The following is a 57671-nucleotide window of genomic DNA, read 5'->3' as shown; positions in this document are numbered from 1 at the left end:
ATCGTGGATCATACCAGGGACCTGTCCTTTGTATTCTGCTTTGACAGGAATACAGTATCTGCCATTTCGCATGGTAATAACGGAATCCTGCAGATAAGTACGTGCACCGCCATTTACCAGACCGGCAAGCTGCGTGTGGATGCGGTCGTTGGTAATTTTCATGTTACGGCGGATCTGACGGAGAGCAGGACTTGCATCATCACTGATCTCATCGTCAGAGAGAATACATCTGCGGATTTCAACAGACAGTGGAGTCAGCGGAGAAAGTCCGTCAAACATACTGTCCAGAGAATCCTCCGGCAGGTCGTTGCGTTCCTTGCGGGAATAGGCTTTGACTCTGGAAGTATTTTCCAGAAGTCCACAGACAGCAAGAATTTCCTGAATGCCAAGTGAACTGCCGATTTCCAGACGTTTCAGAGAACCTCGTATATCTTTGACATTGCCAAAAGAGATAGTCCCCTTCTGGAATAATCTTGTCAGGGCATCTTTGGTCTGTACCTGCATCAGACGGATGGTCTCCAGATCTGTGGAAGGTTCCAGATTTTTACAGAGTTCCTTACCCATGTAAGAAGATGCTTTGTCTGTAAGTTTTTCTATGATTTTTGGATATTCCAATGCATTTAATGCTTTTTGATTCATAATAACTCCTCATTGCTCAAATTGGCTTAGTTTACCAGTCTTTATTCTACATGATTTTGGCGGGAATGAAAAGAAAAATGTGAAATTTTGTTCATAAAAACTTCATAAAATTTTGCTAAAATAATACATGATTTATCAGGTTGGGATTTACAGGAGAATTCTTATGACGAAACGAAATGACGGGAAGACATCTTCGGAGAATTACCCTTTTATAAAAGAAACAATAAAAGAGCGTCCGACAGACAGGAAGCTTCTTATTCGCAAATTTCTTACAGCAGCAGCTTGTGGAGTGATTTTTGGTGGCTGTGCTGCTGGTACTATAACGGTGTTTTTGCCAGGAACGATACGGTCATTGTGGGACTCTTCAGAGCAACATACAGATGTTACGCTGGCACCGTCTGTTACGGCAATGGCAGATGAGGATCATACGAAGGAAAAATCTGTCACGGAAACAGTTCCTGAAGTAAACGGCACTACTACAGAGAACAGTCTGGATGAGTCAACAGAAACGTGGTCAGATCAGGTACGTGAGGCAGCAAAAGTACCACGTAAGGCACTTGTAAGGATTGCGGCACTGGGAACGGATTCCGGACTTCTGGATGATTCATTTTTGAAATACGGAGAAGAAGAGGGCTTTGTTTTTCTAAAGAATGCAGATGCTTTTTACATAATGACGTATTCAGACAAAATGAATGAGGCCGGAACCTTTCAGGTGACATTTTCTAATGGCGATATGGCAGATGCACAGCTTTGCAAAAAGGATATCCGCACCGGTTTTTATGTGTTTCGTGTTCCATTTACAGAAGTAAAGAGTTCGACTCAAAATGACATTCCTGAGGCAGCGCTTGTGGCAGAAGATGATACAGAACAGATGGACCCGGTCATTGCAGTAGGCAGCCCGACAGGTGACTATGATTCGCTGGTTAGTGGTACGATTACTTCTACGACAGGAAGTATGAAGATTGCAGATGAAGAATATGGTATGCTTACGACAGACATGGTTGGAAGTGATGAAGGTGGTGGTCTTCTTCTGAATATGGAAGGAGAGGTTATAGGAATCATTTGCAATCAGGAGAGCGACAACAGCAGTGTGATACGTGCAGTTGAAGTGGCACAGTTGCGACCACTTCTGGAAGGTATGGCAAATGGAGCAGATATCTGTTATATTGGAATACAGGGAGCGACGATCTCAAAATATCAGTCAGAAAATCTGAATATACCGAGAGGCGTTTATGTGGATTCTGTAGAGGAAGAATCTCCGGCGATGACAGCCGGAGTGCAGAGCGCAGATATCGTTCATGCATTGAATGGAGAAGAAATCACTTCGATGAATGAGTATTCAGCAGTTCTTCAGAATCAGATCGTAGGATCGAGAGTAAAACTTGAAGTATATCGCAAGAATCCCTATGGTACATATGTAAATGTGGAGTTAAATATAGTAATAAAAGAAAAATAGGAAGGCAAGAAAAATGCGTTTTATCAATGAATTACATGAGGGAGACCGTCTTAATGGGATCTACCTCTGCAAACAGAAGCAGTCAGCAATGACAAAGAATGGCAAACCTTATGAGAATTTGATTCTGCAGGACAAAACTGGTGTTTTGGATGGCAAGATCTGGGATCCCAATTCTCTTGGAATCGATGACTTTGATGCTCTTGATTACATTGATGTTGTCGGAGATGTGACGACTTTTGCAGGTGCCATGCAGTTAAATATCAAGAGAGTCCGCAAAGCACACGAGGGAGAATACGATCCGGCAGATTATCTTCCGGTCAGTGAAAATAGTACAGATGATATGTACGGACAGATCCTTGGTATGATTAAGAGCGTGAAGAACGAATACCTGTCCGCACTTCTGAATAAACTTTTTGTAGAAGACAGGGAATTTCTGAAATCTTTCCAGGAGCATTCCGCAGCGAAGACCGTACACCATGGCTTTATCGGTGGTCTGATGGAACACACCTTAAGTGTCACAAAGCTCTGTGACTATATGGCGAATGCTTATCCGCTTCTTAAGAGAGATCTTCTGATCACAGCATCACTTCTTCATGATGTTGGCAAGACGAAGGAACTTTCTTCCTTCCCGATGAATGATTATACAGACGAAGGACAGCTTCTGGGACATATCATCATCGGTGCCCAGATGGTGCATGATCTGGCAAAAGAAATCCCGGATTTCCCGGAAACACTGGAAAACCAGCTGGTACACTGCATCCTGGCACATCACGGCGAGCTGGAATACGGCTCCCCAAAGAAACCGGCACTTGCAGAGGCAGTAGCACTGAATCTTGCAGACAACACAGATGCCCGCATGGAGACTCTGACAGAGATCTTTGCAGCGGACAAAGGCAAGAAAGAATGGCTTGGATACAACAGGCTTTTTGAATCAAATCTGAGAAGAACAGGAGACGTATGATCCTCATGGAATATCGTAAAAATGACATTGTTACGTTAGAAATCGTGGACTGCGGAACAGACGGTGAAGGCATTGGCAAAGCTGATGGCTTCACTGTTTTTGTAAAGGACGCAGTGATTGGAGATACTGTTACAGCCAAGATCATGAAGGCAAAAAAGAACTACGGATACGGACGTCTGATGGAGATCCTGAAACCATCTCCATACCGTGTAGAGCCGGTATGTCCGTCTGCCCGTCAGTGTGGTGGATGCCAGCTTCAGGCGGTATCTTATGAAGAACAGAAAGTTTTTAAAGAAAAGAAACTCCGTGGTCATCTGGAACGGATTGGTGGATTCCGTGACCTTCCGATGGAACCGCTGATCGGCATGGACGAGCCTTATCATTATCGAAACAAGGCACAGTTCCCGGTTGGACGAAACAAAGAAGGCAGGATCATCACAGGATTTTATGCAGGACGTACCCATGCGATCATCGAGAACCGTGACTGTGCGCTGGGAATTTCGCAGAACAAGGAGATCCTGGATATTGTGATCGCACATATGGAGAAGTATGGCATCGGTCCTTATGATGAGATGACAGGCAAGGGACTGGTGCGTCATATTTTTGTGCGCTATGGATTCTTTACAGGGGAGCTGATGGTCTGTCTGATCATCAACGGGCAGGATCTTCCACATCAGAAAGAACTGATCGAGAAACTGCGACAGATCCCGGGAATGACCAGCATTTCCCTGAACATCAACAAGAAACGAAACAACGTGATCCTTGGCGACAAGGTCAAAACCATCTGGGGACAGGAATATATCACAGATAAGATTGGAGATATTTCCTACGAGATCTCGCCGCTTTCCTTCTTCCAGGTAAATCCGAAACAGACCTGGAAACTGTATTCCAAGGCACTGGAATATGCAGACCTCCATGGAGAAGAGACAGTCTGGGATCTGTACTGCGGAATCGGAACAATCTCCCTTTTCCTCGCCCAGAAAGCCAGATTCGTCCGAGGCGTAGAAATCGTCCCGGCAGCGATCGAAGATGCAAAACGAAACGCACAGATCAATAATATTGAGAACGTGGAATTCTTCGTCGGAAAAGCAGAAGAAGTCCTGCCGAGAGAATACGAGAAAAACGGTGTCTACGCAGATGTGATCGTAGTCGACCCCCCACGTAAAGGCTGTGACGAGATGCTGCTTAAGACCATCCTCAAGATGCAGCCGAAACGTGTCGTCTACGTAAGCTGCGACAGCGCGACACTTGCGCGGGATCTGAGATTTTTGTGTGATAATGGATATGAGTTGAAGAAAGTATGTGGGGTTGACCAGTTTCCGCAGACGGTGCATGTCGAGACTGTGTGCCTCTTGGGCAGACAGTAATTCTATCAAATAGGGAAACTGGTTAAACTCCGTAAGGAGGAAACCTGTTTGAGAAATAACATGATCATTTATACGACAGAAGATGGTCTGACAAAAGTTGAAACAACTTTTGATGGTGATACAGTATGGTTATCTATTGATCAGATGGCAGAATTGTTCCAACGAGATAAATCAACTATTTCCCGGCATATAAAAAATATCTTTACAGAAGGTGAATTACAGCGTGATTCAGTTGTTGCAAATTTTGCAACAACTGCGGCTGACGGGAAAACATATCAGGTAGATTATTATAATCTTGATGTTATTATTTCTGTTGGTTATCGCGTAAAATCCAAACGTGGAACGCAGTTCAGAATCTGGGCAATGAATATTCTCAAGGAATATATGAAAAAAGGCTTTGCTATGGATGACGAGCGTTTAAAAAAACTTGGTGGCGGTGGATATTTCAGGGAATTATTGGAGAGAATCCGTGACATCCGCGCATCTGAGAAAGTATTCTATCGTCAGGTCCTGGAAATTTATGCAACCAGTATTGATTATGACCCGAAAGCGGAAATATCTATTGCATTTTTTAAAAAAGTGCAAAACAAAATCCATTATGCAATTCATGGACAGACTGCGGCAGAAGTAATTTATACCAGAGCTGATGCAGAAAAAGAATTTATGGGACTTACTACCTTTAAAGGTAATCAGCCAACATTAAAGGAAGCAGTAGTCGCAAAGAATTATTTATCTGAAAAAGAATTGCGAGCAATGGGACAACTAGTGTCAGGATACCTTGATTTCGCAGAGCGCCAGGCAGAACGTGAACAGGTTATGACAATGAAGGATTGGGCAGAACATCTGGATCGTATTCTGACTATGAGTGGTGAACAACTTTTACAGGGAAATGGAAGTGTCTCACATAAACAGGCTGTTGACAAAGCTACGGATGAATATAAAAAATATAAAGTTCGAACCCTTAGTGCAGTGGAAGAAGATTATCTGAATTCAATAAAATTATTGGAGCAGAAAGCCGATAAAAAATATTAATAGTACCGTCGGGAAAAGAAAAACAGTCATGAATATATTTTTTGCCAAGTTGGAGGAAAAACATTCCAAAGGAGACAGAATAATTTTATAAAAAATTATGAGCAAAGTGGGGTGAAAGTGAAAATATAATTACAGACATACTTGTAAAAAGCCAATTGCAGAAGGCACTAAATCAAGACTGATTGAAAATTATCATTTTTAGTTTTGCAGGAAAAACTGAATTATCCTGCAAGATTATAGATGCAGATGATGTATGGATAAAAATTTGTTATACAGAGAAAAAAGATAAACAGGTAGTTAAGCTGATGCGGATTGAAAATATTGATTCAATAGAAGAACAGTAAGTTTTATTATGGAAATTGAGGGCAGTATAGTTGACAGTTCAATACAATGAGGAGTAAAGAGCATGGATTATAATTTACAAAAAAATCAAAATGCAGAACAGACCTATCATTCCATTCGTAATTCTATTGTGTCTGCACAGCATCGTTTAAGCACAGCGGTAAGTTCTGCTATGGTAACAACTTATTGGGAAATTGGAGAACAGATTTTTAAAGCATGTGGAGAAAATGATCGTGCAGAATACGGAAAGAAATTATTAGAATATCTTTCTGAGCAGCTGACAGCAGAGTTTGGAAAAGGTTTTGATAAATCAAATCTTCGTAAGATGCGGCAGTTTTATTGCACATTTCCAATTCGAGACACACTGTGTCCTGAATTGAGCTGGTCGCATTATCGTGTCTTGATGCGTATAAATGATGAACAGGCAAGAATATTTTATATGTGCCGTTTCAAAAATGGTTGAAAGAAAACGCGGGAAAGACTTATGCCGATGCGATAAAGGCATACTACCAGATTTTAGAAGAAAAGAAAAAAGGAAAAACCAATATAGACAGGCAATTTGAATATAACACGTATATCCGGGCTTTTTTTGAAGATAATCAGGGGAAAAGTCTGGAAGAAGCAATTATATGCTGGAAATATAAAAAGAGCTTACAGGGGCATAATCGGTACGAGAAGTCAGATCTTATTGCCTTGGATAGAAAATAAAAACAGGAAATCAGGAAGAATGAAAATTATTATTTATGGTTCACAATATGGAACCGCCAGAAAATATGCAGAAGAACTCGCAAAAAGAACTAACATTGAAATCAAGAGTTATAAAGATGTTACAGATATAGACCATTATAATACAGTTGTATATATTGGTAGTCTGTATGCAGGAGGTGTTTTAGGAATGAAGAAAACCCTTGCAAAGATTTCACAATGTCAGAATAAGAAAATAATAATTGCCACAGTTGGATTAGCAGACCCGGCAGATACGGAGAATGTAGATAACATTAAAAACAGTATGAAGCGGCAGTTATCAAAGGAATTGTATGAAAATGCACGTATTTTTCATCTTAGAGGTGGAATAGATTATTCTTGTCTCAATTTTAAACACAAAACAATGATGGGATTACTCTACAAAAAAGCAGTAGGATTACCGGAAGAGAAAAAAACTGCAGAAATAAAAGCAATGATTGAAACACACAATCAGAAAGTTAACTTTGTTGATTTTGAAAGTCTTAATCAGTTGACAGACTGGATTTAATATAAGAAAATAGTTGATTTTTTTCAGTTTGTAGAATTAAGAAAATCAGAATTTGTAAGGTTGGACACAAAAAATTAGGAAGGTGAATTGATATGGCATTTTGTCTTGACAGCGTAGTTCCGTGGGGCAGAAACTTAAATGAATATCGACTTATGTTCTGTTTATCAGATGATGATATGAAGAAAAGAATTACGGGATTTGGCGATGGTCCAGCAAGTTTTAACTATCAAGCGACTAAACAGGGTTATTCAGTAACATCATTCGACCCTATCTATGCTTTTTAAAAGGGTGATATCCAAAAACGAATTGGTGAAGTTCGCATTTCTGTTATGGAACAGATGAAACAGAATATGGATAACTATGTTTAGACACACATAAAAAATCTTGACGAGTTAGAAAATATTAGAATGTCGGCCATGCGACTGTTTTTATCGGACTATGAATGTGGGAAAAAGGAGAACCGATATATTTGTCACGAGTTGCCCAATAAACTACCCTACTCTGATAAATGTTTTGACATAGGATTAAGTTCTCATTTTTTGCTTATGTACACTATGCTGGGTTATGATTTCCACATAAAAGCCATAAACGAAATGCTGCGTGTTTGCAAAGAAATAAGAATATTCCCCATGTGTTTATGCAGATTTAAAAGAACTTCATATGCAAATGGAGATCTTAAAAGCAGCATAAATGCAGGCAGATATCAGTGGACTACCTGCAATGTGGGAACATGCCGTATCCGGCAGGGAAAATGCGCATAACTGCGTTCCTAAGTTACAGGCGTATCCGCCGATATTTAGTCTGACGTCTAAAGCGTTCAGAAGCACGCGACTTCAGTCGTGTGAGGATAGAGTTTTTAATTCACAGTCAGGAAAATGTAGGTACGAAATTTACTGTGACGATTTCATTAGAGATTGACAAAGATAAGCAAGAAAAGCAGCAGCAACAGAAAAAAGAAGCCGCTGAATACCTTATGCTCAATGGAAAAAAAGTACTGCTCGTTGATGACAATGAATTAAATCGTGAAATTGCAGAGTTTATGTTGATCGACATGGGAATCTCAGTGGTTCAGGCAAGGAATGGGAAAGAAGCAGTTGAGTTATTTGAAGAGACGGATTCATATACATTTGATTTTATTTTGATGGATATTATGATGCCGGTCATGAATGGACTGGATGCTGCAAGGGAAATCCGCAACATGAAAAGAGAAGATGCTAAAACGATACCGATCATTGCATTATCTGCGAATGCATACATCGAAGACATTCAAAGCAGTATCAATGCCGGAATGAATGAACATCTGACAAAACCGGTAGAGATTGAGATGCTAAGAAACACACTGGAGAAATTTTGCTAACAGGCTGATGATACTATGTAGTGGAGCATCCGCTAAGCAGAAGAAGAACCAGTGTGGATCAAATTGCCTCATCTGAATGAGATTTTCTATAGACGCGAGGAAGCAGAAAATGTATAATAATAGAAAAATACTATTATTAGCAAATCAGCCGAAAGCCTGAGACGCAAAGCTATAGGGTCTGTAAAATGGCAGCCAGTTGCTACGTTTAAGATGCATTGTCTGAGTGGACAATGCTCTTTTCGTCTCTGGAAGGATTTGTTAAGAATTTACAGAACCCGGCAGGCAGAAGAAATGGAGGTTGACGATGGCAATGAACGATAAATACAATACTTTAGACAGGCAGACTGCACCTTTGGAAACGGAAAAAGCCAGACAGCACAGAGAAATAGGGGCAACAGTGGAAGCTGTTGATGATGTATTAAATAAACTTGCAGTGTTTGACAAGATCTCCAGTGAAACAGAACTGGATCAGGTCATGCCGGAATTACTGGCATCGTTAGGTCGTTATTCCATGTCTGACCGTGCATATATCTTTACCTGGGCATCTCAGGAACACCAGATTCTGCGGATGACACATGAGTGGTGTGCAGAAGGTGCTTTTCCAACAATAGATCAGATGCAGGAACTGAACATAAAGGATATGCCGAACTGGATTCCAAGGCTGAAGAGAGGCGAGGCTATCGTATGTGCGGACTGGGAGGCAGAAAGATCAAATATTCCACAGGAATACGCCACATTCGACGGACAGGGCATCCATTCTCTGATCGTTATTCCTGTTTTTGCGAATAATAAACTAAATGGATATATTGGCTTTGACAACCCGGAACAAAGCAGGGCTGCACTTTCTGTAAGGCTTCTTTCTTCTATCGGAGGTCATATCAGCAGCCTGAAAGATAATTTTTTTATGGTGGAAGAATTGAATAAGAAGCAGGAAGCTCTGCAGAAAAATCTTCTTCAGCTGAAAGATGCACTGGCAGATGCAACGCTTAACAGTGAGATCATCAGTTCGATCAGCAAACTGTACAGCCTTATTTACCGCATGGATCTGGTTTCGGGAACTTATGAAGAAATTTCCGCCGGAAGTGAAATGCATACACTTACCGGAAAACATGGCAATATTTCAGAAGGGTTTGGTGAAGCGCGTGAGAATGTTGTTTCACGGAAACATCAGCAAAGGATGAAAGAGTTTCTTGATGTGGAAACGCTGGCTGACCGTTTGCAGGATACAGAAAGTATTTCAGCAGAATATCTGGATGTAAATGGTTCCTGGAATCTTGCCCGTTTTATTGTAAAAAAACGTGACCAGTCAGGAAAAGTTTTGAATGTACTGTATGTGGTCCGTCAGATCGACAAAGAAAAGCAGGCAGAGATCCAATATAAGCAGGAGCAGAGGAGGCACAATCAGATCCTGTCTGGTTTAAGCGTGGATTATACGATTGCTCTGGTGCTGGATCTGGATACTGACGATTATGAGATCATATTCAGCCAGCAGACAAATCATGCAAAAGTAGAAAAGAATATTACGAAATTTGCAGATTATGTTGCCAGATATGCGGAAACTTATGCACTGCCGGAATTTCAGGAGCCTATGAAGCATGAACTTGGAAGCAGTACGATAAAAGAACGTTTTCGCTCAAAGGATGATTACCATTTTTCTTTTGAAACTGTTCCGAATGCAGCCGGGTTATCCTGTTTTCAGGCACATATTGTAAAGCAGTATGATGGAGAACACCACTATGCATTCCTTGGTTTTCGAAGTGTAGACGAAATTGTTCAGAAAGAGCGTTTTTATATAGATGCCCTTCAGACAGCAAACCAGGCACTTAAGGAGCAGATGGATCTGATCACAGCATCACTGCCGGGAGGCGTAAAGATCAGCAATGATGACAGTACATATTCCTTCAAGTATGTGTCGGAACAGTTTGCAAACATGCTGGGATATGCGACACCGGAGGAACTGATAGAAGCTTCTGACGGCTCTATCCTGGGACTGGCGCATCCGGATGATTTTGATGTGGGGCTGGCAGATGCACTGGAACAGTACAGCAGATCGGATCATTATGCGACCACGTATCGAATGAAATGCAAGGACGGATCGTGGAAGTATATCGAAGATCGTGGTAACAAGATCCGTCAGGCAGATGGAACGATCGAGCACTGGAATCTTATCCTGGATAATGATGAGCTGATGAAAAAAACGATCGCCCTTGAAATCGAAAAAAAGGCTAATCAGAATAAGTCTGATTTTCTCTCCAGAATGTCTCACGATATGAGGACTCCTCTGAATGGAATCATTGGTCTTCTTGACATTTGTAAGAAGCATCCCGACGATAAAAAACTGGTAGATTCCAGCCGTCTGAAAGCGAGAATCGCAGCGGATCATCTGCTGTCACTGATCAATGACACTCTGGAACTGAACAAACTGGAAAGTATGGATATTCCGCTGTATCAGGAGAACTTTTGCGTGCCGGTTCTGCTCCATGAGGTGGAAACAATTGCCCGGATGCATGCAGATGAGCGGGGCATAACGATCCATTATGAGAGTGATGTTGAAAAACTCAGATATACACATTTAACAGGAAGTCCACTGTATGTCAAACAGATATTGCTGAATTTATTAACAAATGCAACGAAATATAACAAAGAAAATGGACAGATATACTGTTATCTGGAAGAAAAGGTTATTTCTGAAAGCGAAGTATCCCTGGAAGTTACGATCCGGGATACAGGTATCGGAATGAGCCAGGAATTTCTGAAAGACATATTCAAACCATTCGTCCAGGCAGATCACGGACCAAGAAGTACCTATATGGGAACAGGTCTTGGAATGGCAATTGTCAAGAATCTGGTGGATCGTATGAATGGCACGGTTCAGATAGAAAGTCAGGAAAATATTGGAACGACTGTAAAGGTACAGCTTCCGTTCAAAATCGCAGAGAGTATTGTAACAGAAGAAAAAATGCAGAAGCAGTTACCTGTGGAGCAGAGAAAGGACATTCGGGTATTACTGGCAGAAGATAATGAGCTGAACAGGGAAATTGCAGCGTTTATTCTTAAAGATGAGAAAATAAAAGTTACAGAGGCTGTTGACGGACAACAGGCAGTCTCTCTTTTCCTGGAAAAACCAGAACATTATTTTGATGTGATCCTGATGGACATCATGATGCCATCAATGGACGGATATGAGGCAACGCGCACTATCAGAAACAGTGGAAAAGCAGATGCCAAAACAATACCGATCATTGCCATGACCGCCAACGCCTTTGACGATGACAGAAAGAAAGCAAAAGCCGCCGGAATGGATGAACATATGGCAAAGCCACTGGATACCAGAAAACTGATTGAAACCATAGAAAGATTTTGTGCCAAAAAACAATAACTATAGCATAGTATCAGCTGCGCTGACGGAAAGAGACAAGTAGCTCTTTTTTAAGAGGGAGGAAAAATGCAAAGTGTACAGCTTGCAGCAAGCGAAATATGGGTCACTCTGATATTTTGCGTCATAATGTATTTATTCAGGAGTGAACTGAAAGAGAAAAAGGTTACAAAGATCCTCATGATCGTATGTATCACCAGACTTGTGAGTGATGCGATCTCATGGGCGTTTGATGGCGTCCCGGGGCTTTTTTGGGGAATTATAACGAGAGGCAGTAATTATATTACATTTGTTTCGAATGATCTTGTGTCTCTGGTTTTTTCCGTATTTATATGGGAACTGGTCAGAAGCGAAGATGAGAAACCGGGGATCGTGCTGAAAGCGTATTGGATCCTTGAAGCGATAGCAATGGGTGCGCTGACTTTGAATTTATATTTTGGATGGTTTTATTCCATCGACAGTGGCAATGGGTACAGCAGAGGACAGTATTACAGGATGACTCATATTGCGCCGATCGCAGCTTTATTTGTCGTGCTCTGGATGCTGATCAGATATCATAGTAAATTCAACAGAAATCTCAAGGTTCTGGGATGGACTTACTTTGTTCTGATGGCGGGAGCGACTGCATATGAATACATGAACTTTGGGCTGTCACTCCAGACGTATGCTCAGACTTTCTCTGCATTGATGGCGTTTTTTGTAGGAGAGATAGAGATCAGACAGCATCTGATCTTTACACAGGAAAAACTGGAACAGAAAAATGAAGAACTGAAAGAAGAAGAAAAGAAGGTAAAAGCTGCACTGGAAGCAGAAATGAAAAAGGATGAGGAACTGAGAGAGCAGCAGGATCAGCTTTCTCTTGCACTCGCAGCAGCACAGCAGGCGAACAAGGCCAAGACGATGTTCCTGAACAGTATGTCACATGATATCCGTACTCCTATGAATGCGATCATCGGTTTTACTGCACTTGCACAGACACATATTGATAATGCACAGCGGGTGCAGGATTATCTTGCAAAGATCAATACATCTAGCACGCATCTTTTGAGTCTGATCAATGATATCCTGGATATGAGCCGTATCGAAAGCGGCAGTGTAAAGCTGGATGAGAAACCTGTGCATATGCCGGATCTTCTTCATGATCTGCGGACGATGATCCAGGGACTGATCAATGCCAAGCAGTTAAACCTTTACATTGACACGCAGGATGTGCAGCATGAAGATGTCATCACAGACAAACTGCGCCTGAACCAGATTCTGATCAATATCGTAGGCAATGCCATCAAGTTCACGCCTGTTGGCGGCGATATTATCATCCACCTTGTAGAAAAGCCCTGCCAGACAAACGGATATACGACTTATGAATTTTCCATCAAAGATACAGGTATTGGAATGTCGCCGGAGTTTATGGAACATGTATTTGACACATTTTCCAGAGAACAGTCTGCCACGGTAAGCGGGATTCAGGGAACCGGTCTTGGTATGGCTATCACGAAGAATATCGTTGAAATGATGGGCGGCACGATCGAAGTGGAGAGTGAGGAAGGAAAGGGCTCTAAGTTTACTGTTACACTTACTGTCCGTCTTGCAGATCAGCCGATTCAATATCAGCCGATCCCGGAACTGCAGGGTGCGCGAGCACTGGTGGTTGATGATGATATTGATACCTGCCGCAGCGTCTGCAAGATGCTTCGGAATATTGACATGCAGCCTGACTGGACCGTAACTGGAAGGGAAGCGGTTCTTCGTGCCCAGGATGCAGCCGAGCTGAATGAGGAATATAAGGTTTATATCATAGATTATCTCATGCCTGACATGAACGGGATTGAGACGATCCGCAGAATCCGCAGGGTGATCAGAGATGATGTGCCGATCATTGTGCTGACAGCATACGACTGGACTGATTTTGAGAAAGAAGCAAGAGAAGCCGGTGCAACTGCTTTTGTTGCAAAGCCCATTTTTATGTCTGAGTTAAAATCTGTGCTGACCAAACCAATCCAGACAAATGAGCAGGAAACGGTAAGTACAGAAAATTCATATGACTACACTGGAAAAAGAGTCCTTCTTGTAGAGGACAATGAACTGAATCGCGAAATCGCATCAACGATCCTGGGAGAAGCGGGGATGCTGATCGACTGTGCCGAGGATGGTATCGAAGCGGTGAATATCATCAATGAAGCTCCGGAGGACAAATACGATCTGGTGCTGATGGACATCCAGATGCCGCGAATGGATGGCTATACGGCAACAAGAGAAATCCGTACACTGTCCAACAACAGGAAAGCGAATATCCCGATCGTTGCGATGACCGCGAATGCCTTTGAGGAAGACAGACGAAAAGCTTTTGAATGTGGCATGAACGGCCATATCGTGAAGCCTTTTGATATGAATGCGGTAACGAAGACTCTTGGTCAGATTTTTGGAGATTGCAAATAAAAACTGCCAGCAGATAATCTCTGCTGGTGGGGAAAAATTTTATATTTTAAGAGTATAAATTTTGGTTTGGATCATAATCATTGTAAAATGTTTTGTTATATGTTTGAAAGCTGAGGTGCTGTAACATGGAAAATGAAATTAACACATATCAGTCAGTAATTACCGATATAAAAGATATCATTTCTTCTGGAAGAAAACTTGCTTATGATGCAGCGAACAGGGCAATGGTGCTCACATACTGGCATATCGGTAAACGCATTGTGGAACAGGAACAAAATGGAAAAGAAAGAGCAGAGTATGGAAAAGCATTGATCGAAGTGCTGGCAGAAGAGCTTACAAAGGAATATGGGAAAAGTTTTTCGAAAAGAAATCTTCAATATTTCAGGAAATTTTATCTTGCATTTCCAGATGAGCAGATTGTGAACGCGTGCGTTCACAATCTGAATTGGACACATTTCAGGAGTTTGCTACGTGTTACAGATGAAACCGCAAGAATGTGGTATATGAAAGAAGCCGCACAGGAAGGCTGGAGTTCAAGAACATTAGATAGAAATATCAGCACCCAATATTATTACAGATTAATGCAGTCACCCCAAAAAGAAGCGGTAATAAATGAAATGCTGCAGAAAAACAAGGAAAATCAAAAGAACAGATTTGAACTGTTAAAAAGTCCTATTGTTGCTGAATTTCTGGGATTCAGAAATGAAGATACGTATCTTGAGAATGATTTGGAATCTGCAATTTTGACTCATATCAGAGATTTTTTGATGGAAATGGGAAAAGGCTTTGCTTTTGTGGCAAGGCAGCAGCATATAGTAACAGAAACAGAAGATTATTTTATTGATCTTGTTTTTTACAATATTGAATTGAAATGTTACGTGTTGATTGACTTGAAGATGGGCAAGATCACACATCAGGATGTAGGACAGATTGATATGTATGTTCGTATGTATGATGAGTTGAAATGCAAAGAAGGCGATAATCCTACACTTGGAATCCTGCTTTGTGCTGAAACAGATGAGGATATTGCCAGATATTCTGTGCTACATGATAATGACAGGCTTTTTATGTCAAAATATCTCACATATCTGCCGTCAAAAGAACAGCTAAAAGCAGAAATAGAGAGGCAGAAAGAGATATTTTATATGCAGCACCCTATTTTGGAAGCGCAAGAAAATACGAAAATGGATGATAATACATTAGAGTAGAAAGTGTTTACTGGGAATACTTTGATGTAGAAAACTAGGGAAGGAGCAGATTAAAGTATGGCACATACTTCTGAATACGAAGTTGAAGATATTTTCATAGACCGTTTAGAAGGTATCGGATACAAATTCATAAAATTAGATAACTATGATGATGTGCTTGCCAATTCCCGTGAACAGCTTGCAAAGTTCAATGCAAAGAAGCTGGCAGAAAAAGGACATGATGCATCATTTTCAGATGCTGAGTTCAACCGTATTATGATTCATGTAGATAATCATTCTGTGTATGAATCAGCAAAGATTCTTCGTGATAAATATGTGTTACAGCTGGATAATGGAGAATCAGTGTATATTGATTTCTTTTCAGGTGATACAGATAGAAATATCTATCAGGTAACACATCAGGTCACAATGGACAAGGCACATAAAGACGATGGAAGTGATTTTCCTGAGTGGGAAGAAAAGAATGTTGAAGACGTATGTTCTGTGTCAACAGGAAAGGGTAATACACAAGATAAAGTCGATACAGGAGCATATAGATTTTATGTACGGTCTCCGATTATTGAGCATAGTGATAGTTATTTATTTGATGAAGAAGCTGTAATTACTGTTGGAGATGGCGTTGGAACCGGTAAAGTTTTTCATTATGTGAAAGGAAAATATAATTTACATCAAAGATGCTATAGAATGTATGATTTTCGTGGCGTAATAGGTAAGTATTTTTATTATTTCTTTTCCACAAATTTTTATCGTAGAGTCAAATCAATGTTTGCAAAAACATCTGTTGATTCTGTAAGAATGGAAATGATTACTAAAATGAAAATTTCAGTTCCTTGCCTTGCAGAACAGCAGAAAATCGCGGATTGTCTTTCATCATTGGATGAAGTAATCGAGAAGCAGAAAGCAACATTAGCTGCATGGGAAGAACTGAAAAAAGGTTTGTTGCAGCAGATGTTTGTATAAGAACAACTGAATAAATCAATAGTGAACAGGTGATGTATAATATAAGAATGTAGAGATACTTGTGAAATCGAGTGTCTCTATTTTTTTACTTTCTATCTGTCCTGATTTTTGATATTATAAAACATATCAAATGTTTTACGGAAGGAAATGAGTCAATATATGGGAAAGAAAATCTTACTGCCGCTTTTTGAAGCGGATAAACTTGTGAAGGGATATGAAACGAGAGCAGCACAGGAAACGTCTTTGCTACATAACTGGCATTGCTGTGATAGGCATGCTGTTGATGACGGCTTTGAATGCGATTGGACATTCTTATGAGATGGTGCTCAGCACTTTTATTGCAGCTGTGCTGCTTTCCATCTGTTTGCTGATCGGATGGAAAAAGAAGAGTACGGAATTTCTGGAAATGGTATTTTTGATTTTGTTTCTGATTCTGTTTCCGATATATATCATTAAAGGGGAAAACAATGGATTTGCCATGCTGTGGCTTACGATTATTCCAATAGTTTTTATGTTGATGATTGATTTGAAAAAAGGACTTTTCTTCAGCATTTATATTATACTTTTTACATTTATCGTGTTCCACAGTTCGCTTTACAGGCTGTTGCAATATGATTATGGTGAGGATATGCGCTTGCGTTTTCCGTTTATGTTGCTGATTTGTTCTGGAATTTCATTTTACGTGGCAAGGATAACCATTCTTGCGAAGAGTAATATGTACCAGGCATTGGCAGCAGCAGAACATGCAAACCGTGCAAAGACCACGTTCCTTAATAATATGTCGCATGACATCCGTACTCCTATGAATGCAATTATCGGTTTTACAGCACTGTGTGCTAAGTCTGTAGATGATCCGGGGAAAACCTCAGAGTATCTGAACAAAATAGCAACTTCCAGCAATCATTTGCTGTCGCTGATCAATGACATTCTGGATATGAGCCGAATTGAATCCGGCAAGGTGAGAATTGAAGAATATGAAGTATATCTTCCGGATGTGCTTCATGATCTCAGAACTATCATCCAGAGCGATGTAGCCAATAAAAATCTGGAGCTGTTCATTGACACTCTGGATGTGAAAGATGAAAATGTATTTTGTGATAAGTTGAGACTCAATCAGATTCTTCTCAATCTGATGAGCAATGCCATTAAGTATACGAATGCGGGAGGAACGGTCAGCCTGAGGGTAGAACAGAAACCTTGCAGAAGAGAAGATTACGCCGAATTTGTATTCCGGGTAAGAGACACTGGAATTGGTATGAGCAAGGAATTTTTGAAAGTGGTTTTTCAGCCATTTGAAAGAATGCAGACTGCAACTATCAGTGGCATTCAGGGAACCGGTCTGGGTATGTCCATCACCAAAAATCTGGTGGAATTGATGGGCGGCACCATCACAGTAACCAGCGAAGAAGGAAAAGGCAGCGAATTTACAGTTACCTTGCAGTTCAAAAAGAGCAAAACAAAGGTTGTTTATGAAAAGATTCCGGAATTGCAGGGCGTTCGTGTTCTGGTTGCAGATGATGATTCTGATACCTGTTTCTCTGTGAGCAGGATGTTGACAGAGATTGGCATGCGCCCTGACTGGACAACCAGTGGAAAAGAAGCCTGCTTATGATTGGGAACCAATTGAAGCAGAAGCCAGAGAAGCAGGGGCAACTTCTTTCTGCTCCAAGCCATTATTTATGTCTGAGCTTCGTGAGGCGCTTACTACTACACGTAAGAAAATAGTAGAAGAAAAACAGGAGCCGGTCAGCGCTGATTTTACCGGTAAAAAAGTCCTTCTGGTTGAAGACAATGCGCTGAACCGTGAGATTGCAGTAGAAATCCTTCAGGAAGTCGGGCTGACTGTAGACACCGCCAACGATGGCGATGTTGCGGTCGAAAAACTGAGAGGTGCAGCAGAAAATCAGTACGATCTGGTCCTTATGGACGTGCAGATGCCAAAACTCGATGGATATACAGCAACAAGGGAAATCCGCACGCTGGATAATCCATTCGTGGCAAATATCCCTATCATTGCAATGACAGCGAATGCTTTTGAGGAAGATAAGCGAAAATCCTTCGAGGCAGGGATGGATGGTCATCTGTCAAAGCCCATCGAAATTCCAAAGCTTATAGAAACACTGGCATCAATACTAAAATAATAAAATGATTTTTTTACAGAGAGGGAGTCTCGCAAAATAACTGGTCAGCTGGTTATGGAGCGGGACTCCCTTTGAATATGAAGCAGAATAAAAAAATAGCTTGCGTTTTTGATAAATATAGGTTAATATATCACTGTGCACCATGCTAGCATGGTAAAGTGAAGAAGAAAAGGATAAGAACATGAAGAAAAACATAGCAAAAGATAATGGAAAGCTTTTATCAGGAATCTGTTTTGCATTGATCATTGGGTTCTGGTGTGTAGCAACTTATGGCGGTCTGGTCAGTGATCTGTTTCTGCCAAGCCCGACAGAAGTAGCGCGAAAGATTGTGGATATGGCGAAAGACGGTTCTCTGTGGGCAAACTGCTGGGAATCTACAGCCAGAGTTCTTGTAGGATGGATCTGGTCAGTGATCGTGGCACTTCCGGTAGGAATGCTGATGGCCAATTCGAGAAAGTTCTGTGCATTTATCCAGCCAATCATCGAATTTGCCAGATATTTGCCGGTTGTAGCACTGGTTCCGCTGACACTGCTTTATCTGGGAATTGATGAGACACAGAAATATACGATTATTTTTCTGGGAACCTTTTTTCAGTTGGTGCTGATGGTATGTGATACGGTATCCGGTGTGGATCAGAATATGATAAATGCGGCAAAAACTCTGGGATCCAGTAAATGGCAGATATACAAAGAAGTTATTTTCCCGGCAGCACTTCCGGGTCTGATGGATGATTTCAGGCTGACGATCGGATGGGCATGGACCTATCTTGTGGTTGCTGAAATGGTAGCCGCAAGCAATGGACTTGGATACATGATTCTGAAATCCCAGAGATATCTGGCAACAGATACTATTTTTGCAGGCCTGATCCTGATCGGTCTGATTGGACTGATCACAGACTGGATCTTTCGGATCCTGACCAGGATCGTAGCTCCGTGGCAGGAAAGATTAGGAGACAAAAAGTAAAAGGAGACAGTCATGGACGGAAAAATCAAATTACAGGTGCGCGATCTTTCTAAGATATATGAGGACAATGGAAGAGAAGTTGTAGCGCTTAAAGATGTAAATCTGGAAGTAAAAGAATCCGAATTTGTGATGATCGTAGGACCATCCGGCTGTGGAAAAACATCACTGATCAATATTATCGGCGGACTGGATACAGCGTCTTCCGGCGAAGTGCTTCTGGATGGAAAAGCGGTCAATAGACCCGGGGCAGACAGGGGAATGGTATTCCAGGGATATAGCCTTTTTCCCTGGCTGAGTGTACAGAAGAATGTAGAATTTGGACTGAAAATGAAAAAAGTTCCTGCCGCTGAACGTGCAGAACACGCAAGGAAATATATCAGATTGGTGGGCTTGGAAGGATTTGAGGATGCACTGCCAAGACAGCTTTCCGGTGGAATGAAACAGCGAGTAGCAATTGCCAGAACACTGGCAAATGAGCCGGAGGTCCTTCTGATGGATGAGCCTTTTGGGGCACTGGATGCCCAGACCAGAGTAGTTATGCAGGAACTGCTTGCAGATATCAGCCGCAGAACCGGGACAACGATTCTGTTTATCACGCATGATATTGATGAGGCAGTGCTTCTGGGAGAACGGATCTATGTTATGAGCCGAAGACCTGGAACGGTGCGGGACGCGATCACAGTAGATATTCCGGGTGAGAGAGATCATAATTCTCTGGTCTTACCGGAGTTCCTGGAAACCAAGAAAAAAATCATGGATATGCTCTGGCAGGAAAGCCAGGATGCAGCTCTGGATAAATAAGATACACAACAAACAAAAAGATCTGCGAGGAGGAAAAGATTATGAAAAAATGGAAAGTAATGATGGCTCTGCCACTGGCATTGATGGCAGCGAGCCCACTCACAGTTATGGCTGACGACACAAAAGATGTAACAATGGCTTTTTGTACCTGGACAGGATATTCTCCTATGTTTATCGCACAGCAGGAGGGGTATTTCAAGGATGCCGGATTAAATGTGGACATTCAGGTGATTGAAGATGAATCTACGTATGCGGCGCTGATCACAAAGGGAAGTGTACAGTTTCTGGCAACTGCACAGGATCCAAATATCAAGATGTATGCAAATGGAGCTGCAAGTGATTTTGTTCTTACAATGGATGCTTCAGAAGGGGCAGACGGCCTGGTAGCAACCGAAGATATCAAGTCACTGGATGATCTTGCAGGGAAAAAGGTTGCTCTTGATAAATCTGCTTCTTCTTATTACTTTTTCCTGACTGCCCTGGAAAATGAAAGCAGTCTGACAGAAGATGACATCAATGTGATCGACATGGGAGATACGACAGAAGCAGGTCTGGCCTTTATGAGTGGTTCCGTAGATGCGGCGATCATGTGGGAGCCGGAACTTTCTGAGGCACTGGAGAGTGTAGATGGAGCCCATGCACTTGTTACCAGTGCAGACTATCCGGATACGATCCTGGATTCCCTGGTTGTCAATTCAGATTATGCAAAAGAGAATCCGGATGTGGTAGAAGCCGTGGAGGATGCATGGTATAAGGCCGTAGATTTCCTTAATGAAAACCCGGATCAGGCTTACGAAGAGATGGCAAGCGGATTTGAGGAAGTAACTGCGGAAGATGTTGCCAGCGATGTAGAAGGACTGAAATTCTTTGGAAAAGATGACAATGAAAAACTGAATGATGAAAGCAACGAAGATTCTATTTATGCCATCAGCCAGAAAATGGCAGATTTCTGGATGGAAAAGGGTGAATGCGAAACCGATGATCTGACAGACTTTTTTGAACTGGTGAAATAACGGAAACCAAATAACAGTAACTTGAAGGGCACTGTGGAGTGAGAAAACTTTGCAGGGCTCTTTTTATTGTTGGCAAATCCTGTTATACTGATAAATAAAATTAAGATTAGGAGAACTTATAATGACTCGTCAGGAACTGATAGACAGTATAAAACAATACAGACCATTCAATGAGCAGGAAGAACAGGATAAATCTTTGATCTTGGAATGGATCATGAAGAATGAAAATGCTTTTTCCAGAGACAATGGAGTGGCACATATGACAGCGTCTGCATGGGTGGTAAATAAAAACAGAAGTAAAGTGCTCATGGTGTATCACAATATATATAATTCCTGGTCGTGGCTGGGAGGTCATGCAGACGGGGAAACAGATTTATTGTCAGTTGCTGTCCGTGAGGTCAGAGAGGAGGCAGGTATTCATAATGTGCATCCCGTATCAGCGGAGATTTTTTCCATGGAATCTCTTACTGTGGATGGACATGTGAAAAAGGGAAAATATGTATCCAGTCATTTGCATCTTAATATTACTTATTTACTTGAAGCTGATCCAGAAGAGGCTGTTTCAATAAAAGCAGATGAAAACAGTGGAGTAGCCTGGTTTACACCGGAAGAAGCATTGCAGAAATCTACGGAACCGTGGTTTGTAGAACGTGTGTATGCAAAACTTATAAAGAAGACAAAAAATACAGGAGTGAACAAATATGAAATCAGCGCAAAATGATATGACTGTCGGAAATCCGATGAAGATCATCCTGGGATTTACGCTTCCGATTTTTCTTGGAAATGTTTTTCAGCAGTTTTATAATATGGCAGATGCTGTGATCGTTGGCAAATTTGTTGGAAATAAAGCACTGGCGGCTGTTGGCAGTACTGGAACGATCATGTTTCTGATCTATGGGTTTGTCGTTGGTATGACGGCTGGATTTACAGTTCTTACAGCACAGAAATTTGGTGCTGGTGATATGGCAGGGATGCGAAAAACAGTTGCCGGTGCAGGAATCCTTTCTTTTCTTGTAGGAGCATTGCTTACTGTGTTGTTTATGGCATTTATGAAGCCACTCCTGATTCTTATGAATACACCATCTGATATTTTTGCAGATGCATATGCATATATTATGATCGTCAGTGGAGGAATACTGGCGCAAATGCTCTACAATCTGTTGTCCAGTATTCTGAGGGCGCTTGGAAACAGTAAACTTCCTCTGTATTTCCTGATCATCAGTGCACTTTTGAATATTGTATTGGATCTGGTGTTTATCATAGGATTTCATATGGGAGCCAAAGGAGCAGCAGTAGCGACAGTGATCGCACAGGGAACAGCCGGGGTCCTCTGTCTGTTCTATATTATTGCCAGAGTGCCGGTGCTTCATCTGAAGCGCGAAGATCTTCACGTGGGAAGTACAATTTACAAAAATCAGCTAAGAATTGGTGTGCCAATGGCATTGCAGTATTCAATTACGGCAATAGGAACAATGATGGTGCAGTCTTCACTGAACATTCTTGGTTCAACACTGGTAGCGGCATATACTGCGGCAGGAAGGATTGAGCAGGTGGTTACGCAGGCTTATGTTGCGATGGGAACCACTATGGCGACGTATGGTGCTCAGAATATGGGAGCTGGCTCAGTAAAGCGAATCCGCGAGGGATTTAAAGCATGTACGATCATTGGTGTGGTATATTCCGTTGCTGCGGCGACATTTATTATGACTGCCGGAAAATTTATGACATATCTGTTTGTGTCAGAGGATGTCGAAGTGATCATGAGTTCCGTGGATATTTACCTGAAATGTATAGGTATTTTCTTTATCCCGCTTGCAGTAGTCAATATCTATCGAAATGGAATTCAGGGTCTTGGATATGGACTTCTTCCAATGATGGCGGGTGTGGCAGAACTGATTGGACGTGGTGTGGTTGCGGTGATCGCAGGAAAGATGCGGAGTTATCCGGGTGTCTGTCTTGCGGGGCCGGCAGCGTGGGTACTGGCAGGTGGTTTGCTGCTTGTTATGTATTTTTATATCATGAATGTACATATGAAAAAAGTTTTTGGAACGAATGGGAAAGACTGAAAGGTCTTTCCTTTTTTATAACATCGATATAGTATCGAAAACTACATAGTAAAGGAAAAGAATCAAGAACACATTGACATGAACAACAAAACGGTTTATACTGACAAATGGTTTGATAATCAAAATAAACATCGAAAATACTGGGAGGATTGACGAATGTATACATATAAAGAACCGTTAAAACCACTTAAAATTGGAGAAATGACAGCGGAAAAACCGATCATTCAGGGTGGAATGGGAGTCGGTGTCAGTCGGAGCAGTCTTGCCGGGGCTGTTGCAGCTGAGGGAGGAATTGGAATTATTTCTACAGCACAGATTGGTTATGATGAAGAAGGCTTTGAGCGGGATCAGGCAGGCTGTAACCGTATTGCAATAAGAAAGCATATTCGACGTGCTAAAGAGATCGCAGGGGGAAAAGGATTAGTTGGGGTGAATATTATGGTTGCACTCAAGCATTATAAAGAGCATGTGCAGGAGGCTGTCAGTGCAGGTGCAGATGTTATTATCAGTGGAGCGGGGCTTCCGATGGATCTGCCAAAACTGGTGGGCGAGAGCCGGACAAAGATTGCACCGATCGTTTCTTCCAGAAGAGCAGCACAGCTCATTTTGAAAATGTGGGCACATCGTTATGACCGTACAGCGGATTTTATTGTGATTGAAGGGCCGAAGGCGGGAGGACATCTGGGATTTTCCAGAGAACAGCTGAAGAATATAGAAACACTGGACTATGATAAAGAAATCAAAGAGATCATTTCATGCAAAGCATTGTATGAAGAGAAATTTGGAATAAAAATTCCGGTGATTGTTGCCGGAGGAATCTTTGACAGGACAGATATTGATCATATGATGGCACTGGGAGCAGATGGTGTACAGATTGCCAGCAGATTTGTAGCAACAAAAGAGTGTGATGCGGCAGATGCATATAAACAGGCATATATTCAGGCAGAGCCAAAAGACATCCAGATCATACAGAGCCCTGTCGGAATGCCTGGCAGAGCCCTTCGGAATGAGTTTATCAGAGGGCTTGAGACGGTCAGAAAGCCGATAAAAAAATGTTATAATTGTCTGGAGAAGTGTGATCCGCGATCAGTACCATATTGTATTACAAAGGCACTGATCGATGCAGTCAGAGGAGATGTACGTAACGGCCTGGTATTCTGCGGAGCAAATGTCGACCGCATCCATGAGATGACAACGGTACATGATCTGATGCAGGAACTTTGTTATTGAACGGGTTCCTGGTTTCGGAATCTTGCGTATAAAGCATGTCCGACTGTAACAAAAGAAGGAAAAAGCATCAGGATACCGTACCAGTCAGAATCCGAGAGCAGAATTCTTGGAAACAACGCAGATAGGAAAAAAACAAAATACAGCATCCCGGAAATGATGCAGGGTAAAAAATGATTCCACCCGATCAGACCGGACAGAGCAGCAAGAATAAGCAACAGCAGACTCATATAATTGAGAATCGTTCCCTCCGGAAAATGCAAAAGTTCTGCAGAAATACAGAGACCGATACCACAGATCAGAAAAAAAATATTAAAGATCCGCATGAGCTTCGAGACAAAAGAAGAACTTCCGTTGGGAGAGCAGCGTTCCCAAAGTTCAACATCCAGTTTTTCTGCCAGTTCTCTGGCCTGACGGGTGAATGTATTGTTGGTCATGACTATAGCAGCATCACAGTCATAAAAATCAGCACCGGCATATGCTTCCTGAATGGCCTTATTGCCTACAGGATGGGAATAATATTTACACTGAATTCCGTATTTCTGTCCATTTTTCTTTGCCAGGATATCTATGCCCTGGTCGCCGCTGCCTTTGGTCACGGTCACTTTGTGAAATCCCCGATATCGCAATAATTCTGCACAGCGATGTTCAAACTGCAGCCCATCCATAATCTATGTAATCCTTTCTGGTATTATCAATTGCTATTCCTTATTTTAGCTTTGCCATATAGAAAATGTCAACTGAAAATACGATCCGGATGTTGTGGATAGCAGGAGGATATTTGTACATAATGCTTGATAATATGTAAGTTTCTGGTAAAATTAGGGGAAAGGAGTGACGGCGATATGATTACATTAAATGATTACCTTTATTCGGGGGATACCATTCTTCGGATTTTACATAATTATATTCATGATCTTAGAAAAGAAGCCAAAAAGACACATAATGAGGTGGATATGATCCACTGTAATTTTCTGATTCTCATCAGAGAGCTGCTGGAACATAATGATTTCCTTACAGCACAGTCTCAGCAGATTCGGGAATTTTACAAATATATGTCCAAAGAATACCCGTTCCTTGCATTTACATTTAAGGGAAGAATCAAATCACTGATACGTGCCGAAGAGAAATTTAACGGATATGTGGTGGAATATATCTATAATTATTATATAGAGCATGGGAAGTATCCACCGCTGGCTGAATTAAAAAATCGATTAAGCTGTTTCCGCGATTTTATTGCGTATCGGATCGTAATCTCTATGCCGAGATGTCATCTGAAAAGCGAGGCAGACCGCGAACAGGAAGAATTAAAGTATCTGTACCAGATTGCAAATGTACTCCCGGGATTTCTTGAGGAACGAGGATTTACAGCAGAATCTGCACATGGTGTCAAAGAAAGTGGTTCTCCGCTTTTGAATGAGGAGGTTCGCCCTTATTACAGAGACTATATCTATGGGACAGAGCCGGATGAATACCAGTCGTTGCATATTACATTTTATGACAACAGTTCCCGTTCCTATATGGAAGTGCAGCTTAGAACAAAGACAATGGATGATATAGCAGAGATTGGACCGGCGAATCATTTAGGATATGAGAAAAAGCAGGAAAACGAAAGAGCAAGAAGAGATGCGATTCCAGAAGGGGAATGTATTTATTTTGATGAAGCTTATGAGAGAGGGATGAAACTTCTTGGACTGGAGCTGTCCAAACTGGATGTGAATATGTTTTCTGCAGTAGATAACAGTCTGATCAATGACGGCTGCGGATTGTACCGCGGCCGTCTGATTCTTCCTTATGAACATTTGTCAAGATTTCAGAATGATCTGATCGACTGATTTGAGACTGAGTGGAGGGCATCAGCGCTCCATCATACTGATGGATTCGATGCCCACGCTGCCGCCTCGAACCACTTCTATATTCTTGAATTCTTCTTTGATCAGTTTGACAACTGCATCGTTTTTGGTTGCTGTCTGGACAAATTCCAGAAGCAGGCTGTCTTTGCCATAATCGATGACTCTGGCTTTGAATGTTTCGGCAATCTGAAACAATTCCACTTTATCAGCAGCAGAACATTTTCTTACCTTTACATAAAGAATTTCTTTCATACGAACAAACACATCAGTAAAATCAATGACTTTGATGACTTCTACCATGCGGTTGAGCTGTTTTTTGATCTGTTCGAATGTCTCGTCATCACTGACAGTTGCAATCGTCATTCTGGAAACGGTTGGATCTTCTGTGGTACCTACTGTAAGACTGTCCAGATTATAGGATTTTCCAGAAAAAAGTCCGGAGATTTTGGACAGAACACCAACCTGGTTTTCAACATAAAGAGAGATCCATCTAGTTTTCACTCCTTTATCCATTTCTGATTCCTCCTAACAATCCATGATCAGATCAGCCAGTGTTCCACCTGGTTTGACCATTGGATAAACCATTTCTTCAGGATCGATGATAAATTCGATCACAGTAGGGACTTTGGTGCTCTTTCTTGCTTCCTCAAAAGCTGCGGCAATTTCTTCACGCTTGGTTACGCGAATACCTTTGGCACCATAACTTTCAGCAAGTTTAATGAAATCCGGAGTATATTTTGGATATTCTTCTCCGTTCGTACGGCGGGAGAGGGCTCCGACTCTTAAATTGGTCATGGAGTAGCGCTTTCCATAGAAAAGCTTCTGCCACTGGCGCACCATGCCAAGATAAGTGTTATTAAAGATACAGTTGATGATCGGAAGCTCTTCCAGAACTGCGGTTGCGAGTTCCTGGATATTCATCTGCATACCACCGTCACCGGAGATTGAAATGACAGGAGTATCCGGATTACCAATCTGTGCTCCAATTGCACCGGGAAGACCATATCCCATGGTTCCGAGTCCGCCGGACATGATGAGTTTGCGGCTTTCAGTAATGTCTACAAACTGGGAAGTCAGCATCTGATGCTGCCCGACATCGGTAACAATGATTGCTTTGTCAAACTGTTTATTGATTTCATTAAAGATATCGAGAGGACCCATCAGAGGACGGTTCTTCATGGAAAGCGGGTGTTCATTTTTCCATGTGTCAATTTCTGTCCGCCATTTTTTGGTATTGCACTCGGTTACATATTCTGCCATTTTGGTGATAGCTTCTTTGGCGTCGGCAACGATCGGGACGTCGACATGAATATTTCTGGAAATAGAAGCAGTATCGATATCAATGTGGACGATCTGCGCATTCGGTGCAAATTCGTGAAGCTTGCCCGTGATACGGTCATTGAAACGGGTACCGATAGAGAAAAGCAGATCGCAGTTGGTAACTGCCATGTTTGCTGCGTATGCACCGTGCATACCGAGGTTTCCGATAAACAATGGATGTCTGGTGGAAATCGCACCACGTCCCATAACGGTAGTGACAACAGGAACCTGTGTTTTTTCGACTACAGAAGTAAAAATTTCATTTGCATTTGCAATATTGACACCGCCTCCTGCCAGAAACAGTGGCTTTTTAGCTTTCTGGAGCATTTTCAGAGCTTTTTTCAGCTGCCCCATATGTACGTTGGTGTTTGGCTTATAGCCACGGATATTGACATTTTTTGGATATTCAGCACTGCCAAGTTCTGCCATGACATCTTTTGGAAGATCGATCAGTACAGGTCCCGGACGACCGGTTCTTGCAATATAAAAAGCTTCCTTGATGATACGGCCAAGGTCTTCACGGTTGCGGACAGTTACACCATATTTGGTAATACTGCGTGTGATTCCGACAATGTCAACTTCCTGAAATGCATCATTTCCGATCAGATGTCTTGCAACCTGTCCGGTGAAGCATACAAGAGGAACACTGTCATAGTTGGCTGTGGCAAGTCCGGTGACAAGGTTGGTGGCACCAGGACCGCTGGTTACCAGACAGACACCGACTTTTCCTGTAGTTCTTGCATAAGCATCTGCTTCATGAACCAGAGCCTGTTCATGTCTTGGCAGGATGATATCGATCCCGCTCTGTCTGTATAATTCATCACTGATATCGATGGTGCATGCACCAGGGTAGCCAAATAAAGTAGTAACCCCTTCTTCTTTTAAAGCTTTTACCAGTAATTTATTTCCTGAAATCTGTCTCAAATAGATTACCTCCTTCTCGCATCTGTAGCATAAAAAAGTCCTAAGCATCTGGAATACTCAGGACGGAAATCCGCGGTACAAATATGTAAATAATTATAAAATAAGAAGCTATATTTGTCAACGGATTGAAGCGAGGGAATGCATTTGTCGCTGCTTTGAAAATATTGACGGTGGACATGAGGAATGTTAACTGGCAGTCGACTTTTAATGGAAATTCTGATAAAATAATAAGAATGCAGATACATAGGTGATTTTGGAGACAGAATAGATGAATAAAACAGATAAGATGCGACGTTTGATGAAAATGTGCAGTCTTTGTCCGCGAAACTGTGGAGTGAACCGCCTGGAAGGCCAGAAGGGTTTTTGTGGTGTGGATGCGGAGATCATGGTTGCAAGAGCTGCTCTTCATATGTGGGAGGAACCCTGTATTTCAGGAAAAGAGGGATCAGGAGCGGTATTTTTTTCGGGGTGTTCACTGGGGTGTGGATTCTGTCAGAACAGAAGAATATCCCGAGGCCAGAGTGGGAAGAAAATTTCACTGGAGCACCTGGTAGAGCTCTTTTTTAACCTTCAGGAGCAAAAGGCAAATAACATTAATCTGGTGACGGCCGGACAGTTTCTGCCACAGGTTGCTGCTGCTCTGGAAATGGCAAAAGAGCAGGGACTGCATATTCCAATCGTATATAACAGCAGTGGTTATGAAAGAGCAGAAGCCCTGAAAATGCTGGATGGACTGGTAGATATTTATCTTCCGGATTTTAAATATATGGATGGAGAACTGGCAAGGAAATATTCGCATGCGGCAGACTATCCGCAGGTGGCGCAGGCAGCTTTGCGTGAAATGGTGCAGCAGGTTGGGGATGTGGAATTTGACAGTCGTGGTATGATGAAAAAAGGTGTGATTGTCCGCCATTTGCTGTTGCCGGGACATGTAAAAGATTCAAAGAATGTGTTAAAATATCTCTATGAGACTTATGGAGACAGAATCTATATCAGTATGATGAATCAATATACGCCGATGCCGGCGATGAAAGATGATCCACTGTTGTCACGGAGGGTGACGGACAGAGAGTATGAGCGGTTGATCGATTATGCGATCTCACTTGGTCTGGATAATGGTTTTATTCAGGAGGGTGAGACGGCGAAAGAGAGTTTTATACCGGAATTTGATGGAGAGGGAGTATAAATGGCAGAGAAAAAAACAGGAAAGAAATTTGTTCAGAAACCGAAGCTTAAGAGCGAGAAAAAATATGTAAAAGATAAAACAAAAGTTAAGAAAAAATATCAGGCTCCGGGGAAAAAACAGGTAGAGAAGAAAGTATCTGAAAAACCAGATGCAAAGAAATTTACAAAAAAGATTGAAAAACCAGAACAGAAAAAAGTGTTTTCCGGGAAATCGGAGAAATCACTCTGTCCGGTACATGGAAAATGTGGTGGATGTCAGCTTCTGGATATGCCGTATGAGAAACAATTGAAACAAAAGCAGAATCAGGTAAGCAAACTTCTGAAGCCATACTGCAGCACGACGAAGATCATAGGAATGGAAGATCCGTTTCATTACAGAAACAAAGTACATGCAGTATTTGGACATCGTAAAGATGGTACAGTTATTTCCGGTACCTATCAGCAGGGTACACATTTTATTGTGCCGGTGGATGAATGTCTGATTGAGGACAAACGTGCAGATGCGATCATCCGTGATATCAGAGGCCTTTTAAAGTCCTTTAAAATTAAGACGTATAATGAAGATACCGGATACGGACTGTTCCGTCATGTACTGATACGTACAGGACATCACAGCGGACAGGTAATGGTAGTTCTTGTACTTGGTTCACCGATTCTGCCATCCAAAAATAATTTTGTAAAAGCACTTCGGAAGCTTCATCCGGAGATCACAACGATCATTCTGAATGTAAATAATCAGAAGACGAGCATGATCCTTGGTGAGAAGGAAACAGTTCTGTATGGTAAAGGGTATATTGAAGATGAGCTTTGTGGTCATACATTCCGTATTTCTTCCAAATCTTTCTATCAGGTAAATACAGTGCAGACAGAGAAACTCTACACAAAAGCAATCGAGCTTGCCGGCCTGACAGGAAAAGAACGTGTGATTGATGCATATTGTGGAATCGGAACGATTGGTCTGATCGCCAGCGATAAAGCAAAGGAAGTTATCAGTGTGGAACTGAATCCGGATGCAGTAAAAGATGCAATTGTAAATGCAAAACGTAATGGAATTAAGAATGTACGTTTTTATCAAAATGATGCAGGTGTTTTTATGCGCCAGATGGCAGATGAGGGAGAAAGCGCAGACGTTGTTTTCATGGACCCGCCGCGAAGCGGAAGTGACGAGAAATTCCTGTCATCAGTGGTAACGCTGAAGCCAAAACGGATAGTTTATGTTTCATGTGATCCGACGACACTTGCACGTGATCTCAAATACCTGACTAAACACGGATACAAAGCAGTCACGGCCGTTCCGGTCGATATGTTCCCGGCGACTGAACATTGCGAGACGGTTTGCTTGCTGTCAAGAAAAGATAAATAATGGCTGAAAAGTGGCGTATTTCCGGGCTTTTTGCGAGGTTAGTATCATCAGAGAAGCCTTGCGGAAAGCTCGGTTTTCTTGTATGGAAACATATCTACTTTTCGGTCTGATTAAAGAAAAAGTGGATGACCGAAAAAAGCGGTAGGGTTTAGGCTGTGGATTAGATGTCATAGGTTGTGGCACTGGAATTGTTATCAGAGCCGACCGCAGTTTAAGCCAATCGATACTAAGAGGCAGACTTGGCAGTGGAATAGATAACAGGAGGGTTTGATTTAGCCTGGATTACATGTTTATGCCCCGACCGTTTTGGTTGGAATTATCTATCTCTCAAAAGATGGTTATGGTCAGGAATGCATAGATTGCTGCTCAATATTAGAAAAGCTCGACTTCTCAAGATCACCGACCATGTGAGGCGGTACTCTAAAGATTCGAGCTATTTCATCAATCTGAAATTTTCTTGTTTCCAGAAACTGTGCTTCATTTGGGGAAATGGAAATAGGCGTGTATTTCATGCCTTCTTCCAAAACAGCTACCTTATGAGAATTGTTCCCAGAGAAGCCTTTGGTCCAGCTTTCTCTGACAACTTCTGGATTTTTTACGGTACCGGGATACTCCAAAATACCTCCCGGTGTGGCACCGTTTGCAAAGAACTTAGCACCGTATTCTTCTGTGGCGATAGCAAATCCAATAGCGTTTTTGGCCATAGCGATGGGAGAGTAACCGACCAGACCATCAAAGCCGAGACCCGGAACATGGAGCACATCCGACGGTTTCAGGATGACTGTTCCATTTTTCATGGTAGGTGCATCGGAATCCTGCATTTGATATTGGTAGTAGAGATGCCCTTTATCGTCACGATCCACACTCATTCGATTGGCCATCAGCGGATAGAGAGCGATGACTTCACCTTTGCCATTTCGTATAATTTGCGCGTAGGCATTTCCATAAAGGAGAAGATGCGTCATCAAGGTCTCGCGGAAGACAAAGGATGTCATTTCCGGATTTGGCTCATCGTGAATTAGTCGATACAGAGGATGATTGATTGCCTTTTCTTTACTACCGGAGTCGGTATACTTATAAATATGGACTGGCAGTCCTGCAATGGACTCCGAAAGAATCCTGACGCAGGCATAGACTGCAGTCATCTGCATGGCGCTTCGTTCATTGACGGCTTTGCCAGAGTTGCTTCCACCAAAGAGAAAACGATAGGCGCTGCCATTGGTACTGTTGGTGGGCTTGTCTCTGGAATGAAATAGCCCCGATAAAAATCCCATAAATGTTCCTTTCTGCCTTAAGAGGCGTATAAAATTCAAAGTTTCGTCACAAAACAATCCGTGCAAATGCTTGCAATTGCAAGCAAAAGCGAATATAATAAAGAAAAAGGAGGCGATACTATGGCAAATACATCCGCTGTTTATGCAAGAATAGATACTAATCTCAAGGATAATGCTGAAAGCATTCTTTCTCAGCTTGGCATTTCTCCATCCAGTGCAATTCAGATGCTTTATAGCCAGATTGTACTGAAAAATGGTATGCCGTTTGAATTGAAACTTCCTTCTTCTAAGCCATTAGCTGTTGGCGCAATGACCAGAGAAGAACTTGATGCAGAACTCCAGAAGGGTGTTGATTCCATCAAAGCAGGAAAGGTATATTCTGCAGATGAAGTCGATGCGGTACTTGCAAAGGAGTTTGGCATATGACGGATAGCTACAATGTCGGCTATTCTGTAGATGCACTTGGTGATTTACGTGAAATCTATTCGTATATTGCGAATGAACTTCTTGTTCCGGAGACAGCCGCAGCTCAGCTGGGGCGCATACGAAAGGAAGTTCGTTCATTGGATTTCATGCCAGCTCGTTATACGTTAGTTGAATGGGAGCCTTGGCATTCGATGAAAATGCATCAGCTTCCGGTAGACAACTTTATTGTGTATTATCTTGTCGATGATAAAGAAAAAATAGCAGAGGTCCATTCTACTATAAAGTAGTTGATATGCTTTTGCAGAAGGAGAAGAAGCCTCATTTTATTTTTGCATCACCAAATATTCCTAATCCACAGGTTTATTTGCGATTAATGAATGAAGCCATTGAAAGCAGTGATGAGAGTAAACTGGCTACTACATATTCTCCGGTTGTGCAGATAAAGTTTCTTATGGATCTTATTAATAATAATATTTCGGTCTATAACGAGCGAACAAACCATTGTATTCAGATTGCTTCTATAAAAAAGTCAGACGTCAATCTTAATGATATGCTGTTATTGTTCGAAGGTAAAAATCTACGATTACCGCCAGAGAAGCGCAGTCAAACTATTGTGTATTACAATGGTCGTGCAAGTCTACACTTGGAAATGAATCAAAAAGAAAATGGTATGCAGTAATACTTTCTTAATGGATGGAAGGTTCTGGACTGAGTTATATTATGCAAAGAGCAATAGATTATCATAAGCAGCGTCCGGAAAATTTTAGAGTGTCAGCATACCAGCCGCCAACTATTTATAATGATAACTCGAAGGAAAACAGGAATGTGGTGTTTGCGGATACGCTAGAAGCCATTGAAAACATTGTGCTTTTTAGCATTTCAAACTATTTTTTGAGGTTCTCTAACGAATATAAAAAGATTCATGGTGTTGATGAGTTTGATAATAACTGGTATGAATATGTCGAGTTTGGAACTACGAATCCATTAACGATTTTATTGCAGCGAAATGGCTTTTCAAGAGAGTCAGCAACTTTTATCAAAAAACATAAGAACGAGTATGTGGTCCATGATGGAAGCACAGATGAGTTAAGATTACGCTTATCTTTGTTGAATTGTGGAAATACAAGTGTGATGACAGAAGCAGCAAGTATTAGGTTCAATGCTCCGAAACTGTTTCTGGAGGAGGATGCCTAATGAAGAAAATTGAAGGTTCGCCTAAGAATCTAAAACAATTATTACAGAATACAAAATATTCTATTCACTATTATCAGCGTGAATATATGTGGCAGCGTAAGCACATAGAAGAATTGATTGATGACCTTACATCAGAATTCTTGGAATATTATAAAACAGATGATCCAAGGCAAGCTGTAGCTGATTATGGCGCATATTTCATGGGATCCATTGTTCTGGCAGGAAGAGAAAATGCGATTATTGATGGTCAGCAAAGATTTTCGTCTTTGACACTATTACTGATGTATCTTAATAACAGATTAAAGACTATCGGCCAGAGTTATAACATGATTGAGACTATGATTTTCTCAGAATCCTTCGGTACTAAGTCTTTCAACATCAATGTTGATGACCGTCAGGATTGTATGAATGCAATTTTCAACGATACTGATTTTGACACTACCGGTGCCGGAGAGTCTGTAAAGAACCTTTATGGTCGATATCAGGATATTCAGGATGTTTTTCCTGCTGATATTACAGATGATATGTTATTGCATTTCTGTGATTGGGTTGCGGAGAAAGTATTCTTTATTGAGATTGTTGCAACAACTGAGCAAGATGCTCATAAAGTATTTGTTACTATGAACGACCGTGGTTTGAGCCTTACATCTACAGAAATGTTAAAGGGCTATATTCTTTCGGAAATTAAATCCGATTCTTCTCGTGAAAAGATGAATGGTATTTGGAAAGATAAAGTTCTTACATTAAAGAAAGATGACGACAAGGGCGATGAGACATTTATTAAAGCTTGGCTTAGAGCACACTACGCGGAAACAATCCGTGAGACAAAAGCTGGTGCTGTAAATAAGGACTTTGATATCATCGGTGGTTCCTTCCACAAGTGGGTACGAGATGAACGTGATAAACTAGGTCTTAATGACTCTGATGATTTCGAGTTGTTCATAAGGAAATTTGCAAGATTCGCAGAGGTTTATGAGCGTATCCGTCAGGCAGAAACAACGTTCGCTGAAGAAACAAAGTATGTATATTACAATGCGCAAGTTAACTTCACATTACAGCCACAGCTATTATTAGCACCTGTATGTTATGAAGATTCATGGCCAGTTATTATTAAGAAGATTAATCTGGTAGCAAGATTTATTGATGTTTTGATTGTATCCAGAGTAACGAATTACCGCTCTGTTGATTACAGCACAATTAAAAACTTTGTTTTCAATGTTACTAAGGATATCCGCATGACAGACATACCTACATTGAAACAGAAATTAGAACAGCAGTATATCAATCTTGCATTTGACCCGGCAGCAGCATTAAGTGATTTAAGACTGAACAGTTTTACTAAGAAATATATTAAGAATATCCTTGCGCGTATTACTGGATATATTGAAGAACAGACTGGTGTTGCATCAAATTATTGTAATTACATGAATACTCAAACAAAGAATCCGTTTGAGATTGAGCATATTATTACAGACCATTATGAATGGTTTACGGCAGAGTATTCTGACCAAGATGATTTTAGACGTTGGAGAAATAGCATCGGTGCTTTATTACTTCTTCACAAGAGCATCAATGCAAGCTTAAATGATGCAAAATATGATTATAAGCTTAAGAAGTATTGCTCTAACGAAGGCAATATCTATACGGAATCACTTGGTCAATTAGCGTACCAGAATAACCCTAAATTCAAAAAGTTTATAGCTGATAATTCTCTTGGGTTTAAGGCTTATGCATCATTTGGTAAGAATGAGATTACTGAAAGAATTACAGTTCTCGTTGATTTGGTAAAACTTGTTTGGAATGATGATATGTTTAAGTGATTGGAGGAGAGTTTTATGAGTGGAGCGAATGAAGAAGTGCATAAGATAATAGACGAAACTCGACGCTCTACAATTGATGCAATATTAGTATTAGGTAGTATGTCTGGTGATAAAGAATATCATGAATTTGCAAAATGGGTCTGCCCTTCACTAACTGATAGTGATATAGCAGAAATAGCGAGGCACATGGACAGATTTGATGATTGGCCAGAAAGTTATTTGCTGGATTCTATAATCGATTACCTAAGCTTGTCAGATGAGCAGTTTATGTTTTTTCTTGAGCAATACGTTAATCCTAATATTCATCATTGGAGATGGAATGATGAAGAAGAAAGAAGGGAACTTATCCCTAATACAGAACTAGCAAATGTGGTAAATAGATATATTGATCACGACGGATATAAACTTGTTGTTAGTGATATGATTGGAGATAAGAATTTTTATAAATGTATTTCGACTAGAATAGGCGTTCAGGGTGAAGTTAAGAATATTATTTTTGCGGCTAAATATAAGCCGGAAATTGCTTTTGATGATGCTTTGAATAATGATATAAGAATAACAAAAAATGAAAATCAGTGTTTGATATATAATCGTCCAATTCCGTCTACTGGAGTGATGTGGAATGACCTTGTTGATTGGTATGCAGAGGAAAAGAATATTGATGAAAATAGAGAAATCGTTTTTATAAAACGTTTGTGCGAATGCTTAGATACGAGTTTTAAAGCACAGGGAGCCAAAAGTGGTCCTGAAACCTGGATGTTGCAGGCATATTATAATTTAAAAAAGGAACTTGGTAAAGATTTGCCTGCATTGATCCCTCAGGTGTATTTGTATTATGACCCACAGACTCTTAAACAAAGAGGATACAAGCTATTTGAACATCAAAAGATGGACTTCCTGATGATTTTCTCGCATAAAGACCGTGTAGTTATTGAAATTGATGGTAGGCAACATTACGCAGAAGGGAATTCTGCATCGCCTCGACTATATAGTGAAATGGTTCGAGCTCAGAGAGAAATGACGCTGTTTGGTTATGATGTATACCGTTTTGGTGGATATGAATTTGTTGGTGCAGATTCAGATGAGAAGAAAAAAGAAGCGGTGTTGGATGATTTAAAACAATTCTTTTTACGTTTGTTCAGCAAATACAGTGCTTTATAGAAAAACTAACCATTTCAATTTTTTAGAAGAGAAATAACAAAAAGGAGGCCTCCTATTTGAAAAAGAAAAAAGACGAAATAACCATCCGTTCCAGCGCTGCAGAATACTTAACCTATGTTGCCTCTGTCGGTGACCAGCAGGACAGTATTGAGATGCGCTATGAAGATGAGAATATATGACTGACACAAAAAATGAGGGCCACATTGTATGACGTTGGTTTGCCAACGATAAATGAACATATTAAAAAGATTTATGCAGATAGTGAATTAGAAGAGTCTGCAACTATTCGGAATTTCCGAATAGTTCAAACCGAAGGTTCGCGTCAGGTGACTCGTGATAAAAAGCATTATAATCTTCAAATGATTATTGCGGTTGGAGTAATTCACTGCAAATTATTTGTGATCTTTGATAGATTGGAGTTTTTCACTCCAGGGAGCCAGTTCTTTCTTCCTACTGCAATCAGGCCATTCACTGTCGGCCGGAAGAACTGGCTGTTCAGTGCCAGTCCGAAAGGAGCTGCCTCCAGCGCTATTGTGTATACAATGGTTGAGATGGCAAAAGCGAATAATCTGAATACCTATAAATATCTGACATATCTCTTATCACAGCGGCCAGACGATAAAATGTCAGATGAACAGTTGGAACAGCTTGCCCTATGGAGCGAGACTGCGAAAACGAACTGTCAAAACTAAAATAGAGTAAAACGCTTGCATCTATCATTTTGGTGCAAGCGTAATTCATGAGTAACGTAGCAATATTTTGCGCTTACCTATATCAGGTTGGTATAGCTTTTTTTGTGGCGTTTTGAAAAAAATATGAAAATCAGATCAAAATGACTCCAAATGCAAGGGTTTTGCAAGGGTGACTAGTAGCAGGATATGGCGTGACACTGGTCCTTTTACTGGCGGCATCAATAAGTGCATTCTTCAAAAGAAAGAAAAAAATGGAAAAGAGGATGACAAACAAATTAAATAATATCTGAGATTTAACAGGGCTTTCCGAATATACGGGAAGCCCTGTTTATTATAGTTTAAGCGATAGGCGCTTCGTAACTGACATCAACTTCACTCCATTGTACCCAGACAGAAGTTCTGCCACCACCATTGGAACTGAAAGAGTGGATTTCACACAATGACCAGAGTTTGGTGACAGGATCCTGTTGTCGGATCTTGATACTGTGTGATTCCTGCGACTGGCTGTACATCAGATCATCCAATACCTTTCGGGTGGTGACAGTGGTATTATCGAAAGTCTGTGATTCAACAGAACTTCCATTGTAAATTGTGACCCGACGCATATCTGTAAGGACAGGAACTGCAGGATCCTTTGCAGCTACGCTGATTCGAAGGGATGTGGAAGAGGTGTTCTGGTAAGTCAGTATCAGATCTTTCAAAGGAATGTTTAGCGTACTGCCGGAAGCAGAAAGATCTGTATGATATTCATCGAGGGATTTGAATAAATTGGGAGTTGTGATGTCTTCATCTGAGGTTTTAAAGTTTAATTTGTAACTGAGAGGCGTATCTTCAATTACTGTAATCCTGGGAGTTTCTCCGGTGTCTCCTTTAATCCCTGGAATACCTTGTTCGCCTTTTTCCCCGGTATCCCCTTTTTCGCCCTGAGGGCCGATATCACCAGTGTCACCTTTGGGACCTGGAACACCAGGATCTCCTTTGGGACCGGCAGGCCCTTCTGGTCCGGGGATACCCTGCTCTCCCTGAGGCCCTGGACAACCCTTATCGCCCTGGATGCCTTGCGGGCCAAGTTCGCCCTGAGGTCCTTGGATACCGGCAGGACCCTGTTCTCCGGCGGGGCCACGCTCCCCTTTTTCCCCACGTTCCCCTTTTGGCCCTGCAGGACCGGCAGGCCCCGGATTTCCTTGAGGACCGATAGGACCACGGTCTCCTTTTGGCCCAACAGGTCCTGGATTTCCCTGAATACCCTGCAGACCGATATCTCCGGTATCTCCTTTTGGCCCGACGTCTCCTCGAACTCCTTGCGGTCCTCTTGGACCCATAGGACCGACTGCTCCACGTGGGCCGACAGGTCCAGGACATCCAGTGTCTCCTTTTATACCGCGAGGCCCTGTTGGCCCCTGTTCGCCTCTTGGTCCTTGTTCTCCACGAGGCCCTTCTGGTCCCATTGGTCCCGGAGGTCCCTGAATGGTTACATAAGTACCGTAGGATCCACAGCCGGTGTTGCAGCAGTTTCTGGATTTGTTATTTGGACAGTTCATATAGAAATCTCCTTGCATAAAGTTCTGTTTACTTACATAGTATGCATAAAAAATCCTGCGAGTAATAAAATTGAAAAAAGTGTGGGAAATGATTATAATAGTCAATAGATAAGAATAATTTTGAGAGGTTATTATGATAAAACATACGATAGCACCCGTGTATGACGAGAACTCCCATATTCTGATATTGGGGAGTTTTCCATCCGTAAAATCCAGAGAACAGCAATTTTTTTATGGACATAAGCAGAATCGATTCTGGAAAGTGCTTGCCGGGATTCTGGGATGCGAAGTGCCACAGACAATTGAGGAGAAGAAAGCAATGCTTTTAACAAATCATATTGCTGTATGGGATGTGATTCAGAGCTGCGAGATTGAAGGCTCCTCAGATGCCAGTATCCGTGATGTGGTTCCAAATGATCTGACACAGATACTTGCGACAGCAGATATCCGGACGATTTATACAAATGGCGGCAAAGCTTATGAACTATATAATAAATACATTTATCCGGTAAATGGCATCAAAGCACAGAAGCTTCCATCAACAAGTCCTGCCAATGCAGGATATTCGCTGGAGCGTCTGAGAGAAGCCTGGGCAGTGATTGCAGACAGAATTTGATAAATCGCCGATATAACAAAGACGGAGGACCGGAGGATGAAATCCATCTCTATCTATACCATTACAAGAGAGCAAACGATTGATTCTGTACAGAAGCTGGAGCGCCAGCTGTCGGGAAGGGAATATTTTCTGAAGATTCGCGACTGGGAACTGGAGAGTATGAAAGCACTGGTAAAAAAATTAGGAGAGTATATGCCTGACGTGTATACTCTTTGCTTTTTCTATTCTTTCCAGATTCCCAGACTTGGCAAAGAATTTGATCTTCTTCAGATCAAAGAAGAACAGATTGTTAACATTGAACTTAAAAGTGGCGTGGTATCGGATGAGGCAATCCGCAAGCAACTGATACAGAATCGCTATTATCTGTCTGTTTTGGGCAAACCGATTCAGTCTTATACTTATATCAGCAGTCAGGACCGACTTGTAAAGCTGACGAATCATGACCATATTATAGAGACAGACTGGGAGCACCTGTGTATAGCCCTCAAAAAAGAAAGTCCGGATTATCATGGTGATGTAGAAGATCTTTTTCAGGCAGAACTTTATCTGATTTCTCCTTTGACAGAACCTGCACGTTTCCTGGGAAAAGAGTATTTTCTGACTTCACAGCAGCGCGATATTGAACGACAGATTCTCAAAAAGATTCGTGCAGAGCACACAGGTTATTTCTGGTTCAGCGGACTTCCAGGGACCGGAAAATCGTTGCTTCTTTACGATATTGCCATGAAATTGTCAGTTCGTCAGAGAGTCTGCATGATTCATTGTGGAGAAGCGGGAAGAGCATGGAAGGTCTTACATGAACGGTTACAGAGGATTGATTTTTGGGCAGACAGCCAGGTGGATGAAACTGCAGATCTGACTTCTTATAGTGCGATTCTGATAGATGAGACACATTTATTATCAACAGACAAATTAGATATTTTGCTAAATGCTGTGCATGATCAGCGGCCAGTGATACTTTCCAGTGATTCCGAGAATATGATCTCGCCGGAGGAAATGGACAATGCTGTTGTGAAAGAACTGGAAAATCTGCCAGGCATACAGAAATTTCATCTGACGGATCGAATCCGTACAAATGCAGAGCTTTCTTCTTTTATTCAGAATATCATGCATCTGCCGGAAAAAAGAAGCCCGAGATGTTATCCGCATATAGAAGCAGTTTGTGCAAATGATGAGACAGAAGCCGAAAATTTGCTGCAGGATTATATCCGAAGAGGGTATACATATCAGAATAAAGCAGAAACTTCAGAATCTGTGAACAGTATGGCACTCCGCGATACGGAGCGGTTGGTGGTATTGCTCGATGAGCGATACTATTATGATGAGGCTGGATATCTGAGAACAAGCGACCATAAATCGGGGAAAATGTCAGATGTGCGAATCCTTTTTCACCAGTTGAACCGGGCAAAAGAAAACCTGGCGCTGATTATAAAAAATAATGCAGCTGTATATGAAAAAATCCTGGATCTTCTGCAGATGTATCCAAAAACAATACGTACAAAGAAAAAATAGGGCCGTTTCAGAAGAACATATAGCAGAAATTGTGAAAACGATTGCAGAATAAGCTTTCTGAGCTCTCTTGCTATTTTTTTCAAAAAGAAATATAGTATAAAGAAAACACAGCAACAAGAGGAGAGACGATTATGGAGCACATTACAAGAGAAGAGGCATTAGCTTTATTAAAAAAGTATAATAAGGATCCGTTTCATATTCAGCATGCTTACACTGTAGAGGCGGTTATGAAATGGTATGCAAATGAACTGGGTTACGGGGAAGATGCGGAATATTGGGGAATTGTAGGACTCCTTCACGACATTGATTTTGAACAGTATCCGGAAGAGCATTGTCTGAGAGCCCCGGAGCTTCTGCGAGATGGTGGTGTGGGAGAAGATATCATTCATGCAGTCTGCTCTCATGGATATGGGATTACCGTTGGATGTGGAAAAACAATTGATGTGAAGCCGGAACATGAAATGGAAAAAGTTCTTTTTGCTGCAGATGAGCTGACCGGTCTGATCTGGGCAGCCGCACTGATGCGTCCGTCAAAAAGTACAAAGGACATGGAACTGAAATCTCTGAAGAAAAAATATAAGAGTAAAGGTTTTGCAGCGGGATGTTCACGAGAAGTGATTGAGCGTGGGGCTGAGCAGCTGGGCTGGGATTTGCCGAAATTGCTGACAATGACACTTCAGGCAATGGCAGCCTGTGAGGATGAGATCAACACAGAGATGGAAGCAGAATAAAGAGCAGCAGCGCATCTGCTGGTATAGTACAGAAAGAAAAAGAAGAGTTGTTTTGATAAAAGGTATCAGAACAACTCTTTTTTGTATAGTTATGGTATTCAATCTTCGCTGATGGATGTAGAATTGGAAGATTCCGTTTTTTCGGATGCGGGTTCCGGAAGATGAACACGTACACTTTCAATACGGTTTTTGTCCAGCTTCTCGACAGAAAGACGAATCTGATCTTCTGTAATGACCTGATCTCCGGCAACCGGAAGACGATCCAGATGTTCAATGATCAATCCGCCAAGAGAGTCATAATCCTCTGAATCCAGATGTGTGCCAAGATGGTCATTGACATCATCAAGGCTCATCGAACCTTCTACGATATATTCGCGATCAGAGACTTTTTTGATCAGCTCATTTTCGCTCTCGTCATATTCGTCATGGATTTCTCCGACGATTTCTTCCAGAATATCTTCCAGGGTGATCAGACCGGTCATTTCGCCATATTCATCAAGTACAATGGCGATGTTAAAGGTAGATTCACGCATCTCCACCAGGAGATTTGAGATATCTTTATACTCATAAGTAAAATGAGGCTTACGAAGAAAATTACGGATATCGAACGGTTCTTTTGAATCGTAAAGAAGCAGATCTTTCATGTTGATGATACCGACGATATTGTCCTGTGTATTTTCATATACAGGAAGACGGGTAAAACGGTCTACCCGGAAAATATCAATCAGTTCCTCATAAGTGGAATCAACATTTGCAAAAGATACATTGACTCTTGGAACCATGATATCTTTTGCATCGGCATCCCCCAGATCAAATACATTGTAGATCATTTTCTTTTCATCAGACTCAATCACACCGTCTTCGTGACTGACGTCTACGATGGTACGGAGCTCTTCTTCTGTCATAGCCTTATTTGCCGCATCAGGATCCACGTGCAGCAGTTTCATGAAAATCTTTGAAAACAGATTGATGATAAAGATAAACGGGGTCATGATCGTCATAAAAAAGCTGAGGACCGGAATATAGCGTAATGTAATTTTTTCTGCGTTCAGTGTTGCATAATTTTTAGGTGTAATCTCACCGAAAATAAGGATTGCCACAGTCAGCATAGCTGTGGCGATACTCACCATGTATCCGCCAAAACTATATGCCAGAGAAGTGGCAAGAGAGGAGGCGGTGATATTAACAAGGTTATTTCCGATCAGAATCGCACTGAGCATTTTCGGTGTATGGTTTTCAACAATGTCCAGAACTTTGGCTGCACGCTTATTGCCTTCGTCAGCGAGGGTTCGGAGTCGAATCTTGTTGACTGCCATCAGAGCCGTTTCGTTTGATGAAAAAAATGCGGATAATGCCAGCAGGATGATCAGAATAATTAGTTGGTAAGTGTCACTTGCGTCCACTCGTTAAATTCACTCCTTTAATGTGTATTAGTCGAGATCTTTGCCGGTGAGCATTTTGTATGCCTGCAGATATTTTTCGATAGTCTTATCGACAATTTCCTGAGGAAGCGTCCAGTCGTTGCCTGGGTTGGAAGTCAGCCAGTCGCGGGCGAACTGCTTGTCAAAGGATGGCTGTCCATGTCCAGGTTCATAGCCTTCTGCCGGCCAGAAACGGGAACTGTCTGGTGTCAGCATTTCGTCACCGATCACCATATTACCGTCTTCGTCAAGTCCGAATTCAAATTTGGTATCTGCGATGATGATTCCCTTGCTCAGTGCGTATTCAGCACATTTTTTATAAAGAGCAATGGTGTTGTCGCGAAGTTTTTCTGCAAGTTCACGGCCTCTTCCAGGGAAATATTTTTCAAGATGATCTACACTCTGCTCAAAAGAGATGTTTTCATCGTGATCACCGATCTCGGCTTTGGTTGACGGGGTGTAAATTGGCTCAGGGAGCTTATCGGACTCTTTTAATCCTTCAGGAAGTGTGATTCCGCATACAGTTCCGTTTTCCTGATAGCTCTTCCATCCACTGCCTGTGATATAACCACGAACGATACATTCGATCGGAAGCATGTTCAGTTTACGGCACATCATGGATTTTCCAACATATTTTTCCTGCTGGAAAAATTCCGGCATGTCTTTTACATCAACAGAAATCATGTGGTTAGGCAGAATATCTTCTGTCAGATCGAACCAGAATTTGGACATCTGTGTCAGTACAGTTCCTTTTTTGGTTACTTCATTGTTCAGGATAACATCAAAACAACTGATACGGTCAGTCGCTACCATAATCAGGCTGTCTCCGTTATCATAGATCTCACGTACTTTACCTTCTTTAATTGGTTTTAATTCCTGCATCTCTTTGCACCTCGTCATATGATTTTTGAAATTTCAAGGTTAAAATAGCACTTTTTACTGTAAACTGTCAAGATACAATTCAAAATTGCGGATACAGATGCAGAAAATATATAGTAGTTTGCCTGTATTATGTCGGATCAGGATGTGGTTTCATGTATGACTACAACGATCCAGGGATTTTGTGCATCACATTTGTTGCCGGCAAGAAATTCCGTCACGGTTACGATATAATCGGTATTTAAACGACGACGAAACTGATAACGGAGCTGTTTGCTGCCATTGAAGAAAATATTTCGAAGTGCATCCAGTGTGATCCGTGTCCGGTATAATTCTTTGTCTTCGGGATGGATCAGCCCTTCATTTAAGATTCGTTGGTTGTAGGTCTCGAAATCATGTTCCAGTTCCAGTCCTTTGCCATGCAGGCGATAATCTCGTTTCAGAATCTCATATTCACCGTTATTCAGGTTCAGGCGGGCGAGAACCAGAGAATTTTCAGCAAGAATCTTGAAAATAGAATGAGTAACCGTAGTTTCGTGAAGCAGTTCGGCAGAGGATACGGTAGTTTCTGTCGGAGTATCCTTATGCATGACTTCATATTTTTCATGAGGAACAGTTGTCAGCAGATCCTCCGCGTCTGCAATTGGCATAGGCTTGTAGAAAAAATATCCCTGCATATAAATACAGTTCATAGAATGGAGCATTTCAATCTGTTCTGAAGTCTCAACACCTTCTGCAATGATCGGAAGCTTCAGCCTGTGGGCCATATTTACGATCGAGTCAATGATCTGAATACCTTTTTGACGATTGTCCGGATTCATTTCAATAAATTTCATATCCAGTTTTAAGATATCAATATTGGCGTCTTTGAGCATATTCAGAGAGGAATAACCACTTCCGAAGTCATCCATCAGAATACAGAAACCATATTGATGGAGCTGGTCAATGGTTTCACGTACTAAAATATTATTTTCAGAAAAGGCTGTTTCGGTAATCTCTATCAAAAGCATATCCGGGGTCAGATGATATTTATGGATAAGATCCTGAAGAAATTCGGGCACATTTATGGTTTCAAGATCGGTGACGGATACATTAATGGAAATAGGAACAACGTACAGATGCTCTTCTTTCCAGTAGGCAAGTGTCTGACAGACTGAATCCCAGACGTATGTATCAAGAGCGGTGATCATACCTTTGCTTTCCAGAAAAGGAATAAATTCTCCAGGAGAAACAAAGCCTCTTATCGGGCTGATCCAGCGGGAGAGAGCTTCCATACTGACGATCGCACCGGTGATACTGTTACATTTCGGCTGCAGATAAAAGGTAAATTCTCTGTTTTCCAGCCCAATCTTTACGTCATGGAGCATCTGTTGCTCTTTTTCCAGCTGATCCATGATCTCATTTGTAAAATAGCAGATGCGTTTATTAAAATTACCCTTGATCTCTGAAGCGGCAAGCTGTGCATTGGTACACATGGTTGCGACATCCGGATGCTGGTCGGAAATCGAACAGATACCAATCACTGGAAGGAATCCTTCGTTCTGACTGTGGAGAGCAATATAACTGCGGATAGTTTTATAGATGAGATTGATGAGTCGGTCATCATCCGGAATACACATAAAGAAATGGTCACCGCCAAAATGTCCGGCCAGATATCCTTTCATCTGTTGGATACGCAACAGGTACTGGCTGATATTCTCAAGAAGCTGATCGCCGGTTTCCTGTCCGTACCAGTTATTAAATAATTTGAATCGTTCGATGTCGATCGATACGATACACCAGTCCGATAGTGCATAATTATTAAGCAATTCCTGTACTTTTTCCAGAAATTCAGACCGATTATATAGTGAGTTGTTTATACCCATAGCAATACGCCCTTTAACTGTTAGATTAAGAATAATTATACCATTTTAGTGGGAATTATTCAATACAATTAGCGGACGGACCGGACGATTTTTATGGATATATCGAGAATATTCTGTTATAATCAGAACAAATAATGATAAAAAAGCAGAAAACAACAGGAGGAAATAAAATGAGTACAAAAGCAGAACAGGCAATCGCATTTCATGATAAAGGATACAACTGTGCACAGGCAGTGGCATGTTCATTCTGTAAAGAGTTTGGAGTAGAGGAAGAGGAAATGTTCCGTATCGCAGAAGGGTTTGGACTTGGTATGGGGATGATGGAAGTATGTGGCGCACTGTCAGGAATGATGATGATCATTGGTCTGGAAAACAGTGTTGGAGATCCGGAAAAGGGAAAACTCACAAAGGGAGACACTTACAGAAAAGTCAAAGAATATGTCAGAAAGTTCCAGGAGCAGAATGGCTCCTATCTTTGCAGGGAACTGAAAGGTGTGGAGACAGGAAAAGTACTCAGAAGTTGTCCGGACTGCATCCGTGATGCGGTAGCGTTGACAGAAGAATATCTGGAAGCTCGGAAGGAAAAATAAAAGAGAGAATAAAAATCGCCGTAACAGATGTCTGCTGCGGCGATTTTTTTTTAATAAATGTTTATTCAGCTACTTTAACGAACTGGCTGTTGTACAGATTCTGATAAAATCCGCCTTTTGCCATCAGTTCCTCATGAGAACCCTGTTCGATGATGCTTCCGTCTTTCATAACGAGAATTTCATCTGCATTACGGATCGTGGAGAGACGGTGTGCAACAATGAAGCTGGTACGTCCTTCCATAAGACGGTCAAATGCCTCCTGAACCATTAATTCGGTTCGGGTATCAATACTGGAAGTTGCTTCGTCCAGAATCAGCATAGGGGGCAGACAGAGCATGACACGAGTAATGCACAAAAGCTGTTTCTCACCCTGGCTCAGACTGTCTTCTTTTAAGTGGGAATCCAGGCCATTTGGAAGACGGCGGATAAATTCCCAACTGTGTGAGCGTTTGGCTGCCTCAATGATTTCCTCATCAGTAGCATCCGGCTTGCCGATGTTGATGTTGTCACGCACAGTTCCATTTTTGATCCATGTTTCCTGGAGAACCATACCAAAGCTGCTGCGCAGAGAATGACGGGAAATCTCATTGATCGGATGACCGTCAATGGAAATCGTACCTCCGGTTACATCATAAAAACGCATCAGCAGGTTGATGAAAGTAGTTTTTCCACATCCGGTTGGTCCGACGATCGCGATGCGTTTGCCTGGTTCCGCATGCAGATTGAAGTTTTCAATCAGTTTTTTATCCGGAACATAACGGAAACTTACATTGTCAATGTCGACCTCACCTCTGACATCAGAGATATTTTCTTCAGGATCTGCACTTTCGGGTTCTTCTTCCAGAAGTGCAAAGATTCTGGTTGCACATGCCAGTGCATTCTGAAGCTCAGTGATAACAGAACTGATATCATTGAATGGTTTCATGTACTGGTTAGCATAGGAAAGAAGCACAGACAGGCCACCGACTGTAAGTGCGCCGCCCGGGATCATGAACGCACCAGCCAGAGCTACACCTGCGTAAATGACATTGTTGACAAAACGGGTGGATGGATTGGTCAGACTGCTGTAGAAAACGGCTTTCTGACTGCTTTCTTTTAATTCTTCGTTGATCTCGGCAAATCGTGCGGAAGATTTATCCTCATATCCGAATGCCTGTACGATTTTCTGGTTTCCGATCATTTCCTCAATAAGAGCAGTCTGGCGGCCGCGGGCATCACTCTGTTTCCGGAACATATGGAAAGAGCGGGAAGAAATAAATTTAGCAACAAAAAAACTCATAGGAGTCAATACAATGACCATCAGAGTGATCCAGACATTTTTGGAAAACATGAAGATCAGTGTTCCGATGATCGTAATGATTCCGGAAAAAAGCTGTGTAAAACCAAGCAGAAGACCATCAGAAAGAATATCGGTGTCGGCAATGATACGGCTGATGATGTCACCGGTACTGTGGCTGTCCAGATAGGAGAGCGGAAGTACCTGAATGCGACGGATTGCTTTGGCACGAATATCCTGTACGGTATGGAATGTCATGCGGTTGTTGATAATGTTCATGATCCAGGTTGCGATACTGGAAGCAATGACCATTACAAGGATCCTGGTGAGATAATGCCACATCATGCTAAAATCTACTTTATGTTCGGCAACAACCTGATCAATCGCATTGCCGAAAAGTACTGGCACATATAACTGAAGAACGACAGATATGGCTGCCAGGATGATGCTTAAGACCAGGAGAAAACGATACTTTCCGATGAAACGGAGTACTTTCCAGAGAGTTTCCATGCTGGTCGCATTTGTCTGCTGTTTGTTCTGTTTACTCATAAGGTCACCTCCGAAGTATTACCGGATACGGCTGTATTTGAAGCTTTGTATTTCGCACGTTCCTCCGGGAACTGAGAGAAATAGATCTCACGGTACGTATCGCAGGTGCGAATCAGTTCGGCGTGAACGCCTTTTCCAACGAGCTCACCGTCGTCCAGAACAAGAATCAGATCTGCCTGACGGATGCTGGCGGCACGCTGAGATACCAGGAAGGTGGTAACGTTTCCGCTAAGCTGATGCAGAGATTTGCGAAGTGCAGCATCTGTTGCGAAGTCCAGTGCACTGGCACTGTCGTCCAGAATCAGAAATTCTGGTTTCTTTATGACGGCACGGGCGATGGTAAGACGCTGACGCTGACCACCGGAAAGATTTCGTCCGTTCTGTTCCAGCTTAAAATCGAGTTGTCCATCTTTGCCCTCTACGACTTCGCGAGCCTGTGCGGTTGTGAGTGCATCCCAGATTTCTGCATCTGTGGCATCTTCGCGTCCCCATTTCATGTTTTCACGAATGGAACCCTTGAAAAGTGCGGCACGCTGTGGAACTACGCCTATTTTTTCACGAAGATCATGCTGACTGTAACTTCGGATATTCTGACCATCCATTAGTACGGTTCCGCTGGTTGCGTCATAAAAGCGGGCAATCAGATTGACCAGAGTGGATTTGCCGCTTCCGGTACCACCGATGATACCGACAGTTTGTCCCTTTTTCACAGAAAAACTGATATTGGAAAGACTCGGTGCACTGCTTCCGGCATAAGTAAAAGTTACGTTATTGAATTCAACTGCATTTTCGCTGGAATTTGCCTGAGAAATGGCTGCAGTTGCGTCCGGATAATCCATGGATGTTTTTACCCTGAGGATATCGGCAACACGGTTTGCACATGCGGCAGATTTGTTCAGTGTAATGATGAGTGATGCAAGTTTGATCAGTTCAACAATCATCTGTGCCATATAATTGTAAAGGGCAACAACCTGTCCCTGCTGCATATGTCCCAGGTTTACCTGAAGACCTGCATTGTTGATCAGGATTACGGTAGCGATGTTGATGAGTACATAAGTTACCGGGTTGAGAAGTGCAGAGAGTCGGCCGACAAACTCATTCAGTCTGGTGAGCTGTGCGTTGCTTTCATCAAATTCGCGTACGGCTTCTTTTTCACGACAGAAAGCCCGGATGACACGAACACCTGTCAGGTTTTCTCTGGTGAGACCTGTGACAGCATCCAGACGTCCCTGAACTTTGCCAAAAAGCGGAATACTGAGATACATGATCACAAATACCACAAGAAAAAGAACCGGGATAGCGACAACGAAGATCAGGGCACAGCGTGTATTGATAGTAAATGCCATGACCATGGAGCCTAACACAATAAAAGGGCTTCGAAGAAGAAGCCTCAGTCCCATGTTAACTCCATTCTGCACCTGATTGATATCATCAGTAAGACGTGTGATCAGTGTGTCGGTTCCAAGTGTATCGAGCTCTGTGTAAGAAAGTTTCTGTACATGGTCGTAAACGGCCTGTCTCAGTTCTGTGGCAAATCCTACACTGGCCCTGGCTGCAAAAAACTGGGCGGTGATGCTCACTGTAAGTCCGGCAGCAGCCATGAGAACAAGAATGAAGAACCGTTGTATGATATACGGTCGATTATTTCCTGTGATGCCCACATCAATGATCTGGGCGATGACTACCGGAACAAGCAGGTCAAACACAACTTCCAGAAATTTGAAGAAAGGTGCAAGAATGCTTTCTTTCTTATAGTTTTTCAGATAGATTGCGAGAGATCGCATTTTTGTTTCCTCCGTTTTTTATTATTGTGTTGCTGTTTGCAGCAACAGATTGACATTCTCTATTATAGTCCTGTATCATAAGGGTTGCAATGAATATTTATGAGCATCTGAGGTTAAAATTACAAAATCTGATCGTGCCTGTACGATAAAGATTTTGAACTTGAAATCCAAAGGTGTTCTAATACATATAGTATAAAGAAAAAGAGGAAAATTATGAGAAGAGAAGTGACACTGGAAGAAATTTCAGACGGAAGGTTATATGAGGCAAATGATATGGTCAAAGCCGATTGCCAGGATTGTAAGGGATGTTTTGACTGCTGTACAGGAATGGGAGATTCTGTCTTGCTGGATCCATATGATGTCTGTCGGTTGAGCAGAGGATTGGAAAAGAATCCGGAAGAACTGATTGGAAGTGTACTGGAATTAGGAATTTCGGATGGAAATATCCTGCCGCATCTGACAATGCGTGGCATCGAAGAAAAATGTGTTTTCCTGAATGGAGAAGGAAGATGTTCCATTCATGCAATTCGTCCTGGATTCTGTCGCCTTTTTCCACTTGGAAGATATTATACAGAAGATGGATTTAAGTATATTATCCAGATTCATGAATGTACAAAGAAAAACCGTTCCAAGATTAAAGTAAAGAAATGGATCGATACACCGGATCTCAAACAGTATGAAAAATTTGTGTGGGACTGGCATCAGTTTCTACTGGATGTGCAGGAAGTCTTTTATCAGACGGAAGATGCAGACCTTATCAAGAACCTGAATATGTATGTGCTCAGTCGTTTTTATACAAATCCATATGAAGAAAACAGGGATTTTTATGAGCAGTTTTATGAACGTCTTGAAGAAGCAAAAAAACTTCTGAGCCTGGGGATATAACCCTGACTCAGAAGTAAGATGATCAGATGATTTCCATAGCAGACAGCATTTATAGAATAAATGGTTAACTGTTATTTCCGGAAAGAAGTTCATTAAGAAGCTGATGGATGGTTTTGTTCAGAACAGGATGTCTGTAGTAGGGAGCAATCTCATCCATTGGTTTCAGTACAAAATCTCTGTTTTCCATATCGATATGAGGGATATGGAGATCAGGGGTATCAATGATCTCGTTATCGTAGAACAGAATATCCAGATCAAGAGTGCGTGGTCCCCAGTGAATGAGACGCTCTCTGTTTGCAGCGGCCTCCAGTTCGTGAAGGCGGTCAAGAAGTTCTTCCGGAGTAAGAAGTGTGCGAAGCTTTAAAACTCCATTCAGGAATTCATCCTGTTCCACGCCACCGTAAGGTTCGGTAACTAAATATTCAGATACCGCTTCTACTTCACAGGAAGGAGTATCACGGAGTCCCTGGATGCCATCATCCAGGAATTTCTTTTTATCGCCAAGATTGGAACCAAAAGCAACATATGCGGTATGCCATCCACGAGTGATCTCAACGGCGACCGTATCCAGTGGAAGACCGACCGGAGCCCATGGTTTTTCAATACGAAGAGTAATTTTCCTTAATAAAGGCAGCTCCGAAAGAAGCATCTGGCAGAGATTTTCTGCAAGTGCTTCAAGAAGTTTATAAGTATGTTCTTTTGCAAATTTTGTGATCATATGGCTGACTTCACCGTAGTGGATGGAGGCAGTCAGTTCATCGGTCAGCCCGGCTTTTCGGGTGTCAGTATAAAGTGTTGCAGAAACGACAAATTTCTGTCCGAGCACATTTTCTTCCGGAAAAACGCCGTGGTTTGCAAAAATCTCAAGGTTTTTGATCTCAATCTTATCCATTCGCTTGTATTCCTTCTTAATTGTTCTGGTTATTTAGAGTTTTTATTTAATAGTTCTTCCAAGAATTGCTTCTGTCATAAGTACGGCGCGTTTATTTTCTTTAACGTCATGGACACGGACAAATGCGCAGCCTTTCATAACGCCGATAACAGAAGTAGCGACAGTGCCTTCCATACGCTGATCAACCGGAAGGTCCAGAGCGAGCCCGATCATGGATTTGCGGGAAGTTCCAAGGAGAACCGGAAATCCGAGGTGCTGGAAGAGTTCCAGATGATTCATGGTTTCCAGATTCATTTCGTATGTTTTTCCGAATCCAACACCCGGATCCAGAATAATGCGCTCATCTTTGATTCCTGCTTTGCGTGCAATATTGACGCATTCCTGAGTCTCGGCAAGCATATCGATGAGGAAGTTGTTGTATTCTGTATTAGCTTTGTTGTGCATGAGACAGCAGGCAACATCATGTTTTGCAATGACACCGGCCATTTCCGGGTCGTATTTCAGACCCCATACATCGTTGACGAGATCTGCCCCTGCCTGGACAGCTACATCGGCAACGCTTCCTTTGTAAGTGTCTACAGAGATCGGTACATCAAAATGTTTGCGGAGTGCTTCAATAACAGGAACAACACGGGCAGCTTCTTCTTCGGCACTGACAGGGGTATGACCCGGGCGGGTAGATTCACCACCGACATCCAGAATATCGGCGCCGTCAGCGATCATAGCCTCTGCGTGTTTCAGAGCGTGATTCATGGTGTTCCATTTACCACCATCAGAAAAGGAGTCCGGAGTTACATTCAGGATTCCCATAATATAGGTTCTGTTTTTTACATCAAATTCACGATTTCCGATTTTCATGATCTAAGATTCTCCTTTTAGTATTGAATCGTCATATTTTTTTTATCAGATGACCAGTAGCATTCCTGTTCGGCAGGACAGAGAAAGCACATACGTGATTTTTTGTCTGCTTCATAGAGAATCTGGCTTAAAGGTGAAACGTTTTTTCCTGAAGAACGATGTTCTCCGATTGCTGTCAGAATCTGAGATTTTTCTTCGTCGGAAAAATCCAGATCTGATAAAATCTGTTCGGCAATCTGTACACCGGCTATGTCATGCGGAGTACCGTCTGTATATTGCTTTGCACGACCGATATCATGGAGAAGAGCGGTGCAGTAGATCAGCTCACTGGAACAGGCAATGTTCCGTTCCAGTGCAAATATGTAAGCAAGTCTTGCAACATCCAGAAAATGTTCCGGTGTGTGACGGCAGAATATACGATCTGTTTCCAGGCTGATGAGTTCCTTAAGGTTTTGCTGATAGAGGGGATGCTCCCAGATTGCATTTACCCTTGTCATATTTGTCAGCATCAGTCTTTTACCATGGAAAGGAACTGTTTCTGAAGTTCTCTGTCTGTTTTAAAATCACCGCGGGTGACAGTTGTGATGGTTTTACTTCCGGGTTTTTTGATTCCGCGCATGGTCATGCAGGTATGCTCGGCTTCAAGCATGACCATAACACCCTTTGGATTCAGGGTACGTTCCAGTGCATCTGCGATCTGTACAGTCAGTCGTTCCTGAATCTGTGGTCTTCTTGCATATACATCTACAGTACGGGCAAGTTTGCTGAGACCGGTTACTTTGCCGTTCGGAATATAAGCAATGTGTGCCTTGCCATAAAATGGCATCAGATGATGTTCGCACATAGAATAGAAAGTAATATCTTTTTCCAGTACCATTTCATTGTTTTCTACATCGAACTGTTTGGCAAGATGCGGATCTGCTTCTTCGTCCAGTCCACCGTAAATTTCCATGCACATACGTGCAATGCGGTCAGGTGTGTCTTTAAGACCTTCACGTTCTGTATCTTCGCCAATTCCCTCAAGGAGAAGACGGATTGCCTGTTCCACTTTTTGTTTGTCTACCATTAAAAAAACAACCTCCTGTATGTATGATATTGTGTATCATGGAGATTGTCTTTTTTTTATCGAAGCAATAGCGTGATAAAGCGAAAAAGATATCTCCAATTGTGATAGAACGTATGTCGAAAAACGTATCCCTACACAATATGAGATATCCTCTTATATTGTTGCAACGGGTGCGGATCACATACCGTAAGACGGACTTTTCGTTTCGGCGACAACTCCCCATTCGCTGAACACTTGACGCATATGATCCTATTTTGCATAGCATTCATTTCCCGTACAGTATAGCATATATGCATTTGATATAAAAGGGGTAATTTGTTGAAAAAAATATTCATTTCTAATATATATTGACGGGAAATGACGGATATGATAGCATAAGGCTATCTATAAAAAGAAAGACAAAAAATTCACAGATTACGGACCGATCAGGGATAACGACTGTGTGTATGGATATGCACACTCTCGTTGTCTCTTTTTTGTATAACGGAAAGAGGGATAAGAATATGTATTTGATGATTGATAATTATGATTCATTTGTTTATAATCTCAAAGCTTATTTTGAGGAACTGGGAAGAAAGATCAAAGTCATACGGAGCGACCATATTAATATAGAAGAAATAGATGCGATGCAGCCGGAGGGAATTATTCTTTCGCCCGGACCGAAACGTCCATGGGACGCAGAGCTTTGTGTGAAAACCGTTGAGCATTTTCAGGGCAGAATTCCGATTCTGGGAGTCTGCCTGGGACATCAGGTACTGGGGCATTGTTGTGGAGCAACTGTAGAAAAGGGGAGACATCCGATGCATGGAAAAGTGACGGAAATCCGAAATAACAGAAATGGATTGTTTGAAGGTCTGCCGGAACGTTTTAAGGTGACCAGATATCATTCGCTGGTCATAAAAGAAGACAGTATTCCAGAAGAGTACAGAGTAGATGCCATTTCAGAAGATGGTGCGGTCATGGGAATCTCACACAGAAGTATGCCATTATATGGGGTACAGTTCCATCCGGAAGCGGTGCTGACAGAATACGGACATGAACTGTTAGAAAATTTTTGTTGCATCTCCGAGAAATTTCATGATAAAAATCTGGAAAAATCGTATGAAAAAACATGCGGAGATGTCCTTGAGAATGGACAGAAAGGAGAAAAAGATGTATAATAAAAAGCGTGTGATAAAAGAATTAAAACCTGCCAGGCCGACAGCAGAATTATTTCGGTATTTTACAGAAGATCCAGATTGTGTGTTTTTGGATTCGTCGCTGGTCAACAGGCTTGGCAGATATTCTATTATAGGAGCATATCCATATCTGAAACTGGTCAGAGATGAACAGGGATTTTTTATCAATGGTCATCTGGAAACAGAGATTACTTTTGAAGAATATCTCAGAAAATACCTGACCGAGCACGTGGATCAGAATCAGAGCGAACTTCCGATGGTATCCGGAGCAGTGGGATATTTTTCCTATGAGTACGGAAGAAAATTAATGGAAGTGCCGTCTGCCAAAGAAGAACTGGTGTGTATTCCCGATGCAGTACTTGTTTTTTATGATCTGTATATCATAGAAGACCGTCAGGAACAGAGGACATATCTGGTAGCGAATGGGATCACACAAAATGCAGAAGAGTTGTTGGATATAGCGGAAAAACGTATATCCGTTTCACTGGATCTGAAAGAAAATGAGCGGAAATATCAGACCAAAGTCAGACCAAACTTCGAAAAAGAAGAATATAAAAGTGCGGTTGATGACATGATTCGTTATATCATTGAGGGTGATATCTATATTACAAATATGACGCAGCAGCTCAGCGTCAAAAGTGCAAAAGATCCATTGGAGGTTTTTTATGATCTGAGAGAGAATAATCCATCTCCGTTTGGTGGATATATAAATTACGGGGATTTTCAGATTGTCTGTGCATCTCCGGAACGATTCCTCAAAATGCAGAAAGGTCATGTGAATACAAGACCGATCAAGGGAACCCGCAAAAGAGGAGAAACACCAGAAGAAGATTTACGTATGCGGACAGAACTGGAACATTCAGAGAAAGATAAAAGTGAACTTCTGATGATCGTGGATCTTGAGAGAAATGATCTGAATCGTGTCTGCAGACCGGGCAGTGTCAAAGTGACGGAGCTTTTTACCGTTGAAGAATATGCAACGGTATTTCATCTGGTAGCAGATATTGAGGGAGATCTGGAACAGGACAAAACGGTCATGGATCTTCTGGAAGCAACATTTCCGGGCGGGTCGATTACCGGAGCACCAAAATACCGTGCCATGGAGATTATTGATGAACTGGAAAATAATCGCAGAAATCTGTATACAGGTTCGATCGGCTATCTGACATTGGACGGAGATTGTGACTTCAATATTGTAATACGAACGGCATTGCATAAAGATGGAATGTATTATCTGGGCGTGGGCGGCGGTATTACTGCCGAGTCAGATCTGGAATTTGAATATGAAGAGACCCTGCAGAAGGCAAAAGCAGTTCTGCAGGCGATAGAATAAGGTTGGAGTGAGAAGTATGGAGATTAGACTGGATGAAGGCTTCCTGTTTGGACTGGGGACATTTGAAACGATTGCTGTGGAAGACGGAAAACCTCTGCTTTTAGACCGCCATCTGAAAAGACTGGAAGAAGCAGCACAATTTCTGAAGCTTGGTTCATGTACAGGGCGCGGTCTTACAAAGGAAAAAGTAGAAACATATCTCGGGGAGCAAGATGCAGCAGTTACTGCACATGGTGCACTCAAGATCGTTATGTCTGAGAAGAACTTCTTTTTTCAGATGAGGTCTAATCCATATACAGAAGAGATATACAGCAGAGGTTTTATGATGGATATCAGCAAAGTCAGAAGAAATGAGACTTCTCCACTGGTTTATCATAAAACATTAAATTATGGAGATTGTATCCTGGAAAAGAGGGCAGCAGCAGCGGCTGGTATCAATGAAAAGATTTTTGTAAATACCAAAGGTCAGATCAGTGAGGGAACTGTCTCGAATATCTTTTTTGTACGTAAGAATATGATTTATACACCGCAGCTTTCCTGTGGACTTCTGCCGGGAATCCTGAGAAGGTATGTTATGGAGAGGTTCAGTGTGGTAGAGACTATTGTTTATCCGGATGAACTGATGTATTATGATGAATGTTTTGTAACAAACTCCCTGATGGGGGTGATGCCGGTAAGACAGCTTGGAAATATCTGTTTTCCGCATCGAAAAAAGACAGATGAAGTAAGAGAGATATATGAGAGTGAAAAGATGTCCCTGTAATGGCAATGTCATTTAGTTAAGGCATTGGCGTGGTGTTCCTTTTTAGGCAGAGATATTGGAATTCCTATCTCTGCCTACTTTTTTTGTTTTGGAGATTGTTCGCCTATTTTCAGACAATACAA

At 41.8% G+C, this 57671-nt stretch carries 51 protein-coding genes, 3 pseudogenes and 2 riboswitches (1 of these 56 running past the window's edge); of the genes and pseudogenes, 39 read left to right on the top strand and 15 right to left on the bottom strand.

Annotated elements, in window-relative coordinates; genetic code table 11:
- Positions 1-639: the 5' end (the start) of an endonuclease MutS2 gene (locus KQI91_RS10430; RefSeq protein WP_216392715.1), read on the bottom strand. 1743 nt of this gene lie to the left of the window's left edge; 639 of the gene's 2382 nt are visible here — the first part of the coding sequence; its start codon is at positions 637-639; the stop codon falls past the left edge of the window.
- Positions 640-802: 163 nt separating this feature from the next.
- Between KQI91_RS10430 and KQI91_RS10425 the strand changes: the two genes are divergently transcribed.
- The 20 genes from KQI91_RS10425 to KQI91_RS10335 all read left to right on the top strand — a co-directional run bounded on the left by KQI91_RS10425 (position 803) and on the right by KQI91_RS10335 (position 24601).
- Positions 803-2095 carry a S1C family serine protease gene (locus KQI91_RS10425; RefSeq protein ID WP_216392714.1) on the top strand — a complete coding sequence of 431 codons (1293 nt, stop codon included), beginning with the start codon at positions 803-805 and terminating at the stop codon, positions 2093-2095.
- Between the two features lie 13 nt (positions 2096-2108).
- The gene (locus KQI91_RS10420; RefSeq protein WP_216392713.1) at positions 2109-3056 is read left to right on the top strand and encodes a 3'-5' exoribonuclease YhaM family protein; all 948 of its coding nucleotides are present in this window, start codon (positions 2109-2111) and stop codon (positions 3054-3056) included.
- A 5-nt stretch (positions 3057-3061) separates the two neighbouring features.
- Positions 3062-4423, top strand: coding sequence for a 23S rRNA (uracil(1939)-C(5))-methyltransferase RlmD (rlmD, locus tag KQI91_RS10415; RefSeq protein WP_216392712.1), 1362 nt, complete (start codon positions 3062-3064; stop codon positions 4421-4423).
- Positions 4424-4483: 60 nt separating this feature from the next.
- Complete coding sequence (locus KQI91_RS10410; protein ID WP_216392728.1) at positions 4484-5455, top strand: virulence RhuM family protein; 972 nt, start codon at positions 4484-4486, stop codon at positions 5453-5455.
- A 406-nt stretch (positions 5456-5861) separates the two neighbouring features.
- Positions 5862-6260, top strand: coding sequence for a DUF1016 N-terminal domain-containing protein (locus tag KQI91_RS10405; protein ID WP_330654541.1), 399 nt, complete (start codon positions 5862-5864; stop codon positions 6258-6260).
- Complete coding sequence (locus KQI91_RS10400) at positions 6239-6505, top strand: hypothetical protein (RefSeq protein ID WP_330654540.1); 267 nt, start codon at positions 6239-6241, stop codon at positions 6503-6505. The genes KQI91_RS10405 and KQI91_RS10400 overlap by 22 nt, the downstream gene beginning before the upstream one ends.
- 19 nt (positions 6506-6524) lie before the next feature.
- Positions 6525-7049 carry a flavodoxin domain-containing protein gene (locus KQI91_RS10395; protein WP_216392711.1) on the top strand — a complete coding sequence of 175 codons (525 nt, stop codon included), beginning with the start codon at positions 6525-6527 and terminating at the stop codon, positions 7047-7049.
- An 895-nt stretch (positions 7050-7944) separates the two neighbouring features.
- Positions 7945-8406: a response regulator gene (locus KQI91_RS10390; RefSeq protein WP_216392710.1), complete on the top strand. Its 462-nt coding sequence runs from the start codon at positions 7945-7947 to the stop codon at positions 8404-8406.
- A gap of 128 nt (positions 8407-8534) precedes the next feature.
- Positions 8535-8610, top strand: a riboswitch (cyclic di-GMP riboswitch).
- A 100-nt stretch (positions 8611-8710) separates the two neighbouring features.
- Complete coding sequence (locus tag KQI91_RS10385) at positions 8711-11785, top strand: ATP-binding protein (protein WP_216392709.1); 3075 nt, start codon at positions 8711-8713, stop codon at positions 11783-11785.
- Between the two features lie 66 nt (positions 11786-11851).
- Positions 11852-14218, top strand: a complete 2367-nt coding sequence (locus tag KQI91_RS10380; RefSeq protein WP_216392708.1) for a response regulator — start codon at positions 11852-11854, stop codon at positions 14216-14218.
- Between the two features lie 125 nt (positions 14219-14343).
- Positions 14344-15426 (top strand): PDDEXK nuclease domain-containing protein, encoded by a 1083-nt coding sequence (locus KQI91_RS10375; protein WP_216392707.1) that lies wholly within the window; start codon positions 14344-14346, stop codon positions 15424-15426.
- A gap of 57 nt (positions 15427-15483) precedes the next feature.
- Positions 15484-16386, top strand: coding sequence for a restriction endonuclease subunit S (locus KQI91_RS10370; protein ID WP_216392706.1), 903 nt, complete (start codon positions 15484-15486; stop codon positions 16384-16386).
- Between the two features lie 214 nt (positions 16387-16600).
- Positions 16601-17998: an ATP-binding response regulator gene (locus tag KQI91_RS10365; RefSeq protein ID WP_253288533.1), complete on the top strand. Its 1398-nt coding sequence runs from the start codon at positions 16601-16603 to the stop codon at positions 17996-17998.
- The gene (locus tag KQI91_RS16130) at positions 17976-18527 is read left to right on the top strand and encodes a response regulator (RefSeq protein WP_330654539.1); all 552 of its coding nucleotides are present in this window, start codon (positions 17976-17978) and stop codon (positions 18525-18527) included. The genes KQI91_RS10365 and KQI91_RS16130 overlap by 23 nt, the downstream gene beginning before the upstream one ends.
- A 181-nt stretch (positions 18528-18708) precedes the next feature.
- Entirely contained in the window at positions 18709-19491 is a 783-nt protein-coding gene (locus tag KQI91_RS10360) for an ABC transporter permease (protein ID WP_216392705.1), read from the top strand.
- A 12-nt stretch (positions 19492-19503) separates the two neighbouring features.
- Positions 19504-20292, top strand: coding sequence for an ABC transporter ATP-binding protein (locus tag KQI91_RS10355; RefSeq protein WP_216392704.1), 789 nt, complete (start codon positions 19504-19506; stop codon positions 20290-20292).
- A 41-nt stretch (positions 20293-20333) separates the two neighbouring features.
- A complete protein-coding gene (locus KQI91_RS10350; RefSeq protein ID WP_216392703.1) occupies positions 20334-21305 on the top strand; it encodes an ABC transporter substrate-binding protein in 972 nt (323 codons plus the stop codon).
- A gap of 121 nt (positions 21306-21426) precedes the next feature.
- Positions 21427-22026 carry an NUDIX hydrolase gene (locus KQI91_RS10345; RefSeq protein ID WP_216392702.1) on the top strand — a complete coding sequence of 200 codons (600 nt, stop codon included), beginning with the start codon at positions 21427-21429 and terminating at the stop codon, positions 22024-22026.
- Positions 22007-23371, top strand: a complete 1365-nt coding sequence (locus KQI91_RS10340) for an MATE family efflux transporter (RefSeq protein WP_216392701.1) — start codon at positions 22007-22009, stop codon at positions 23369-23371. The genes KQI91_RS10345 and KQI91_RS10340 overlap by 20 nt, the downstream gene beginning before the upstream one ends.
- Positions 23372-23527: 156 nt before the next feature.
- Positions 23528-24601 carry an NAD(P)H-dependent flavin oxidoreductase gene (locus KQI91_RS10335; protein WP_216392700.1) on the top strand — a complete coding sequence of 358 codons (1074 nt, stop codon included), beginning with the start codon at positions 23528-23530 and terminating at the stop codon, positions 24599-24601.
- Here the strand turns inward: KQI91_RS10335 and KQI91_RS10330 are convergent.
- Positions 24595-25266 (bottom strand): restriction endonuclease, encoded by a 672-nt coding sequence (locus tag KQI91_RS10330; protein WP_216392699.1) that lies wholly within the window; start codon positions 25264-25266, stop codon positions 24595-24597. The genes KQI91_RS10335 and KQI91_RS10330 overlap by 7 nt on opposite strands.
- A 177-nt stretch (positions 25267-25443) precedes the next feature.
- Between KQI91_RS10330 and KQI91_RS10325 the strand changes: the two genes are divergently transcribed.
- Complete coding sequence (locus KQI91_RS10325; RefSeq protein WP_216392698.1) at positions 25444-26433, top strand: guanosine polyphosphate pyrophosphohydrolase; 990 nt, start codon at positions 25444-25446, stop codon at positions 26431-26433.
- A 21-nt stretch (positions 26434-26454) separates the two neighbouring features.
- Here KQI91_RS10325 and ilvN read toward each other — a convergent pair whose 3' ends face one another.
- Positions 26455-26964, bottom strand: a complete 510-nt coding sequence (gene ilvN / locus KQI91_RS10320; RefSeq protein ID WP_216392697.1) for an acetolactate synthase small subunit — start codon at positions 26962-26964, stop codon at positions 26455-26457.
- 12 nt (positions 26965-26976) lie between these two features.
- Positions 26977-28695, bottom strand: coding sequence for a biosynthetic-type acetolactate synthase large subunit (gene ilvB / locus KQI91_RS10315; protein WP_216392696.1), 1719 nt, complete (start codon positions 28693-28695; stop codon positions 26977-26979).
- A gap of 268 nt (positions 28696-28963) precedes the next feature.
- On the opposite strand from ilvB, the gene KQI91_RS10310 reads away from it, so the two are divergent.
- Both KQI91_RS10310 and rlmD (KQI91_RS10305) read left to right on the top strand, forming a co-directional pair.
- Positions 28964-29881, top strand: a complete 918-nt coding sequence (locus KQI91_RS10310; RefSeq protein WP_253288528.1) for a radical SAM protein — start codon at positions 28964-28966, stop codon at positions 29879-29881.
- On the top strand, positions 29882-31243 hold the full coding sequence (gene rlmD / locus KQI91_RS10305; protein WP_216392695.1) for a 23S rRNA (uracil(1939)-C(5))-methyltransferase RlmD: 1362 nt from the start codon (positions 29882-29884) through the stop codon (positions 31241-31243).
- A 353-nt stretch (positions 31244-31596) separates the two neighbouring features.
- Here rlmD (KQI91_RS10305) and KQI91_RS10300 read toward each other — a convergent pair.
- Positions 31597-32517 (bottom strand): annotated as a pseudogene (locus tag KQI91_RS10300) (phage portal protein); the annotation flags it as partial.
- Positions 32518-32637: 120 nt separating this feature from the next.
- Between KQI91_RS10300 and KQI91_RS10295 the strand changes: the two are divergent.
- From KQI91_RS10295 to KQI91_RS10260, 8 genes and pseudogenes are all read left to right on the top strand, one after another.
- The gene (locus tag KQI91_RS10295) at positions 32638-32943 is read left to right on the top strand and encodes a type II toxin-antitoxin system RelB/DinJ family antitoxin (RefSeq protein ID WP_216392694.1); all 306 of its coding nucleotides are present in this window, start codon (positions 32638-32640) and stop codon (positions 32941-32943) included.
- Complete coding sequence (locus KQI91_RS10290; RefSeq protein WP_216392693.1) at positions 32940-33230, top strand: type II toxin-antitoxin system RelE/ParE family toxin; 291 nt, start codon at positions 32940-32942, stop codon at positions 33228-33230. Before KQI91_RS10295 ends, KQI91_RS10290 begins: the two co-directional genes overlap by 4 nt.
- A 5-nt stretch (positions 33231-33235) precedes the next feature.
- The gene (locus KQI91_RS10285; protein WP_216392692.1) at positions 33236-33622 is read left to right on the top strand and encodes a hypothetical protein; all 387 of its coding nucleotides are present in this window, start codon (positions 33236-33238) and stop codon (positions 33620-33622) included.
- A gap of 41 nt (positions 33623-33663) precedes the next feature.
- A complete protein-coding gene (locus tag KQI91_RS10280; protein ID WP_216392691.1) occupies positions 33664-34137 on the top strand; it encodes a hypothetical protein in 474 nt (157 codons plus the stop codon).
- A complete protein-coding gene (locus tag KQI91_RS10275; RefSeq protein WP_216392690.1) occupies positions 34137-35957 on the top strand; it encodes a DUF262 domain-containing protein in 1821 nt (606 codons plus the stop codon). The genes KQI91_RS10280 and KQI91_RS10275 overlap by 1 nt, the downstream gene beginning before the upstream one ends.
- A gap of 15 nt (positions 35958-35972) precedes the next feature.
- Positions 35973-37118 carry a hypothetical protein gene (locus KQI91_RS10270; protein WP_216392689.1) on the top strand — a complete coding sequence of 382 codons (1146 nt, stop codon included), beginning with the start codon at positions 35973-35975 and terminating at the stop codon, positions 37116-37118.
- 56 nt (positions 37119-37174) lie between these two features.
- A pseudogene (locus tag KQI91_RS16430) lies at positions 37175-37495 on the top strand (cell filamentation protein Fic); the annotation flags it as partial.
- A gap of 78 nt (positions 37496-37573) precedes the next feature.
- Positions 37574-37810, top strand: a pseudogene (locus tag KQI91_RS10260) (IS66 family transposase); the annotation flags it as partial.
- A 338-nt stretch (positions 37811-38148) separates the two neighbouring features.
- On the opposite strand, the gene KQI91_RS10255 reads toward KQI91_RS10260, so the two are convergent.
- Entirely contained in the window at positions 38149-39351 is a 1203-nt protein-coding gene (locus tag KQI91_RS10255; RefSeq protein WP_216392688.1) for a collagen-like protein, read from the bottom strand.
- Between the two features lie 133 nt (positions 39352-39484).
- Between KQI91_RS10255 and KQI91_RS10250 the strand changes: the two genes are divergently transcribed.
- The 3 genes from KQI91_RS10250 to KQI91_RS10240 all read left to right on the top strand — a co-directional run bounded on the left by KQI91_RS10250 (position 39485) and on the right by KQI91_RS10240 (position 42210).
- Positions 39485-39967, top strand: coding sequence for a DNA-deoxyinosine glycosylase (locus tag KQI91_RS10250; RefSeq protein WP_216392687.1), 483 nt, complete (start codon positions 39485-39487; stop codon positions 39965-39967).
- Positions 39968-40003: 36 nt separating this feature from the next.
- Positions 40004-41479, top strand: coding sequence for an AAA family ATPase (locus KQI91_RS10245; protein ID WP_216392686.1), 1476 nt, complete (start codon positions 40004-40006; stop codon positions 41477-41479).
- A 131-nt stretch (positions 41480-41610) separates the two neighbouring features.
- The gene (locus KQI91_RS10240; protein ID WP_216392685.1) at positions 41611-42210 is read left to right on the top strand and encodes a hydrolase; all 600 of its coding nucleotides are present in this window, start codon (positions 41611-41613) and stop codon (positions 42208-42210) included.
- Between the two features lie 98 nt (positions 42211-42308).
- Here the strand turns inward: KQI91_RS10240 and KQI91_RS10235 are convergent, their stop codons facing one another.
- The 3 genes from KQI91_RS10235 to KQI91_RS10225 form a co-directional block, all read right to left on the bottom strand.
- Entirely contained in the window at positions 42309-43613 is a 1305-nt protein-coding gene (locus KQI91_RS10235; RefSeq protein WP_216392684.1) for an HlyC/CorC family transporter, read from the bottom strand.
- A gap of 27 nt (positions 43614-43640) precedes the next feature.
- Entirely contained in the window at positions 43641-44513 is an 873-nt protein-coding gene (locus KQI91_RS10230; RefSeq protein ID WP_216392683.1) for a phosphoribosylaminoimidazolesuccinocarboxamide synthase, read from the bottom strand.
- 137 nt (positions 44514-44650) lie between these two features.
- Positions 44651-46375: a putative bifunctional diguanylate cyclase/phosphodiesterase gene (locus KQI91_RS10225; protein ID WP_216392682.1), complete on the bottom strand. Its 1725-nt coding sequence runs from the start codon at positions 46373-46375 to the stop codon at positions 44651-44653.
- Between the two features lie 170 nt (positions 46376-46545).
- Between KQI91_RS10225 and KQI91_RS10220 the strand changes: the two genes are divergently transcribed.
- A complete protein-coding gene (locus KQI91_RS10220) occupies positions 46546-46965 on the top strand; it encodes a C-GCAxxG-C-C family protein (RefSeq protein ID WP_216392681.1) in 420 nt (139 codons plus the stop codon).
- 61 nt (positions 46966-47026) lie between these two features.
- Here KQI91_RS10220 and KQI91_RS10215 read toward each other — a convergent pair whose 3' ends face one another.
- Positions 47027-48790, bottom strand: a complete 1764-nt coding sequence (locus KQI91_RS10215) for an ABC transporter ATP-binding protein (protein ID WP_216392680.1) — start codon at positions 48788-48790, stop codon at positions 47027-47029.
- On the bottom strand, positions 48787-50574 hold the full coding sequence (locus KQI91_RS10210; RefSeq protein ID WP_216392679.1) for an ABC transporter ATP-binding protein: 1788 nt from the start codon (positions 50572-50574) through the stop codon (positions 48787-48789). Before KQI91_RS10210 ends, KQI91_RS10215 begins: the two co-directional genes overlap by 4 nt.
- Before the next feature lie 213 nt (positions 50575-50787).
- On the opposite strand from KQI91_RS10210, the gene KQI91_RS10205 reads away from it, so the two are divergent.
- Complete coding sequence (locus KQI91_RS10205) at positions 50788-51459, top strand: YkgJ family cysteine cluster protein (RefSeq protein ID WP_216392678.1); 672 nt, start codon at positions 50788-50790, stop codon at positions 51457-51459.
- A 64-nt stretch (positions 51460-51523) separates the two neighbouring features.
- On the opposite strand, the gene folK is transcribed toward KQI91_RS10205, so the two are convergent.
- The 4 genes from folK to folE are packed head-to-tail and all read right to left on the bottom strand — an operon-like array spanning position 51524 to position 54275.
- Complete coding sequence (gene folK / locus KQI91_RS10200; RefSeq protein ID WP_216392677.1) at positions 51524-52351, bottom strand: 2-amino-4-hydroxy-6-hydroxymethyldihydropteridine diphosphokinase; 828 nt, start codon at positions 52349-52351, stop codon at positions 51524-51526.
- Between the two features lie 42 nt (positions 52352-52393).
- Positions 52394-53209 carry a dihydropteroate synthase gene (gene folP, locus KQI91_RS10195; protein ID WP_216392676.1) on the bottom strand — a complete coding sequence of 272 codons (816 nt, stop codon included), beginning with the start codon at positions 53207-53209 and terminating at the stop codon, positions 52394-52396.
- Positions 53210-53226: 17 nt separating this feature from the next.
- On the bottom strand, positions 53227-53718 hold the full coding sequence (locus KQI91_RS10190; RefSeq protein ID WP_216392675.1) for an HD domain-containing protein: 492 nt from the start codon (positions 53716-53718) through the stop codon (positions 53227-53229).
- Positions 53718-54275, bottom strand: coding sequence for a GTP cyclohydrolase I FolE (gene folE / locus KQI91_RS10185; RefSeq protein ID WP_216392674.1), 558 nt, complete (start codon positions 54273-54275; stop codon positions 53718-53720). Before folE ends, KQI91_RS10190 begins: the two co-directional genes overlap by 1 nt.
- Before the next feature lie 162 nt (positions 54276-54437).
- Positions 54438-54534, bottom strand: a riboswitch (THF riboswitch).
- A gap of 244 nt (positions 54535-54778) precedes the next feature.
- Between folE and KQI91_RS10180 the strand changes: the two genes are divergently transcribed.
- Genes KQI91_RS10180 through KQI91_RS10170 form a run of 3 tightly spaced genes read left to right on the top strand, consistent with a single transcriptional unit; the run spans position 54779 to position 57549 of the window.
- Positions 54779-55435, top strand: a complete 657-nt coding sequence (locus KQI91_RS10180; RefSeq protein ID WP_216392673.1) for an anthranilate synthase component II — start codon at positions 54779-54781, stop codon at positions 55433-55435.
- Positions 55428-56786, top strand: coding sequence for an aminodeoxychorismate synthase component I (gene pabB, locus KQI91_RS10175; RefSeq protein WP_216392672.1), 1359 nt, complete (start codon positions 55428-55430; stop codon positions 56784-56786). Before KQI91_RS10180 ends, pabB begins: the two co-directional genes overlap by 8 nt.
- Positions 56787-56802: 16 nt before the next feature.
- Positions 56803-57549, top strand: a complete 747-nt coding sequence (locus KQI91_RS10170) for an aminotransferase class IV (RefSeq protein ID WP_216392671.1) — start codon at positions 56803-56805, stop codon at positions 57547-57549.
- The last annotated feature ends 122 nt before the right edge of the window (positions 57550-57671 follow it).

Source organism: Blautia sp. MSJ-19 (assembly GCF_018918125.1).
Lineage (GTDB): Bacteria > Bacillota > Clostridia > Lachnospirales > Lachnospiraceae > Blautia_A.
Note: the sequence above shows the minus strand (reverse complement) of the source record. Positions and strands in the feature narration are given on the sequence as shown.

Bases quoted from the DNA above. Each gene is read 5' to 3' on its own strand.
- KQI91_RS10255 (WP_216392688.1), bottom strand. From the start codon at position 39,351: ATGAACTGTCCAAATAACAAATCCAGAAACTGCTGCAACACCGGCTGT.
- KQI91_RS10280 (WP_216392691.1), top strand. From the start codon at position 33,664: ATGCAAAGAGCAATAGATTATCATAAGCAGCGTCCGGAAAATTTTAGA.
- KQI91_RS10325 (WP_216392698.1), top strand. From the start codon at position 25,444: ATGATTACATTAAATGATTACCTTTATTCGGGGGATACCATTCTTCGG.
- KQI91_RS10405 (WP_330654541.1), top strand. From the start codon at position 5,862: ATGGATTATAATTTACAAAAAAATCAAAATGCAGAACAGACCTATCAT.
- KQI91_RS10295 (WP_216392694.1), top strand. From the start codon at position 32,638: ATGGCAAATACATCCGCTGTTTATGCAAGAATAGATACTAATCTCAAG.
- KQI91_RS10210 (WP_216392679.1), bottom strand. From the start codon at position 50,574: ATGCGATCTCTCGCAATCTATCTGAAAAACTATAAGAAAGAAAGCATT.
- KQI91_RS10385 (WP_216392709.1), top strand. From the start codon at position 8,711: ATGGCAATGAACGATAAATACAATACTTTAGACAGGCAGACTGCACCT.
- KQI91_RS10170 (WP_216392671.1), top strand. From the start codon at position 56,803: ATGGAGATTAGACTGGATGAAGGCTTCCTGTTTGGACTGGGGACATTT.
- KQI91_RS10350 (WP_216392703.1), top strand. From the start codon at position 20,334: ATGAAAAAATGGAAAGTAATGATGGCTCTGCCACTGGCATTGATGGCA.
- KQI91_RS10420 (WP_216392713.1), top strand. From the start codon at position 2,109: ATGCGTTTTATCAATGAATTACATGAGGGAGACCGTCTTAATGGGATC.
- folE (WP_216392674.1), bottom strand. From the start codon at position 54,275: ATGGTAGACAAACAAAAAGTGGAACAGGCAATCCGTCTTCTCCTTGAG.
- KQI91_RS10230 (WP_216392683.1), bottom strand. From the start codon at position 44,513: ATGCAGGAATTAAAACCAATTAAAGAAGGTAAAGTACGTGAGATCTAT.
- KQI91_RS10375 (WP_216392707.1), top strand. From the start codon at position 14,344: ATGGAAAATGAAATTAACACATATCAGTCAGTAATTACCGATATAAAA.
- KQI91_RS10240 (WP_216392685.1), top strand. From the start codon at position 41,611: ATGGAGCACATTACAAGAGAAGAGGCATTAGCTTTATTAAAAAAGTAT.
- KQI91_RS10180 (WP_216392673.1), top strand. From the start codon at position 54,779: ATGTATTTGATGATTGATAATTATGATTCATTTGTTTATAATCTCAAA.
- KQI91_RS10425 (WP_216392714.1), top strand. From the start codon at position 803: ATGACGAAACGAAATGACGGGAAGACATCTTCGGAGAATTACCCTTTT.
- folP (WP_216392676.1), bottom strand. From the start codon at position 53,209: ATGAAAATCGGAAATCGTGAATTTGATGTAAAAAACAGAACCTATATT.
- KQI91_RS10395 (WP_216392711.1), top strand. From the start codon at position 6,525: ATGAAAATTATTATTTATGGTTCACAATATGGAACCGCCAGAAAATAT.
- KQI91_RS10335 (WP_216392700.1), top strand. From the start codon at position 23,528: ATGTATACATATAAAGAACCGTTAAAACCACTTAAAATTGGAGAAATG.
- KQI91_RS10290 (WP_216392693.1), top strand. From the start codon at position 32,940: ATGACGGATAGCTACAATGTCGGCTATTCTGTAGATGCACTTGGTGAT.
- ilvN (WP_216392697.1), bottom strand. From the start codon at position 26,964: ATGGATAAAGGAGTGAAAACTAGATGGATCTCTCTTTATGTTGAAAAC.
- KQI91_RS10330 (WP_216392699.1), bottom strand. From the start codon at position 25,266: ATGGATGGGCTGCAGTTTGAACATCGCTGTGCAGAATTATTGCGATAT.
- KQI91_RS10275 (WP_216392690.1), top strand. From the start codon at position 34,137: ATGAAGAAAATTGAAGGTTCGCCTAAGAATCTAAAACAATTATTACAG.
- KQI91_RS10355 (WP_216392704.1), top strand. From the start codon at position 19,504: ATGGACGGAAAAATCAAATTACAGGTGCGCGATCTTTCTAAGATATAT.
- KQI91_RS10380 (WP_216392708.1), top strand. From the start codon at position 11,852: ATGCAAAGTGTACAGCTTGCAGCAAGCGAAATATGGGTCACTCTGATA.
- KQI91_RS10190 (WP_216392675.1), bottom strand. From the start codon at position 53,718: ATGCTGACAAATATGACAAGGGTAAATGCAATCTGGGAGCATCCCCTC.
- rlmD (WP_216392712.1), top strand. From the start codon at position 3,062: ATGGAATATCGTAAAAATGACATTGTTACGTTAGAAATCGTGGACTGC.
- KQI91_RS10225 (WP_216392682.1), bottom strand. From the start codon at position 46,375: ATGGGTATAAACAACTCACTATATAATCGGTCTGAATTTCTGGAAAAA.
- KQI91_RS10205 (WP_216392678.1), top strand. From the start codon at position 50,788: ATGAGAAGAGAAGTGACACTGGAAGAAATTTCAGACGGAAGGTTATAT.
- rlmD (WP_216392695.1), top strand. From the start codon at position 29,882: ATGGCAGAGAAAAAAACAGGAAAGAAATTTGTTCAGAAACCGAAGCTT.
- KQI91_RS10410 (WP_216392728.1), top strand. From the start codon at position 4,484: ATGATCATTTATACGACAGAAGATGGTCTGACAAAAGTTGAAACAACT.
- KQI91_RS10270 (WP_216392689.1), top strand. From the start codon at position 35,973: ATGAGTGGAGCGAATGAAGAAGTGCATAAGATAATAGACGAAACTCGA.
- folK (WP_216392677.1), bottom strand. From the start codon at position 52,351: ATGGATAAGATTGAGATCAAAAACCTTGAGATTTTTGCAAACCACGGC.
- KQI91_RS10285 (WP_216392692.1), top strand. From the start codon at position 33,236: ATGCTTTTGCAGAAGGAGAAGAAGCCTCATTTTATTTTTGCATCACCA.
- pabB (WP_216392672.1), top strand. From the start codon at position 55,428: ATGTATAATAAAAAGCGTGTGATAAAAGAATTAAAACCTGCCAGGCCG.
- KQI91_RS10250 (WP_216392687.1), top strand. From the start codon at position 39,485: ATGATAAAACATACGATAGCACCCGTGTATGACGAGAACTCCCATATT.
- KQI91_RS10370 (WP_216392706.1), top strand. From the start codon at position 15,484: ATGGCACATACTTCTGAATACGAAGTTGAAGATATTTTCATAGACCGT.
- KQI91_RS10360 (WP_216392705.1), top strand. From the start codon at position 18,709: ATGAAGAAAAACATAGCAAAAGATAATGGAAAGCTTTTATCAGGAATC.
- KQI91_RS10215 (WP_216392680.1), bottom strand. From the start codon at position 48,790: ATGAGTAAACAGAACAAACAGCAGACAAATGCGACCAGCATGGAAACT.
- KQI91_RS10365 (WP_253288533.1), top strand. From the start codon at position 16,601: ATGAAACGAGAGCAGCACAGGAAACGTCTTTGCTACATAACTGGCATT.
- KQI91_RS10245 (WP_216392686.1), top strand. From the start codon at position 40,004: ATGAAATCCATCTCTATCTATACCATTACAAGAGAGCAAACGATTGAT.
- KQI91_RS10310 (WP_253288528.1), top strand. From the start codon at position 28,964: ATGAATAAAACAGATAAGATGCGACGTTTGATGAAAATGTGCAGTCTT.
- KQI91_RS10340 (WP_216392701.1), top strand. From the start codon at position 22,007: ATGAAATCAGCGCAAAATGATATGACTGTCGGAAATCCGATGAAGATC.
- KQI91_RS10345 (WP_216392702.1), top strand. From the start codon at position 21,427: ATGACTCGTCAGGAACTGATAGACAGTATAAAACAATACAGACCATTC.
- KQI91_RS10220 (WP_216392681.1), top strand. From the start codon at position 46,546: ATGAGTACAAAAGCAGAACAGGCAATCGCATTTCATGATAAAGGATAC.